This is a genomic window from Arenibacter echinorum, assembly GCF_003259375.1.
Classification (GTDB): Bacteria; Bacteroidota; Bacteroidia; order Flavobacteriales; family Flavobacteriaceae; genus Arenibacter; species Arenibacter echinorum.
This window is the reverse complement of record NZ_QLLN01000001.1, coordinates 678,076-735,746: the sequence shown is the minus strand read 5'-3', so window position 1 is coordinate 735,746 and position 57,671 is coordinate 678,076. Positions and strand designations below refer to the sequence as shown.

At 39.3% G+C, this 57,671-nt stretch carries 43 protein-coding genes and 1 tRNA gene (2 of these 44 only partly in view); 19 read left to right on the top strand and 25 right to left on the bottom strand.

Annotated elements, in window-relative coordinates; translation table 11 throughout:
- From LV92_RS03160 to LV92_RS03150, 3 genes are all read right to left on the bottom strand, one after another.
- A protein-coding gene (locus LV92_RS03160) for a cytochrome-c peroxidase (RefSeq protein ID WP_111622173.1) crosses the window boundary here: on the bottom strand, positions 1-627 show its 5' end (the start). It extends 1,251 nt beyond the left edge of the window; only the first 627 of its 1,878 coding nucleotides appear in the window; the start codon lies at positions 625-627; its stop codon lies off the left edge, out of view.
- 104 nt (positions 628-731) lie between these two features.
- Positions 732-2,402 carry a metallophosphoesterase gene (locus LV92_RS03155; RefSeq protein ID WP_111622172.1) on the bottom strand — a complete coding sequence of 557 codons (1,671 nt, stop codon included), beginning with the start codon at positions 2,400-2,402 and terminating at the stop codon, positions 732-734.
- Positions 2,399-3,268, bottom strand: coding sequence for a tetratricopeptide repeat protein (locus LV92_RS03150; protein ID WP_146613503.1), 870 nt, complete (start codon positions 3,266-3,268; stop codon positions 2,399-2,401). The genes LV92_RS03155 and LV92_RS03150 overlap by 4 nt, the downstream gene beginning before the upstream one ends.
- A 1,241-nt stretch (positions 3,269-4,509) precedes the next feature.
- On the opposite strand from LV92_RS03150, the gene LV92_RS03145 reads away from it, so the two are divergent.
- The 3 genes from LV92_RS03145 to LV92_RS03135 all read left to right on the top strand — a co-directional run bounded on the left by LV92_RS03145 (position 4,510) and on the right by LV92_RS03135 (position 6,619).
- On the top strand, positions 4,510-5,370 hold the full coding sequence (locus LV92_RS03145) for a helix-turn-helix domain-containing protein (RefSeq protein ID WP_111622170.1): 861 nt from the start codon (positions 4,510-4,512) through the stop codon (positions 5,368-5,370).
- 96 nt (positions 5,371-5,466) lie between these two features.
- The gene (locus LV92_RS03140) at positions 5,467-5,685 is read left to right on the top strand and encodes a hypothetical protein (RefSeq protein WP_111622169.1); all 219 of its coding nucleotides are present in this window, start codon (positions 5,467-5,469) and stop codon (positions 5,683-5,685) included.
- A 25-nt stretch (positions 5,686-5,710) separates the two neighbouring features.
- Positions 5,711-6,619, top strand: a complete 909-nt coding sequence (locus LV92_RS03135) for an NAD(P)/FAD-dependent oxidoreductase (protein ID WP_111622168.1) — start codon at positions 5,711-5,713, stop codon at positions 6,617-6,619.
- 340 nt (positions 6,620-6,959) lie between these two features.
- Here LV92_RS03135 and miaE read toward each other — a convergent pair whose 3' ends face one another.
- Complete coding sequence (gene miaE, locus LV92_RS03130) at positions 6,960-7,541, bottom strand: tRNA-(ms[2]io[6]A)-hydroxylase (protein ID WP_111622338.1); 582 nt, start codon at positions 7,539-7,541, stop codon at positions 6,960-6,962.
- 377 nt (positions 7,542-7,918) lie between these two features.
- On the opposite strand from miaE, the gene LV92_RS03125 reads away from it, so the two are divergent.
- The 3 genes from LV92_RS03125 to LV92_RS03115 are packed head-to-tail and all read left to right on the top strand — an operon-like array spanning position 7,919 to position 13,609.
- Entirely contained in the window at positions 7,919-9,586 is a 1,668-nt protein-coding gene (locus tag LV92_RS03125; protein WP_111622167.1) for an L-lactate permease, read from the top strand.
- Between the two features lie 10 nt (positions 9,587-9,596).
- Entirely contained in the window at positions 9,597-12,461 is a 2,865-nt protein-coding gene (locus LV92_RS03120; protein WP_111622166.1) for an FAD-binding and (Fe-S)-binding domain-containing protein, read from the top strand.
- A gap of 53 nt (positions 12,462-12,514) precedes the next feature.
- Positions 12,515-13,609 carry a pyridoxal-phosphate-dependent aminotransferase family protein gene (locus LV92_RS03115; RefSeq protein WP_111622337.1) on the top strand — a complete coding sequence of 365 codons (1,095 nt, stop codon included), beginning with the start codon at positions 12,515-12,517 and terminating at the stop codon, positions 13,607-13,609.
- Positions 13,610-14,403: 794 nt separating this feature from the next.
- Here the strand turns inward: LV92_RS03115 and LV92_RS03110 are convergent.
- The 8 genes from LV92_RS03110 to LV92_RS03075 all read right to left on the bottom strand — a co-directional run bounded on the left by LV92_RS03110 (position 14,404) and on the right by LV92_RS03075 (position 28,254).
- Positions 14,404-15,342, bottom strand: coding sequence for an alpha/beta fold hydrolase (locus LV92_RS03110; RefSeq protein ID WP_111622165.1), 939 nt, complete (start codon positions 15,340-15,342; stop codon positions 14,404-14,406).
- Between the two features lie 297 nt (positions 15,343-15,639).
- Positions 15,640-16,527 carry a carbohydrate kinase family protein gene (locus tag LV92_RS03105; RefSeq protein WP_111622164.1) on the bottom strand — a complete coding sequence of 296 codons (888 nt, stop codon included), beginning with the start codon at positions 16,525-16,527 and terminating at the stop codon, positions 15,640-15,642.
- Positions 16,528-16,607: 80 nt separating this feature from the next.
- Positions 16,608-18,350, bottom strand: a complete 1,743-nt coding sequence (locus LV92_RS03100; protein ID WP_111622163.1) for a RagB/SusD family nutrient uptake outer membrane protein — start codon at positions 18,348-18,350, stop codon at positions 16,608-16,610.
- Between the two features lie 12 nt (positions 18,351-18,362).
- Positions 18,363-21,515, bottom strand: coding sequence for a SusC/RagA family TonB-linked outer membrane protein (locus LV92_RS03095; protein WP_111622336.1), 3,153 nt, complete (start codon positions 21,513-21,515; stop codon positions 18,363-18,365).
- 13 nt (positions 21,516-21,528) lie between these two features.
- Positions 21,529-23,154, bottom strand: coding sequence for a glycoside hydrolase family 32 protein (locus LV92_RS03090; RefSeq protein WP_111622162.1), 1,626 nt, complete (start codon positions 23,152-23,154; stop codon positions 21,529-21,531).
- Between the two features lie 29 nt (positions 23,155-23,183).
- Complete coding sequence (locus LV92_RS03085; RefSeq protein ID WP_111622161.1) at positions 23,184-24,545, bottom strand: sugar porter family MFS transporter; 1,362 nt, start codon at positions 24,543-24,545, stop codon at positions 23,184-23,186.
- Between the two features lie 231 nt (positions 24,546-24,776).
- Positions 24,777-27,521, bottom strand: a complete 2,745-nt coding sequence (locus LV92_RS03080) for a substrate-binding domain-containing protein (RefSeq protein ID WP_111622160.1) — start codon at positions 27,519-27,521, stop codon at positions 24,777-24,779.
- 433 nt (positions 27,522-27,954) lie between these two features.
- Positions 27,955-28,254, bottom strand: coding sequence for a hypothetical protein (locus LV92_RS03075; RefSeq protein ID WP_146613502.1), 300 nt, complete (start codon positions 28,252-28,254; stop codon positions 27,955-27,957).
- A 132-nt stretch (positions 28,255-28,386) separates the two neighbouring features.
- Here LV92_RS03075 and LV92_RS03070 point away from each other — a divergent pair, with 132 nt between their 5' ends.
- Entirely contained in the window at positions 28,387-29,643 is a 1,257-nt protein-coding gene (locus LV92_RS03070) for a tyrosine-type recombinase/integrase (RefSeq protein ID WP_111622158.1), read from the top strand.
- 110 nt (positions 29,644-29,753) lie between these two features.
- On the opposite strand, the gene LV92_RS03065 is transcribed toward LV92_RS03070, so the two are convergent.
- From LV92_RS03065 to LV92_RS03015, 11 genes are all read right to left on the bottom strand, one after another.
- Complete coding sequence (locus tag LV92_RS03065) at positions 29,754-30,713, bottom strand: fumarylacetoacetate hydrolase family protein (protein WP_111622157.1); 960 nt, start codon at positions 30,711-30,713, stop codon at positions 29,754-29,756.
- A gap of 15 nt (positions 30,714-30,728) precedes the next feature.
- Positions 30,729-31,868, bottom strand: coding sequence for an FAD-dependent monooxygenase (locus tag LV92_RS03060; RefSeq protein ID WP_111622156.1), 1,140 nt, complete (start codon positions 31,866-31,868; stop codon positions 30,729-30,731).
- A gap of 40 nt (positions 31,869-31,908) precedes the next feature.
- Positions 31,909-33,024 (bottom strand): alpha/beta hydrolase family protein, encoded by a 1,116-nt coding sequence (locus LV92_RS03055; protein ID WP_111622155.1) that lies wholly within the window; start codon positions 33,022-33,024, stop codon positions 31,909-31,911.
- Between the two features lie 38 nt (positions 33,025-33,062).
- Entirely contained in the window at positions 33,063-34,055 is a 993-nt protein-coding gene (locus LV92_RS03050) for a VOC family protein (protein ID WP_073240423.1), read from the bottom strand.
- A 281-nt stretch (positions 34,056-34,336) separates the two neighbouring features.
- The gene (locus LV92_RS03045; RefSeq protein ID WP_111622154.1) at positions 34,337-34,969 is read right to left on the bottom strand and encodes an O-methyltransferase; all 633 of its coding nucleotides are present in this window, start codon (positions 34,967-34,969) and stop codon (positions 34,337-34,339) included.
- Positions 34,970-34,975: 6 nt separating this feature from the next.
- On the bottom strand, positions 34,976-35,272 hold the full coding sequence (locus LV92_RS03040; protein ID WP_111622153.1) for a DUF3861 domain-containing protein: 297 nt from the start codon (positions 35,270-35,272) through the stop codon (positions 34,976-34,978).
- A gap of 98 nt (positions 35,273-35,370) precedes the next feature.
- Positions 35,371-36,582 carry an MFS transporter gene (locus LV92_RS03035; RefSeq protein ID WP_111622152.1) on the bottom strand — a complete coding sequence of 404 codons (1,212 nt, stop codon included), beginning with the start codon at positions 36,580-36,582 and terminating at the stop codon, positions 35,371-35,373.
- A gap of 12 nt (positions 36,583-36,594) precedes the next feature.
- Positions 36,595-38,319 carry an arylsulfatase gene (locus tag LV92_RS03030; protein ID WP_245946224.1) on the bottom strand — a complete coding sequence of 575 codons (1,725 nt, stop codon included), beginning with the start codon at positions 38,317-38,319 and terminating at the stop codon, positions 36,595-36,597.
- Between the two features lie 49 nt (positions 38,320-38,368).
- The gene (locus tag LV92_RS03025; protein ID WP_111622151.1) at positions 38,369-41,242 is read right to left on the bottom strand and encodes a TonB-dependent receptor; all 2,874 of its coding nucleotides are present in this window, start codon (positions 41,240-41,242) and stop codon (positions 38,369-38,371) included.
- Between the two features lie 302 nt (positions 41,243-41,544).
- Complete coding sequence (locus LV92_RS03020) at positions 41,545-42,456, bottom strand: helix-turn-helix domain-containing protein (RefSeq protein ID WP_111622150.1); 912 nt, start codon at positions 42,454-42,456, stop codon at positions 41,545-41,547.
- A 22-nt stretch (positions 42,457-42,478) separates the two neighbouring features.
- Positions 42,479-43,240, bottom strand: a complete 762-nt coding sequence (locus LV92_RS03015; protein WP_111622149.1) for a cyclase family protein — start codon at positions 43,238-43,240, stop codon at positions 42,479-42,481.
- A 182-nt stretch (positions 43,241-43,422) separates the two neighbouring features.
- Between LV92_RS03015 and LV92_RS03010 the strand changes: the two genes are divergently transcribed.
- From LV92_RS03010 to LV92_RS21870, 4 genes are all read left to right on the top strand, one after another.
- Positions 43,423-44,478, top strand: a complete 1,056-nt coding sequence (locus LV92_RS03010) for an aromatic ring-hydroxylating dioxygenase subunit alpha (protein WP_211322919.1) — start codon at positions 43,423-43,425, stop codon at positions 44,476-44,478.
- The gene (locus LV92_RS03005; protein WP_111622148.1) at positions 44,478-45,458 is read left to right on the top strand and encodes a PDR/VanB family oxidoreductase; all 981 of its coding nucleotides are present in this window, start codon (positions 44,478-44,480) and stop codon (positions 45,456-45,458) included. The genes LV92_RS03010 and LV92_RS03005 overlap by 1 nt, the downstream gene beginning before the upstream one ends.
- Before the next feature lie 105 nt (positions 45,459-45,563).
- Positions 45,564-46,184 (top strand): MFS transporter, encoded by a 621-nt coding sequence (locus LV92_RS21875; protein WP_211322918.1) that lies wholly within the window; start codon positions 45,564-45,566, stop codon positions 46,182-46,184.
- Positions 46,141-46,779, top strand: a complete 639-nt coding sequence (locus LV92_RS21870) for an MFS transporter (RefSeq protein ID WP_211322917.1) — start codon at positions 46,141-46,143, stop codon at positions 46,777-46,779. The genes LV92_RS21875 and LV92_RS21870 overlap by 44 nt, the downstream gene beginning before the upstream one ends.
- Positions 46,780-46,792: 13 nt before the next feature.
- Here LV92_RS21870 and LV92_RS02995 read toward each other — a convergent pair whose 3' ends face one another.
- Positions 46,793-47,662, bottom strand: coding sequence for a helix-turn-helix domain-containing protein (locus LV92_RS02995; protein ID WP_111622147.1), 870 nt, complete (start codon positions 47,660-47,662; stop codon positions 46,793-46,795).
- A gap of 190 nt (positions 47,663-47,852) precedes the next feature.
- On the opposite strand from LV92_RS02995, the gene pcaH reads away from it, so the two are divergent.
- Genes pcaH through pcaF form a run of 7 tightly spaced genes read left to right on the top strand, consistent with a single transcriptional unit; the run spans position 47,853 to position 55,358 of the window.
- The gene (gene pcaH, locus LV92_RS02990) at positions 47,853-48,560 is read left to right on the top strand and encodes a protocatechuate 3,4-dioxygenase subunit beta (RefSeq protein WP_111622146.1); all 708 of its coding nucleotides are present in this window, start codon (positions 47,853-47,855) and stop codon (positions 48,558-48,560) included.
- A gap of 16 nt (positions 48,561-48,576) precedes the next feature.
- Positions 48,577-49,113, top strand: coding sequence for a protocatechuate 3,4-dioxygenase subunit alpha (pcaG, locus tag LV92_RS02985; protein WP_111622145.1), 537 nt, complete (start codon positions 48,577-48,579; stop codon positions 49,111-49,113).
- 11 nt (positions 49,114-49,124) lie between these two features.
- A complete protein-coding gene (gene pcaB / locus LV92_RS02980) occupies positions 49,125-50,435 on the top strand; it encodes a 3-carboxy-cis,cis-muconate cycloisomerase (protein WP_111622144.1) in 1,311 nt (436 codons plus the stop codon).
- Between the two features lie 4 nt (positions 50,436-50,439).
- A complete protein-coding gene (pcaDC, locus tag LV92_RS21975) occupies positions 50,440-51,570 on the top strand; it encodes a bifunctional 3-oxoadipate enol-lactonase/4-carboxymuconolactone decarboxylase PcaDC (RefSeq protein ID WP_111622143.1) in 1,131 nt (376 codons plus the stop codon).
- A 4-nt stretch (positions 51,571-51,574) separates the two neighbouring features.
- The gene (locus tag LV92_RS02970; protein ID WP_111622142.1) at positions 51,575-52,768 is read left to right on the top strand and encodes a 4-hydroxybenzoate 3-monooxygenase; all 1,194 of its coding nucleotides are present in this window, start codon (positions 51,575-51,577) and stop codon (positions 52,766-52,768) included.
- A 6-nt stretch (positions 52,769-52,774) separates the two neighbouring features.
- Positions 52,775-54,121, top strand: coding sequence for a 3-oxoacid CoA-transferase (locus tag LV92_RS02965; protein ID WP_111622141.1), 1,347 nt, complete (start codon positions 52,775-52,777; stop codon positions 54,119-54,121).
- Positions 54,122-54,125: 4 nt separating this feature from the next.
- Positions 54,126-55,358 (top strand): 3-oxoadipyl-CoA thiolase, encoded by a 1,233-nt coding sequence (gene pcaF, locus LV92_RS02960; protein WP_111622140.1) that lies wholly within the window; start codon positions 54,126-54,128, stop codon positions 55,356-55,358.
- A gap of 1,055 nt (positions 55,359-56,413) precedes the next feature.
- Here the strand turns inward: pcaF and LV92_RS02955 are convergent.
- Positions 56,414-56,487: transfer RNA gene (locus LV92_RS02955), tRNA-Arg, on the bottom strand.
- Between the two features lie 336 nt (positions 56,488-56,823).
- Here LV92_RS02955 and LV92_RS02950 point away from each other — a divergent pair.
- A protein-coding gene (locus tag LV92_RS02950; RefSeq protein ID WP_111622139.1) for a hybrid sensor histidine kinase/response regulator transcription factor crosses the window boundary here: on the top strand, positions 56,824-57,671 show its beginning. It continues 3,106 nt past the right edge of the window; the window shows 848 of its 3,954 coding nt (coding positions 1-848); it begins with the start codon at positions 56,824-56,826; its stop codon lies off the right edge, out of view.

Here is a 57,671-nt window from a genome sequence, read left to right as displayed (position 1 = left end):
TTCCATACTTTGCCAGCTCACGGCACTTTCCATCAACCCGTTTACAGACCCTGGAGTATCATAACCTGTTAGTCCCAACGTAAAGATCCTAACGATGCCAGAGCGGATGCATTCAATAATTTGGCTCGACTTTAAATGAACCGGTAAATGTATATTCGCTATAAAATCTACCCGTTCTTTGAGTCCGTTGGCCAATACTTTTATGTGCTGCAGATTTTCATTGGAAGCTGAGTCATAAACCGCTTCATCCAATGCCTGTAAGCCACCAGGTGAAATAACTTTTTCGGCTTCAAAATACTCGCTTACCTTGGGCAAAGGGGCACCATTGATATAGGTGCCATTGTAGAAGGTTTGGTAATAATCAAAAATAAATTCGATCTCCTTATAGGCCAACCTGGTTTTTTCAACCTGACTTTTCAGCGTTTCCCATTCGTTCACAGAACTTGCCTTATTGGCAAGGGCAGCCAATGAGTTGACTTCATTTTGAAACTTGTGAAAATTGGCTGTATATAGTACCGCGACTTTCTCCGGAATAGTATCATTCTGATACGGAATGGCCATTTGCCTCCCGGACAACATCAGCAAGCAAATAAAAAAAGATCCCAATAAAATGCTTGTCTTCCTCATTTTCAACAACCGCTTTTTACCATTTTATAGGCTTTTTAATACCGCTACCCTTGCTTAAGGCTTACAATGGAAAGGTCATTTTAAATATAACCCTTTTGGCCCAACTATTCTATGGTAATCGACTCGGTATACGCCTTATTGTTTGTAATAACTTCAATTACATACATGCCTTTTGGCAGCTTGCCCACATTGATGGTTTTCTTTCTGGTTTTCTTCACCAATTTCCCTATGTTGTTATAGAATTTAACCTTCTTTAGTCGCTCATTTTGGTCCACCTTAAGATTGACCAAAGCCTTGTCGGCATCATAGGATAGGCCTGCACTTTTTGATGCCCGTACATTGCCATCCCCTTTAAGATCCAAAGCAGTTTTGTTGATGGTGAAATAATCTTCAACCTCATCGGTTTCCCTTAAAAACTTCACGGTCAGGTTTTGTCCTCCCTTACCGTCATCTTCCACCTCCATAACACAGGAACCCAGTTGGTTCAAGGAAACGGACATGGCCTGATGGTTCAGGTCCCCTCCGGATATTTTACCGGCAGAACCCGTAGTAATATATACGGCACCTTCCGTAGCCACAGCCGTTTTTTGGTAGGCACCATCGCTATCCGTTTTACCGTCCCCATTTCCATTGGAGCCAACGGTATTACCGCCCTTTGTAATCTCATCCGGGTTAAACGTATTGGCAAATCCATAGTGTCCGTTCAAGAAATAGGAGCGCTCATAAGAATGGCTATGCCCGTTTAAAATAAGGTCCACTCCGTTGGCCTCCATCATAGGCATAAAGTTTTCCCGCATTTCAATTAGTCGATCTTCCGTATCCGAGTCATGGGACCCTTTGGTGTATACCGGATGATGAAATAAGGTCACGATCCAATCCTGTTTGGTGTTTTGAATATCGGTCAAGGTCCAGTTGTACATAGCGCCACCCACCTCGCGACTGGTATGATGGGAGTCCAGTATTATAAAGTGAACATTGGCATAATCAAAGGAATAATAGGCCTCTGTCCCTGAGGCAGTGCCGCCCGCCTGGGCAGCGGTAGGGAAGGTAAATATATCATAGTAGGGACCGGACTGAGTTGCCGAATCGGCCGACTTCCCATCGTGGTTTCCCAAGCAGGACCATGCCACGGATTTTTTCAACATATCGTCATAAATGTCGAACAGGGCATTTTGATATTCCTCATCCGTACCACTGCCGTAGGCATTATCCCCTAAAAACAACATCATATCCGTTTTACCGGTATTTTTGGGAGCAGCGTCCACATAATCGTAATAGGCATCCCTTACATCCCTCTGGTTGTTATTGGCCGTACCGGCATCACCCAAAATCCATGCCCGTACAAATTGTTTGGTACCTGCTTTAGGAGCTGTTATGATGTACATATCGCCAGAAGTACTTTCGGACAGCACTCCTTCTTTATTGCCGATATTGAAATAATATTTGGTGTTAGGGCTTAGACCAGAAAGTCTAACCTCATGTTCCTTGGTCAAAGCCGTGTTGCTTGCTTTCTTGGATAACGATTTTAATGTTTTTCCGTAATGCACAACGGATTGGGCTGCGATATCCGTTCTCCATTTTACCACCACGGATGTTGGGGTACCGCTCTGTAAATAAGGTCCCCTTACTACTGCTACCGCAGCGGAATGCGGCGGAAGGCCAACATTGTTGCTTACCGCAACAGCACTTACATTGGGAAGATCTACATGGGAAGTTTGGGCAATTGAAACCACCGAACATAGGGCGGCAAGCAAAAAGGTACTTTTTTTGATCATGATTTTTGGTTGTTAATGGAGCTTTCCAAGCTTTTTATTTGTTCTTTTAATTCTATTACGGGACTCATATTTTTAAACTTAGCATTCAATTGCTCAATGGCAACCGTAGCCAGTTTTAAGGAGATAAAGGCCTCATGTGGTCTCTTTATTTCCGCTAAATACTTGGCCTTTTTATAATACCAGAATTCGTTTCTATTGTATTCCAGGATAAAATAATTGTACTGTTTCAAGGCCCTTTCGGTTTCACCCGACTCTTTTAAGTAGTCCAATTTTTTAAGTTGAAGCGATAGGGTGTGCTGGCCAAGTTGGTCAAGGCCATATTGGATGGCCTCCAAGGCACCTTTATAGTTTTTGTTGTTTTCGGCCAGTATGATGTTGCAGTATTCCAATATATCCTCGGGCCGAATGTCCTTCATATGATGGATAACATAACGGTACCCCTCCAAGGATTTTTTATAGGATTGAAGCTGGAACAATATTTGGGCCTGCAATTTTTTAGCGCTTAGGTCCTTGCTATCCAATTGCAAATAGGAGGCTATACTTTGCAGTGCCTCCTGGTACCCTTCGGTGATATAGTTCACCTCGGCAATTTGATAATGTAGTTCCTTGGTTGTATTTCCCAAGGATTGGGATTTATGGTAATCTTCCAGGGCAGAGTCGTACTCCATGTGCTGTTGGTACAACATGCCTCTTTCAAAGTACAGTACAGAATTTTTGGGATCTTCGGATATGGCCACCGTTTTTTCCGCTATCCGCATGCTTAAATCCCCATGGGCAAACATGGGCATGGACAAGGACAAAAACAGCAACACTAGTAGCGTTCTTTTCATCATGTACTGTAGATAACCCTTCGTATTAAAAATCATTGCCAATGGTTAATATAATTTCCTTTTTTCTGAACTTCCTCCATACAGTAAAATTTAAAAGAGAGACAACGCTGTGGAGGTACATTTTCAACCTATGTGGCCCCCACTTTCGTTTAAGTTCTCATTTTAAGATGGAATATTATCATTTTTAAACGGCTCCAAGGCCCCGGCTATCAAACGTATTGAAACAATATTAAATGTGTTTTTCCAGTGCGTTAATTTTTTGTTAAAAGAGAAACGAAGATCTTAGGACTGGCATTCCAAAAGGAGCAGTTCTTAAAAAACACCCTATGTCCATTTATCATAAAAATTAGAAAGATGTAATGAATCTGGGATCAAGAATAATTGTTGTGTTTATGCAGAAATTAGGATTAATTTGATCAGTCGTGTTTTTTGATCAATAGTTTTAATTAATAGGAGCAATTTAGTAAAACCAATGATTAAATTATTCTTTCATTTTCTTTGCTTGTCCAAAGAAAACGAAACAAAAGAAAAGACCCTTCTTCGCTAGGTGGTCCCTAAAATCTCTGGATTTTAAGGACCGATGCCATGGCCTAAATTATTTCCAAGGCTTCAATAATTCTTTACGGCCATGACATCTCCACGACGGAAGAAGATAGACCCGGCAACGGACTCCACGGAGAAAATACAACGGCATTGGAAAAGGAGCAATAATTTATCGAAACTTTGTTCGTGTGGACTGAACAAGGGAACGGCCTATTTTCAATTTACTTAAGTGGTTCTTATTGTTTTTAATAGGTTTTCGTGAATCTTCGATTTCGTCTTAAATCAAGTGGTTTCCACAGTGGGTTTAGGTAGCTGTCCAAAGAGCATTTCACCTTAGTGAAAGCGGTCTGGACAGCGCGGCTGTGGAAATTGCGTAGATTTAAAGAAATTTAAAATCAACCTCCTAGGCTACAGCTGGCTCCTGGCAACAAAGGACACAGTACCTTCGTTTATCGGCCCTGGTCGTTTTCTATTCATCGGCTGGTCTATTGATTTTTAATGGTATTCATGAAATCGATGATTTGCCGCCAAATCGAGATTCGGCGCAGCCAATGCTACGCATTTGGACGATGCAAAAAAAAAATGAACAGAACACTAACTTGAGCTGGTCAGGTATATCTTTTTGTAATTCACACACAACTTTTGGGATTGATTCAGAGTTTCACTTAATTTTATGTGAGCAAATAGCATTTCCCCCAGGTATATAACTCCATGGTCAATAACATTTAAATACAATGCAAAACATCCCCATAAGGCAACTTCCCGAAAGTAATCAAGAGCCAACCTTAGTGGGAAGTTTTAGTATTAGAAGTCTCGAAGCCATCCTGGACGGAAAGGAGTTGGTGGAAGAGCTGCACCGACATGATTTTTTTTTAATGCTCATACTCATAAAAGCTAATGGCCTACATGAAATAGATTTTGTCCCCTATGAAGTCGGCCATTATTCCATCTTTTTATTAAGGCCTGGGCAGGTGCACAAACTACACCTTAAACATGGCAGCACTGGTTATTTGGTACAATTTAAAACGGACTATTTCCTCTCCCACAACAAATCTTCCCCACAGTTGTTGCTCAAGGTGGGCAACCAGAACCACTATCCGTTAAATGCCGACCTCTTTAAAAAAATGGATCCCTTATTATCATCCATTTTATTGGAATATAACGGTAAGCAGGAAGAATATCATGAAGTCATCAAAGCCAATTTAAGTATTTTGTTTATTCAACTTTTAAGGCAGCGGGAAGATACTGGTCCAGACTATACCCTTACCCCATATCAGCAAGAGAAACTCGAGAAATTTTTGGAACTGGTAGAAGGGAATATTACCCAATACAAGCAAGTATCCCAATATGCGGACTTATTGCACCTCAGCGTGTATCAGCTTAATGCCATAACCAAGGCATTATTAAACAAAAATGCCTCACAACTCATAAACGAATATTGTATACTGGAGGCCAAAAGAAATTTATTGGCCACTTCTAGTCAGGTGAGCCAGATAGCCTATCATTTAGGCTATGAGGATGTCTCCTATTTTATCCGGTTTTTTAAAAAACACACGGGCTATACGCCCGATGCTTACCGACATAATTTTAGTTAAGTACCATTCAACTTCAGTTCTGTCCTATTATGGATTGTTCATGTGAAATTACTTTTACATCAGAAAATAATTCAATGTGAAATAAAAGACATAAACATGAAAACAAAAGTAAAACTCTTGGCATCCTTAAAAATATGGATTGCTATTTATCCTTCCATTACGGCCTTTCTTTTCATTTTTGGCAACCAACTGGCCACCCTTCCCCTCTACCTTAGAACCTTGGTACTTACCATTGTATTGGTGCCATGGATCGTATTTGTGGGCGTGCCCTTTATAGATACATTAATGAAGAAAATGCAAAGAAGAAATCAGTAACTCACCATTTTAAAAATACAACACCATGAAAAAGGAAGAACATTTTGATGTCATCATCATTGGAGGAAGCTATTCCGGTCTTGCAGCAGGGATGGCATTAGGGAGGGCCTTAAAACGGGTTTTGATTATTGATAGCAATACGCCCTGTAACAGACAAACACCCTATTCCCATAACTTCATTACCAATGATGGTAAAACCCCTGCTGAAATAGCTTCCGCAGCAAAACAGCAGGTGGAAGCCTACCCTATGGTTCATTTTTTCAACGGACTTGCCGTACTAGGCTCCGGCACCAACAAGGCCTTTAAAATTCAAGTAGCCTCTGGTGAAACTTTTAGTGGGGACAAATTAATTTTCGCAACGGGCATTAAGGATATAATGCCCAATATTGACGGATTTTCGGAATGTTGGGGCATCTCCGTGTTGCATTGCCCTTATTGCCATGGCTATGAAGTGAAAAATGAAATAACAGGTATTTTGGGCAATGGGGATTATGCCTTCGAATTTGGAAAACTGATCTCCAATTGGACCCAGCAGTTAACCATTTACACCAATGGCAGATCCACCTTGACCACGGAACAAACTGCCAAATTAGGAGTACATAATATTAGCGTAGTAGAAACTGAAATTGAACGTTTGGAACACCACAAAGGGCAGCTGCAAAACATCATCTTTAAAAATGGTTCCAAGGCAGCCGTTACCGCCATGTATAACAAAACAGCCTTTGATCAGCATAGCGCTATACCAGAGGCCATGGGTTGTGAATTGAACGAGGAAGGCTACCTAAAAACCGATGCCAATTTACAAACCACTATTAACGGCATATATGCCTGTGGAGATAATGTGTCGCGCTTACGCACCGTAGCCAATGCTGTAGCCATGGGCACGGCGGCAGGTATGATGGTGAACAAGGAGCTTGTTTTTGAGAAATTTTAATGATTTGGTAAACGAAATTAGTACCGCGCTGGAAATGGCTACATATGGAATGAAAAAAAGTGAAGTCAAGGGGAAGTTTACGATGTTGTCATGGATTCTGAATGCCCCAAATGTGATAAAATGCTATTGATTGTTAATCTTATAGTAGATCCTAAAAAGTATTTTGACTGGAAAGCATCCAAGAAGTAGAACTAAAGTAATTTCTATTCTCCGGCTTAAACTTGTCCAGAGGAATAGGCTTGGAACAAAAATGACACTCTTCACTGAATACAACCATCATCTGTGACGAGTACCCCTCAACAGTAGGCCAAACACTACGCAGTTGCAACACATCCTAATTTTATCCGTGTATTGTTTCTTCTTTTCCGTAATTTTTTATCACCTCAGCTTCAAATTCAACAAGCTCTTGCCAGCGTTGGTCCACATCTATATCCTGGCCGTATTTGCGGGCAAAACCAATAAAAGTGGTGTAATGGCCTGCTTCGCTGATCATTAAATCGCGGTAGAATTTTGAAAGCTCCGGGTCTTTTAATTCTTTTGACAGCAATTTAAAACGTTCACAGCTTCTCGCTTCAATCATGGCGGAAAATAAGAGTCTATCTACCATAGATTTAAGTCTACTGCCACCTTTGTTCATAAACTTATAAAGCTCGTTAACATAGCTGTCTTTGCGCTCTCTGCCCAAGGTGTAACCGCGCTTTTTAATGATATTATGTACCATTTGAAAATGTTCCAGTTCTTCCTGGGCCAAAAGGAGCAGATCCGTAACTAAATCGGGGTATTCGGAATTAAGTGTAATAATAGTAATTGCATTAGTAGCGGCCTTTTGTTCGCACCATGCATGGTCTGTTAGTATTTCTTCTGTGTTTTTTTCAACAATATTAACCCAACGTGGGTCTGTGGCTAATTTTAAATGAAGCATGGGCCAATGTTTTTTGTAAAAATAGGTATTAACAGAACAAGAAATCATTAAATCTTAACGGCTTACAGGACGTACTTTTTTCTGCAGCCTTATTTGTGTTAAGTAATTTTTATTATCTTCCTTGAACGCTAAAGCAGAGCATTGTATATTTCTTTTTGAAATCCCATGCCGAACTTTTGATCAATCTGTAGCATAGGTGGAGGGTCCGCATATATCCCCTTAAAGGATGACGTGGTCCATATGTTGACTTTCGAAATAGTGGCCCAAGATAAAGGAAACGAGGACAGTTAGGGTTTTGATGGCATGTGGGCTGGCCATCCGTTTTTTTTTACCAGTAGACATAGAACAATAGAATATAAAACCATAACCAACCGCGTATGTCACCATCGATCCTTGCATTTTTGGCGGTCGTTCCTATCTTAACAGCGGCAGTTCTTTTGGTAGGATTTAGAACCCCGGCCAAAATAGCCATGCCCATTTCCTTTTTGGCTACGGTCGTTGTTGCCTATTTGGCCTGGGATATCGACATCATAGATATTGTGGCCTCCAGCATCCAAGGGCTGTTCATTACTTTTGACATTCTGTATATTGTTTTTGGAGCTATTGTACTCTTGAACCTACTTAAATATTCCACCGCACTCCGGGCGATACGCAAAGGTTTTGCCGATATATCGGAGGATCGCAGAGTACAGGTCGTCATCATTGCCTGGTTGTTCGGTTCCTTTATTGAAGGGGCAGCCGGTTTTGGCACGCCCGCCGCCATTGTAGCACCCCTATTGGTGGGGATGGGATTTCCTGCATTTTGCGCGGTAATGTTGGGCATGATGGTGCAGAGTACAGCGGTATCTTTTGGCGCAGTGGGTACCCCTATTTTGGTAGGTGTAAGTGGGGGCATCCAAAGTCCTGAATTCGCTGCCGAGCTGGCTGCATCGGGGCTTCAACTTTCCGACTACATACAAATGGTTACTTCAGAAGTGGTGCTACTGCACGGTATTACCGGAACCCTTATGCCCACTCTTATGGTATGTATGATGACCCGCTTTTTTGGAAAAAACAAGTCCTGGAAAGAAGGGCTTCAAATATTGCCTTTTACCATTTTTGGGGGGTTTGCGTTTGCGGTGCCCTATGTGCTTACTGGCCTATTTTTGGGTCCCGAATTTCCTTCGTTGCTCGGGGCATTGGTAGCTATCCCCATAGTAGTATTCGCTGCAAAACGTGGCTTCCTGGTGCCCAAGAAAACGTGGGACTTCGACAAGGAAAAGAATTGGCCTTCCACTTGGTTTGGTACCTTAAACGTAAAATTGAACGACGATAAAGGAGAAAAAAGAATGTCCTTGGTCAAGGCATGGTTACCCTATATCATAATGGCCGCCTTGTTGGTACTTTCCCGACTTCCCCAACTACCCTTAAAAGGGTGGCTTGCGGATATCAAAATAGCTTGGACCGGAATATTGGGGACTTCCATATCGGCATCCAGCAGCCCGCTCTATTTGCCGGGTACCATTTTGCTCTTGGCGGGAATCATTACCATCTGGCTTCATAAAATGAAATCTGCCAAGGTCAGGATTGCCTTTAAAGACAGCGCTAAAATGTTGTTGGGTGCAGGATTTGTGCTCATTTTCACGGTTCCTATGGTGCGTATTTATATCAATTCTGGATTAAACCCATCCGGACTGCCCGGGATGCCCATTGCCATGGCAGAATGGGTGGCCGGTAATGTGGGCGACATATACCCCTTGTTCGCCCCGTCTATAGGTGCCTTGGGCGCCTTTATTGCAGGTAGCAATACAGTGAGCAACCTTATGTTTACGCTTTTCCAATATGGAGTGGCCGTAAAACTGGCGATGCCCTCTTTTATCGTAGTCGCACTCCAAGCCACGGGTGCAGCGGCCGGCAATATGATTGCGATCCACAACGTGGTGGCCGCTTCGGCAACCGTGGGCTTCCTTGGTAAGGAAGGCATGGTACTGAGAAAGACCATAGTGCCGACCCTATATTATTTGTTGGTCGTGGGACTTTTAGGTCTTATATTTATTTTCTATTAATTTCATTACTATGAAAAATATATTCGATGGCTTACGGAATTCGGTCAAAGGGGAAGTGCTAACGGACAACTACTCCTTGGGCATGTACGCCACCGATGCCAGCATCTTCCAGATTAGGCCGCTAGCAGTAGTTTTGCCAAAGAATGCAGAGGATGTAAAAAAAGCCATTGCGGTGGCATATGAAAACAAAATAACAATACTTCCTAGGGGAGCTGGAACCAGTCTGGCCGGGCAAACGGTAGGGGAATCCATGATATTGGATTTCTCAAAACACATGAACAGCTTGTTGGAAATAAACGAAGCGGAAAAATGGGTACGGGTACAACCGGGCATGGTCAGGGACGACCTGAACGAAGTCCTGAAACCCTTTGGCCTGCATTTTGCCCCTGATCCCGCAACCAGCAGTAGAGCCAATGTTGGGGGAATGGTCGGCAACAATTCTTCAGGAACCAAAAGTATTTTATACGGAAAAACTGTAGACCATGTTCTTGAAGCTTCCGTGCTTTTGGCCGATGGCACCGAATTGCACCTAAAGAACTGTCCCCCTGCAGCATATTCGGAAAAGGCCTCGCAGACGGATCGGGAAGGCGAAATTTATGCCTCCTTTAGAAAATTGATACATACCCATTCCGATGAGATTAAAGAACGCTTTCCCAAAGTGATGCGCAGGGTGGGCGGGTATAATTTGGATGAATTTACATATACAGACCAATGGAACTTGGGCAAGTTGATTTGTGGCAGCGAAGGCACATTGGCAACGACCTTGGAGCTAAAACTTAATTTAACGGATCTGCCCAAGTATAAATCAGTCTGCGTCATACATTATACGGAAGTTTTGGAAGCCATTTCCTCCGTGGAATCCATGTTGCCCTATGCCCCTTCGGCCATTGAAATACTAGACAAGACCGTGATCGACCTCAGTAGGCAAAATTTGACTACTAAGCATCATTGCCACTTTATTGAAGGGAATCCCGGGGCCATATTGATCGTAGAATTTTACGGGGATACCCTAGATGATGTTATGGACAGACCCCAGCGTATGATCGCCGAATTAAAAGGCAATGGCGTAGGTTATGCCTACCCCCTATTTCCGGAGGGACAGGCCTATGAAGATGTATGGATTATCCGTAAAAAGGGATTGGGACTCATGTTGGGCATCAAAGGAAACAAAAAACCTTTGGCATTTATAGAGGATGCCGGAATACCTTCTGAACACCTGGCTGAATATATAGCCCAAGTTTTGAAGGTTTGCGAAAAGCATGGCACAAAGGCGGCGATGTATGCCCATGCCAGCGTAGGCGTAATCCACGTTCGCCCTATATTGGACCTAAGACTTGCCGAGGACATTGATCGGTTGAAGGCCATAACGGAGGATACCTTTGAACTTGTGATGAAATACAAGGGATCATGGAGCGGCGAGCATGGCGACGGTCTAGTACGAAGCGCCTATAACAAACGCTTTTTCGGAGACACTTTGTACGGGGCCTTCTTGGAAATAAAAAAACTTTTCGATCCCGATAACCTGATGAACCCCGGTAAAATTGTAGAGGCACAGTCTATAGAACACAATCTGCGCTATGGTACTGGTTATAAGGATCTGTCCGTAAAAACCGAATATCAGTATAAGACCGAAGAAGGTTTTGCTGCCTCGGTACATATGTGCACCGGGGTTGGGGAATGCCGAAAAATACTTGGGGGAACCATGTGTCCCAGTTTTAAGGCCACACGGGAAGAAGAACATTCTACCCGTGGTAGGGCTAATGCACTGCGATTGGCAATGTCCAATCAATTGGGATCGGAAGGACTTGCCAGCCAACGCCTTCATGAAGTTATGGACCTCTGCCTATCCTGCAAGGCCTGTAAATCCGAATGCCCAAGTAATGTGGATATGGCAAAAATGAAAAGCGATGCCCTACAAATGTACTATGATGAACATGGCACCTCCTTTAGGGATAAATTGATCCGCGAATCGTCAAAAGCAGCTGCTAATATCTCCGGGTGGAAGGCGGGTGTGGTAAACTCGATTCAAAAGAGCTCACTGTTCCGATCCGTATTGGAGCGTACTGCGAAATTCGACAAACGGCGGACCTTGCCCGATTTTGCCAAAGAACCATTTTATAAATGGTTTGCGAAACATGCCCATAAAACAAACAAGGGCGATAAAAAAGTGGTGCTGTTCGCCGATACCTACCTGAACTATCACGAGCCACAAATAGGCATTTCCGCCCTGCAACTTTTAAATTCCTGCGGATATGAGGTTATTTTGGCCAATGTGGGCTGCTGCCAAAGGCCAAAAATTTCCCATGGATTTTTAAGGGATGCGAAAAAAGAGGGGGCCAAAACCATTGAGGGCTTAAAGATATTTCTAGATCAAGGCCTAAAAGTGGTGGTCTGCGAACCTAGTTGTGCTTCAGCCTTAAACGATGATTTACCAGATTTAATTAGCAACCAGGATGTAGCCGATCAATTAAAGAATGGAGTGATGATGATCGACGTTTTTCTGGCCGATGAATACGAACAAGGACGACTGGATGTCGATTTCGAATCCATTTCAGAGGGGGTTGCCATACACGGACATTGCCATCAAAAAGCTTTGTATGGCACCAATGCTATGAAATCACTATTAAAGAATTCCAAGAAGGTCACAGAGATTCCATCAGGTTGTTGCGGCATGGCAGGTTCCTTTGGATATGAAAAGGAGCATTACAATTTATCCAAAAAGATTGGAGCGGAAATTCTGTTTCCGGCGGTAGAAAAACTACAAAAAGACCACAAAATTATCGCCTGCGGATTTAGCTGCCGCCACCAGATACAACATTTTACAAGCACAAAGCCGATACATTTTGTCGAAGCCATTAGAGCTGTAAAAAAATAATTAATTTTAGAACCATCCATATAAAAAACACGACAATGACAAAAATTGATGAAATGAAAACAAGCACCAGGGTCTTGATGGGTCCTGGGCCAAGTGATGTACATCCTCGGGTATTGAGGGCAATGGCCACTCCTTTGGTAGGGCATTTGGATCCCGAATTTTTAGTAGTGATGGACGATATCAAGCTTATGGTGCAGGAGACCCTTCAGACCAAAAACGAACTGACCTTTGTGGTCTCCGCTCCAGGCAGTGCCGGGATGGAAACCTGTTTGGTGAACTTGTTGGAACCTGGCGATGAGGCCGTAATCTGTATCAACGGCGTTTTCGGTAACCGCATGGCCGATATTGCAGAACGTTGCGGAGCAAAAGTCATCAAAGTTGAATCTGATTGGGGAAAAACCATTGATCCCAAAGAAGTTAAAAAAGCCCTGGCAAGCTGTAATCCTAAACTATTGGCCATAGTGCATGCCGAAACTTCAACAGGCGTTTTACAACCTTTGGAGGAGATCAGTAAAATGACAAAAAATGCAGGTGCGCTATTCGTTGTCGATGCCGTAACTTCCTATTGCGGTACCCAATTAAAAGTGGATGAATGGGGAATAGATGCGCTGTATTCCGGGAGTCAAAAATGCCTAAGTGCTCCTCCTGGCTTATCACCTGTTACCTTTAGTCAGGCTGCGATAGATGTCCTCGACAATAGGAAGACCAAAGTACAGAGCTGGTTTTTGGATCTGACCTTGGTAAAGAATTATTGGGCCGGAGCTAAAAGGGCCTATCATCATACAGCGCCCATTTCGGCCATGTACGCCATGCGCGAAGCATTGCGAATTATTCTTGAGGAAGGCTTGGAAAACCGTTTCGCACGTCATCAAAAAAATCATGAACTTTTACGCGATGGTCTGGAAAGCCTGGGATTTGAATTTTTGGTAGAGAAACAGTATCGCCTGCCCATGTTAAACGCTGTACGGATTCCTGAAGGCGTGAACGATGTAGAGGTCAGAAAGCGGTTGCTTGAAGAGTACAATATTGAAATAGGTGGCGGCCTGGGACCATTTGCAGGAAAAATATGGCGGATTGGACTAATGGGCGAAAGCTCCGACGCCAATCATGTGAATATGTTATTGGCGGCATTGAAAGATGTAATGTGATTCCACAAGAAGAAAACGAACACTGAACATACCGTACTGTAACAATAGGAACAGGTTTTGGGATCAACCCCAGAGGTTGTGTGTGTGTGTGTGTGTGTGTGTGAATTAGAAAAGATAGAATCAACTATCCCACAGTTCTTGTCCTGTTCATTTTTTGCATCGCCCAAGTGGGTAGCATTGGCTGCGCCGAATCTCGATTTGGCGGCAAATCATCGATTTCATGAATACCATTAAAAATCAAGAGCCCAGCCGATGAATAAAAACGACCAGGGCCGATAAACGAAGGTACAGTGTACCTTCGTTTAGAGGAGCCTGCCGAGGCCTGGACGCCTACCTAACGGTAGGCAGGCCTTCCATCCCCAAATGTGGAAACCACTTGATTTAAGACGAAATCGAAGATTCACGAAAACCTATAAAAAACAATAATAACCACTTAAGTAAATTGAAAATAGGCCGTTCATTTGTTCCGTCAACTTGTAAAGTAAAGAAAAATCCTGATCCGCTAGTGAATACCGTTGAATATTGTCCGTTAAGCCTGTTTTATTTCGATTTTTCGTATATTATAACTATGGATTTACCAATTGAGGCTTACGAGATACTTATTCCTGTTGCTGTAATCAGTGTAGCGCTGGTTGTGGTCCATTATCTAACAAAAGGCAGTAGGAATTTCCGAAGCAGCAGAAATAAAAAGGCTAGGAAGCAATTTTAATCTGCTACATTCCACTTCTAGATTTATTGAAGACCCACCTCTCCCTTGTTGAGAAAGTAAATTACTCGCCCTAGAAACAAGGTCCTTATTTTAAAAAGTCCAGCATTTTTTCATTTACTGTTTCCGCTTGATCGATAGATAAAAAATGTCCTGCATTTTGTATTACTTCCCCTTTCCCTTTTGGTAGCGTATTGGCTATTGCAACCGTTCTTCTTTCATTGATCATATCGTCATCCCCAATTAAAACCAAAACAGGCATTTGTAAGGATTTTAACTCGCTGTTGGAAAAAGGTTGCATACTGGTTACAAATTTGTTTTCAGAATCCATTTCCGTACCCAATTTATATTGCTTAAGGTAGGCATCATTAATTTTGGCTACATTGCTGGACATGCTTTTTAAGCTTTGTTCAATTTGTTTCTCCTTTGAAGAAAATAACGTCACAATATTTTTTAATAAATCCGTACTTGGTTTAATCCATGTAAAAGTCTGGGCCGGACTTAATAATATTAAGCTTTTTATTTTTTCCTGATCCTGCAATGCAAGGGTAACGGCCAACCAACCTCCTCGGGAAGCGCCAATGAGATGAAAGCTATCCAACTCCAAAGCAAATAAAACTTCTTTGTACCAAGCAGTAACTTTTTCTACACTTTCTATATCATTAGACAAATAAGACTTTCCTGGTTCCAGGATAAAGTCGATCGCAAACACCCGGTGGTTTTTGGCAAGTGCTTCAATATTTGGATACCACATGGTAGAACTGGCGTTCATTCCGTGAAGTAATACCACTGCTTCTGCATTTTTAGGGCCACTTACAATAACATGGGCAATTCCGTTGGTGGTAGGAATATACAATTCCTCAAAAGAGACATTCCATAATTTTAAAGTCGCGTCATAAGCTTCAAAATAAGCAGCATTGGAAGCAGATGCCTGAGTAATGTACTCCGGTGGTTTTTTATACTTACCGTATTGGTCGGCACAACCCGTCAATAAAACAAAAAAAGTAAGCAATAAAAATGGTCTCATAGAATGCAATATACAATGGATCAATCCCAAAAGTTATGTGAATTGCATAAAGATAGAATAAACTATCATGGAGTTCGTGATTTGTTCATTTTTTGCATCGCCCAAATGCGTAGCATTGGCTACGCCGAATCTCAATTTGGCAGCAAATCATCGATTTCATGAATACCATCAAAAATCAACAGACCAGCCTATGCCATTGAGGATATTAAGTTTAAATGCTTGGATGTTTTAATAAAGTTTCTAAAAAAATCATCATTTCTAAAAATTTGGATAACCTCTAAGCATGACACAAAAACTTTAAGGATTCATAAACTTGTTTATTCTTTGCTTGGTAAAAATTGGGTTGGCCCCTTCGCTTTTAGCCACCATGGCCCCGACAGCGCAACCAAAATTGATAGCGGCTTGGGGGTCTTCACCGCTAAACAACTTATAAATTACAGAGGCTAGAAAAGAATCCCCCGAGCCTACCGTATCAAGAACCTTAATCCTATAGCCACTATTATAATAAAAGATATTTCGGTGATACAATACAGCACCATAAGCACCTTTGGTGACACAAATTGTGTCTGTTTGGGTCTCTTTGGCTACAAATACAATAGTTTGCTCCATAGAATTGTATTTGGAACCAAGACATTCCGCTACCTCGTACAATTCATCATCATTGAATTTCACAAAATTAGCGTGCTGCATTAATTCCAGGAGCAGTTCCTTACTATAATGTGGTGCTCTTAAATTCACGTCAAAAACCTTGTATTGTGCTATTTCCACTAACCCCTTTAAGGTGGTCCTAGAAGTATTATCCCTACAGGCAAGACTGCCATATATAAATATATCCGTTTCTCTTAGCTGACTTTCATAGCGATTTTTTGTCAAAATTTTATCCCAAGCAACAGGATAGGCAATATCGTAGGATGCCACCCCCTTGTCATTTAAGACAACGTTTACTTGGCCAGTCCCATTACTGGAACTTATTTGTATCCCATCCGTATTTATGCCAGAGCTCCTTAGATATTTAATAATTCTTTTGCCCTCCTTATCATTACCGACACTACTTATCATACTAACGTCTACACCATAAGATTGTAGGCGCAAAGAAACATTCAAGGGAGCTCCCCCAATCTTTGAGTGTGTTGGGAAATTATCGAATAAAACCTCTCCAAAACAAATAGCTTTTAATTTTTTCATAATTCAAACTTTAAATAAAAGGCACGGAGAAACTACTCTCCGTGCCTTTAAAAACTAACTCAAACTAACTCGGACTTAAATTAATATCCAGGATTTTGCTTATAAAGTCCTCCTGTAAAATCTATTTCACGTTGTGGAATTGGATAGTACTCATCCCTGCCTGCCGTAAAAACTGCGCTGGACAAGAAATCCCTTTTTGTTTTTTCCTCGGTTAAATAGGCGTTCAACACTTCTGCTGCCTCACCCCATCTTACCAAGTCAAAGAATCGGGGACCTTCCATCCCAAATTCCAATCTCCTTTCAAATTTCAAGGCTTTCCAAGCATAGGCTTTATCCGGGAAGGTAGTGTACTCTTGAATATTGTAAATATCCGTCGCACCTGCATCGATCTGGCGCTGGGTACTTACAGCTGCACGAGCCCTAACTTGATTGATCAAAGGTAATGCCTCATCCCAGCGGTCCAATTGTATCAAGGCCTCTGCCTTGAACAGCAAAATATCTGCATATCTTATAAAATCAACATTCTTGGAAGTACCAACAAACGGTCCTTCCTTCACATAACAGGAGCAATCTGGCGCCTGTTGTTCCTTCATATTACCAAAATAGCCATAAACCCCTGGATCTCTGGCCCAACTAAAGTTATAAACCATATCACCGGTAGCATTAACAGTATTCCTGTATTTAAAAGGTCTTCCCGGAACCCCTACGGTATGATCCAACCTAGGATCCACCGTTAATCCCACCGCTGGTGTTACTGTTCCATCCTCATTAACTGTAGCGAATATATCCGTATCATTAAAATTATCCAATAAAGGCAATCCAGCAGCATCGGTCTTAAATGCGTTGACCATATTCTGACTGGCCAAATGAAATCCACAACACCCGTATAATGCAGATCCATGAGGAGAATTAAGTCCCGTTACAAAACTTACCCTACTTACTTTGGTACCGTCATTAATAGAAAATTGGGCAGCCCAAATTGATTCGGGACCATTATCGAAACCATCTAAAAAGTTGTTTCCATAATCTGCCTCCAAACTAGCAGTTACCTCATCGGCATAATCAATTACCTCTTGTAGCCTGGCCGGATTGATAGCAGTGACCTGATGCTGGTCATTCTGTTCGTACGCCTGGAAGAGCCTAAGTTTGGCCATATAGGCTGCAGCTGCATTTCTATCTGCCCTGCCAACCTCATCTTGCGATTGGGGAAGATTGTTGTAAGCAAAAATAAAATCCTCCGCAATTGTATTCCACAATTCATCGTTGGGCACATCATTTGTGACAGCAGCAGTTTCCTCTTGGGTCAGCCCTTCTTTGATGTAAGGAATTTTTTTAAACAAAAGTTTCATCATAAAGTGGGAATGTGCCCTCAAAAATCTAAGTTCCGCCTGTCTCAAAGTCTTATTTGGATATTCCGCGTCAGGTATGTCGTTAATTACGGTCAACGCAAAATTAGCTCTAGAAATGGCCTTGTAATAATTGGTCCAAGTTCTCGGGGCCATCCAATCCCCAAAATCTGGAATTGTTAGATTGTATTGCTCATAGCGGTCAATTACATCCACATCGCCACGGCCTCCACCACCTTTATAAGCATCATCCGAACGTACACTTCCATACACCCATTGATGGGTCAAGGGTCCGATCATTTCATCATTGGCAATCCCTGCGTAGGCAGCTACTACCAAGGCTTCGGCATTATCAGCTGTCGCCACATTTTCATTGGACAATACCCCCTCTGGTTCATATTCCAAAAAGTCCTTGTCACAGGAAGCCAGCAAAAACGAAACCAGCACTCCCATTATAAATATTATATTTCTTTTCATGATTTTCAATTTTTAAAAGTTCAAGTTAAGTCCCAATGACAGTACAGTTGGTACTGGGATATTATCAACAGTTGTACGCTCCGGATCCGATCCGATATAATCTTTTGGAGTAAACCAAAATAGATTCTCTCCTTGAAAATAAACTCGTAATCCCGTCATTCCCCAGAATTTGCTGATCATCTCCTCGGGTAAAGAATACCCTATTTGCAGATTTCTTATTTTGAAATAAGAATTCTTCCTAAATAAATAATCAGAAGTTCTAAGGTCATTGAATGCCAATGACAAAGATGGAATATCGGTATTGGTATTGGTCGGAGTCCACGCATTAAGAACACCAAGTCCGGCATTCTCCCTTCCTTGCGTAAAATTGTTCCATAATATATAAGGATCCTGACCAATTCTTCCTGCTACCCCAGAACCAAAAACGGAAAAATCAAAATTCTTATAACCAAGATCTATTCGGATACCATACTCTAGATCCGGCAATGTATTTCCAATAAAATCACGATCATCGGAATCTATTACATTATCCCCGTTAAGATCCTGGAATTTTAAGCCTCCTGGTCTTGAACCTACTTGAGTTGGGCTAGCATCGATATCGGCCTGACTTTGGAACAATCCATCCGTTTTATAACCAAAGATGGAAAATTGTGACTGACCTAGGATAGAATTCTCTGCCGTTCCGGGAAAACCTGCCCTAACTTCTTCAGGCAAAAAGGTTATCTCGTCTTTGAAAGCTCCAAAATTAGTAGATACCGCCATTGAAAATCCACTATCCCAAGTCTTGGAATAGGCAACGGAAAGCTCCCAACCTTTCGTCTGTGTGGTGGCTCCATTTAAAACACGCTGTTGCCCTTCTCCAATAACCGAGGCAATAGGGGGCGTGATCAAGATATCACTAGTTTTCCTTGTAAAATAATCGAAAGTACCAACCACTGCATTATTAAAAAGCCCAAAATCCACACCATAGTTGAATTCTTTAGTTGTTTCCCACTTCAATGCTGGGTTTGCCGCTTGAATGGAAACAAAACCTGATGGTAAGGTTCCACTATTATTGCCGCTTAGATCATAAGCTGTTCCAACATTGTAATATTGGTTGAAAAAGTCTGGAACAAATTGATCTTGATTAGGACCGTAGCGGGATTCGTATAGACCAAATCTTGCCAGATCACCAATAGACTGGTTACCCACTTCGCCATATCCTGCCCGAAATTTTAAATCCGACACCGCTCCTTCATCATTGAAAAAATCCTCTCTGCTAATTCTCCAACCCAAAGTTGCCGCTGGAAAAACACCATACCTATTTTCATCACCAAATCTTGAGGAGCCATCCCTACGCACGGTCACTGAAGCTAAATACTTATCTGCAAATGCATAGTTCAATTTTCCAAACTGTGACAATAGGCTGCTTCCACTGGAACGACCTGTATTGGTCCTAGCTCCTGTAGCCGCATCCAGAACAAAATAAGATTCTGTTTCTACCGCAAAACCATCGGCAATAGCGGTAACCGAATCAAAATCATTTTTAATGGATTCTGTTCCAACCAGTAGACCAAAACGATGATCTCCCAGTTCCTTAGTATAATTCAATGTATTGGTAAAGACAACGCTGGTAAATTTATTGGTGTCCAAAATCAACCTATTGTTGCTTCTGTTTACAAATCCATTGGTTACCTTGGGCTCAATATCCTTACGTTTGTAGTCACCATAATCGAGACCAATACTAGTCCTGAAGGTTAAATTGTCCAAAATTTGAAGTTCTGCAAATACATTACCAAAAATATTGGTCCTTTCTGTGTTGTCCCACCTATTTAAATACTGCATCAAAACAGGATTGTTTCTGTCCGAATACCCAGCACCCAATGGCCCACCATAATTACCGTTATTATCGAATAAAGGTATGGTCGGCGCCATACTTATTGCTAATACGGGAGTTAGGGCACTACCAATATCGGTAGAGGCCAAAGTTTCATCGGAGGTGGTAAAAGCAGTATTTACCCCGATTTTCAATTTGTCATTGAACAATTTAAAATTGGAATTTAATTTCCCGGAAAATCTTTCGTAACCTGTATGTTTTAAAATACCTGTATTCTTGAGATGCCCCAAATTAATGAGATGAAAGGACTTGTCCGTTCCTCCAGAAATAGAAACTTCGTTATTATAAACATAACCAGTTTCATAAGATTCCTCTTGCCAATCAGTATCCCCGGCAGGCACGTTGGTATCACCGCCAACATAAGGCTGAAGTGTAACACCATTTAGCACAGGATTATTAAAATCACCGTTCCAGTCAAAATTATAGATTTCACCATAACCTCCGGTTGGATCTGCACCATCATTAACGGAAGCCCTCCACAAGGCCTCTCCACGTTGTATGGAGTTCAACATATCATACCTTTGTTTTTTCTCTGACTGCACGGATAGGTTAGAATTTATGCTTACCCTATATTTTTCATCCCCTCCTGCTTTGGTACTGTTCTTGGTGGTTACTATGATGACCCCATTACCTGCCCTAGAACCATAAATAGAAGAAGCGGATGCATCTTTTAGAACCTGTACAGATTCTATGGTACTTGGGTTAAGGCCCGAAAAGACTTCTTGACGAACAGTTGGCACCCCGTCAATTACATATAGCGGATCATTATTTCCCAATGTTGTAACCCCTCGAATTAAAATTCGGCTACTGGTACCGTTAGGATTTCCAGATTTCTCTACGAATAGTCCCGGTACCCTTCCCTGTAAAGCCTGCATGGCATTACCGGAACTTAAACTTTGACCTTCAACAGGACCAAGTTCCACAACGGTAATGGCTCCAGTTAAATCGGCCTTTCTTTCGGTAGTATACCCGGTTAATACTACTTCGTCCAACATTTGCGCATCTGGCTGTAATACAATTGTGAAGGTTGTCTGTCCATTTACAGGAATCTCCATGGTTAAAAAGCCAACATAACTTACCGAAAGTGTCGCATCAGTGGGCACATCACCAAGTGTAAAATTACCGTCAAAATCTGTCGTTGTACCATTGGTAGTACCCGCCACTACCACAGAGGCACCTGGCAATGGCATCCCATCATCCTGGGAGGTCACCGTACCTTTTATCTGTTCTTGGGCCAATAGCCCCAAGGGAACAAATGTCATTAGTAATAAAAAGAGTTTTAGTTTCATAATTGAGTTGTATTTAGTTAATATTAAGTTCATTTACTTCTAACAAATCAAGCACAAAGTCTTGATTTACCGTCTCTATTGAAAGCGTCTCGAATGGTACATTGGGAAAGAAGATTTCCGTCATTACCGTGGACCCTTCATCAAAAAATAATTCTATGGATGTCTTATCCAAAAGGATAGATCCGGACAGCATTTTACTGCCGGAAATTCGTTTCGCAATACTTTTCTTATTCGAGAAAGTATCGGAAAATCCTGTTTTACCTGATTTATTACGATCGATGTAAAAAGTATCATCGATGCCGTTGTATCCAAAGAGCAATTCGTCCCCTTGCTTGTTGGAAAGCTTAAAAGTGAAGCTATCTTTTTTTATATCTGAAATATTGAAGTTGATTGCAGCCCGAGAAAAATTTATCTTTTCTGAATTGATGAGTGCCAATTCCCCATTCACTGCAATATTTTCTTTCTTATACTTTACACCTTTATAAGCGTCAATTTCATCAACTGGTTTAAAAGCCAACCTATAGGAATCTGCATCCTTAATCAATTTTATTTCCCTTGCCACGGTCATGGCACTACGCCAGGTTTCTGTAGGTACTTCATTGGCATATTCCCAATTGGACATCCAGCCCATATAAAATTTCCCGCCGTTCTTGGAGGTGACATTGGAAAAAGTAACCCCGGCATAATTGTCCTTCCCAAAATCGATCCAAAAGTTCTGACCCTTGTTTAGTACTGTTTCAAAATCCTTATCCATGGTAAATTTTGTACCATCAAAGTCACCAATAAAATATTGTGTAGCACTACCTCCATTTGGCCCCCCAGGATTAACACTTACATAGAGGATCCATTTGGTTTCATCAGTACCCTCTACTGGAACAGGAAATAGATCTGGACATTCCCAAACACCACCATGAGTTCCAATCTCCCTATTCAAATCCTTGCCGAAATCCGACAACAACTCCCAGCTTTTAAGGTCCTTTGAACCATAGAACATAACTTTGTCCTGAGCAGCCAAGACCATAACCCATTTCTTATGCTCCTCGTTCCAGAACACCTTGGGATCCCTGAAATCTCTAATTCCTGGATTTTTTATGACCGGGTTTCCTGAATATTTGGTCCAAGTAAGCCCTTCATCCAGGGAATATGCAATGGCCTGTGACTCAACATCGATTCCATTGGCCTTTTCAATTTCCATATTATGATATGTAAACATGGCAATTATCGGCACTTGTCCCCCTGTCCCAAAGCCAGAGGTATTTTGCAGATCCACCACTGCACTTCCAGAAAAAATATACCCCAGATCATCAGGATATAGTGCAATTGGCTGCTCCTTCCATTCTACCATATCGGTACTTATAGCGTGCCCCCAATGCATGGGCCCCCACTTATTACCGTCTGGATAATGTTGAAAATATAAATGATAATACCCATTGTAATGGAACATCCCGTTGGGATCGTTCATCCATCCAACCTTAGGTGTAAAATGGTAATTTGGACGATACAATTCTTCTTCCGCATCCAAAGTACTTTCCTGCTGGACAATAATGTCCGTGTTCTCTTTCTGCCCTTGTTCCTTGCATGCGAAAACTATGCACAGGCCTGCAATGGCAACAACTAATTTTAATCTATGTTTTTTCATACTTTCAAAAAATTGGGTTTAAATTTTATCTATTTATTCTCTTTAATTTCCTTTACCTTATCATCATTTGACCCATTGGATTTACTTAAGGATTTACTCAAAGCTTCTAAGGAAACCCCCTTTGTTTCCGGCATAATAAAGGCCACAAAGAGCAATTGTAGAAACATCATAAAAGCAAAGAAGGCAAATACTGTTCCTGCTCCAATAGAGGAAAACAAGACCGGAATCAAGGAAGGGATTATAGCAGCCAAGACCCAGTGGACCGAACTTCCAAAAGATTGTCCCGAACCTCTTAAATGATTGGGGAAAATTTCCGATATAAACACCCAGATTACGGTACCCTGTCCTACGGCATGTGCGGCAATGAACAGGAATAGAAATATAGCTACGGACATTCCTTCCCAATCGAAGAAAAAAGCACAGGACACCAAGGTCAGTGATACGATATACCCGATGGATCCTAGGTACATTAATTGTTTTCGACCAAGCCTATCGATTAGAAAAATACCCAAGAGGGTAAAAAGCAGGTTGGTGACGCCTATTCCAATACTGCTCAATAAGGCAGTACTTTCACCCAGACCAGCCTCTTCCAAAATTCTAGGGGCATAGTATAGAAAGGCATTAATACCGGAAGCCTGATTAAAAAAGGCCATACAAAAGGCAAGAATTAATGGGAAGCGGTATTTCTTTATAAAAATGTTTTCACCTGGTACCTTGTTTTCATTTTCCTGATTTATTTCCAACATCAATTTTTCTACATCTTGACCAGGATTTATCACTTTAAGTACATTTAGAGCTTCTTCGGTGCGCAGCTTGGTCAGAAGCCACCTTGGACTCTGTGGAACAGTCATGACAAATAGGGTATAGATTACAGCGGGAATGGCCTCTACCCCAACCATCCATCGCCAGGCATTTTCACCAATACCACTTAACAGGTAGTTGGAAAAAAAGGCAACCAATATTCCAAAGACGATATTAAATTGGTACAAGCCAACTAATTTACCCCTGTCCTTGGCCGGGGCAATTTCAGAAATATATGCAGGAGCGGCTATAGTGGATGCGCCCACTCCCAATCCACCTAAAAATCTAAAGAAGGCAAAGGTAATAGGGTCGTTTGCGAATGCAGAACCCAAAGCGGATACGGTGTAAAAAAGACCTATCCAGAACAGGGTTTTCTTTCTCCCCAACCTATTTGTAGGTATTCCGCCCAATAATGCTCCAACTACTGTTCCCCACAAAGCCATGGCCATTACTATTGTTCCATGGAATACATCAGAAGAACCCCATAAAATTTGCAATTTTTTGTCCGCTCCTGAAATCACTACCGTGTCAAAACCAAAAAGAAATCCCGCCAAAGCTGCAGTAATAGACCAAACCAATATTTTCTTCATATCGCAATTATTAAATATGAAGACTATATTATTACAATTTTTTTGGCAATTATTTTGTCAATGTTACAATCTGTAATGATTTCGTTAACACTATTTAAAATAAACACAAAGTGCTGACAACCAGAATGTTAATAAAATTATTTTAACAAAGAAAGTTTGACCTATTTATACTGATGTAACACAAAACTTTAAAATTGATACATGGTATTAAGGTAAAAGATTAAGAATACCCTAAAGTGATTTTTTATAGGCCCCTGGAGTAACACCATATTTACTTTTGAAGGCTGTAGAAAAGTAATTTGGGGAAGAAAATCCTGTGCTATACCCTATTTCCGACATGGAAAGATCTGTGTTTTCTATCATGGTTTTTGCATTTTCCAATCTATAATTGGAAATATAATCACTTACGCTTATGCCTATTATGGCCTTGACCTTTCTATATAACTGAACCCTGGAAATATTCAATGCATCAGCTAAATTTTCTACGGAAAAATTGGTATTGTCCAGATTCACCTTTATTTGTTGATTTAGTTGACGTACAAATAATTGTTCCGGGCTCCCAAACGCTTGCCCCTGATCAATTTTATGTATATTGTTGGTATAATAATACCTTAACTTTTCCCTATTGTAAAGGAGCGACTTTATAGATTGTGTTAATATGGAATAGCTAAATGGCTTTGTCAAATATAGATCCGCTCCGCTTTTAAGGCCCTGTAGAAAAGAATCCTTATTGCCCAAGGCTGTTAAGATGACAATTGGAATATGCGATGTTCGCAAATCGTTCTTTAAGATTTCACAAATTTCAAATCCATTTTTATCGGGCAAGTTAATATCACATATAATAACATCAGGAATATGCTCAAATGCCAACTCTATTCCATCGGTACCATCAGACAAAATCATATCATACTCGACACCTAGTTTATTCTTTAGAAAAAAACTCAAATCCCGATTGTCCTCTATTAAAAGAATGGAATAGCTATCCTCCCTAATCTTGGTATCAAGTTCCAAATAGTTATCATCCAAGGTAATCTCCCCGGAAAAATCACTCAGCGTTGTATCCGCCAAATCTGGGTCAATTACAATTTGATCTTCATTAAAATGGGTATTTCCTTTAAATAGGGTAATAATAAATTCCGTTCCGTGATAGGATTTAACTTCAATTTTACCAAGATGAAGTTCCACAAATTGTTTACTAAGATGTAAACCTACGCCTGAACTATTTTTCCTATTATTGGAACCCTTAAAAAATGGGGTGAATACATTTTTCAATTCGTTTTCCGGGATTCCTATTCCGTTATCCTTAAAGTGAATATCAACAGTACTTTTGTCCAAATTATCGTTAATTACAATATCGATTCTTCCATTATCAGGAGTAAATTTAAAGGCATTGGATAAAAGGTTAAAATAGACTTTATCCATTAAATTTCGGTCGATAAACAAGTCCAGATCCTCATTATTGGTGGTAATATTGAATTTGATTCCCCTCTTTTTCGCCTCCCCCATAAATTCATTAAATATATTGTTGGAGAACCTAAAAATATTTGTTTCTGAAGCCCTAACATTGAAATTTTGGTCTTCCACTTTTCTAAAATCCAATAAATTATTGATCAACCTTAACAAACGATTGGAGTTATTTTGAATCAATTCCACTTCAAATCCAGTTTTATAGCCCTTTTGTTTGTCCCATTCCCTTAAAGATTCTATGGAACTCATGATTAAAGTGATAGGTGTTTTAAACTCGTGGGATAGCCCTGTGAAAAAATTTAATTTGGCCTCATTACTTTCCTTTACTTCGTTAGCTATTTTTTCGATTTGATTTCTTTGGACAGTAATCTTTTTATTGATCAACTCCAGCTGCCTATTTTTCTTGGATATAGCTATTTTGGAATATATGCTATAAACGGCAAGGCCAAATATGATTACCGAAAATATAATAATGATTTTGAGGATATTATTTTGTGAATAGTAGAGTTGCTCTTGTCTTTTAATTGCGGAAATCTGAGATTCAATGAGACCTTGCTGCTCATTTATTTTACTGAATTGATTCTGCATTATATCAGCATTAAACTGATCAATAACAGTGGTGCTCAGAATATTATTTGTAGGCACCACCTCAGCGTTTAAAATTTTCAATGCGATTTTTATTGCCTCAGCACCCCCTGTAGGATACAATATCGTTGCATTTAGAACCCCATCTTTTACTAATTGTATGCCTCCGTTAGGTCCATTAAGTCCGTCAACACCGATGATTTTTATTTGGCCTTCCATGCCCAAATTCCTAGCTACTTCCCAGGCACCCTTGGCCATTCTGTCGTTATGGGCAAAAATATAATCTACCGTTCCGGTTCTTGACAATAATTCTCGTAACCTTTCCGTGATGGATTCCTCCTCCCAATCCCCTTCTATAGTTCCTGCAAATTTTATTTTGGGAAATTTATCCAAAATCTGATGAAAACCCAGACTTCTTTCCTCAGCAGGAGACGATCCAGCTAGACCCCTTATTTCAATAACCCTTAATGAATCCTGTACATTGGAAACTATGATTTTCCCAGCATTACGGCCAACTTCAATGTTGTCCGCGCCTACATATGCCGTGTACTTTTGATTGTCTGTTTTCCTATCTACCACCAGAATCGGAATTCCGGCATTCATAGCTTCCTCCACAATTGGGGTAATAGGTTTGGATTGAATAGGCGAAACAATAATAATATCAACACTGTCTGTTATGAAATCCTTTAACTGTGCAATTTGTTGTTGGACATTGTAGTTGGCGTTTGCTATACTTAGGGTAACATTGGGATACAAAGAGGCCTGTACTTCCATGGCATTGTTCATGGATTGCCTCCATTCGTCGGCCATCATGGCTTGGGAAAACCCAATCCTTATTTCGGCTTCATTATTCCTATCGGAACAAGAGTGGAATATAGATATAAAAGCCGCGACAAAAAGAAAAAAAACGCTTTGGAACCTCATTAAATGTTGGGTTAAAATGTAAACTTAATGAAATTGGAAACAATCATGTAAATTCTTCAATTAAATTCTATTGATTAGCTCAGGACAAAGAGAACATTATAATTATGATTTAGGATTTAATCCATTCCTATACTGCATTTGTAGCCTTGTCTAAAATTCAGATTGGTCCTTTATCTCCAGTGTAACCGGAATGAATTAATACGACTGGGGTTGAAGACTTTAAGATTAGGGATCACTATTTTGCATTCAAAACAGTGCAATTGGCATCAATAAGTATAAAAGTAATTTTAAATCCAATAACTATGTATGTTTTTTATAATAATTCTAATAACAATTCATAAAAAAAAGTAACAATACCCCCGTTTATAAAAGGTTTAGTGTTGTGATCGCAGAAGGATTACCTACGATGCTCCCTCGTTATCAACGCTGCAAATTAAAAGGCATCACCGAAGATGCGAATATTGAATAGAATTTTATCATTTATACCATCCACCATTCCTGGGCGGGAATCCCTACTGAGGTAATCAGTGAAGGATTGGGCCGCAATTCCTATCCGTATTATTCTACTGCTTTTAAAAAAAGTGAGCCTTTTTTGAGCCTTTTGTAAAACCAAAAAAGCCTCCAATTTCTTGGAGGCCTCGTAATTATTGGTGATGGCACTAGGATTCGAACCTAGGACCGCCTGCTTAGAAGACTTTGAAATGGAACTACAAATCAATGCAAAATACATCATATTATATTGATTTACAGGTGTTTAATTCAATTTCGATAAATTTTGATATCATTTGATATCAAATGATATCAAAAAAAAGTGAGCCTAAAGTGAGCCTTGTTTTTTAGTAACTTTAAGTAAAAGAACAAGATTATGGCCAAGGTAAGATTGATATTGGACACCAGAAAATCGGCAAAAAGTGCAGCCAACGGATTGTATCCCGTTGCCCTAAGATTGTTTCACCATAAAACAAGGATCATACGCCTGCCCTATTTCAGCTCCCCCGCTGGATGGGACGATAAGTATATGCGGATGAAAAAGTCTGCCTTTAAAAACAACCATATTGATTGTGACAAGGCCAACGAATCCATTTACGACAAGCTCCATATTGCACGTAAGCTTATTGTTGACCTTGGAGAAAGTATAGAAGGGCTCGACCCCGATGTACTGGTTGAATACATCCGAAAGGCCTGGGATAAAAAGGTGGTCACCAAAATACGGGAAGAAGTCCATAACGGAATGACCTTGTCCGAATGGGGAAATGTGATCATCGACAGGAAATTGAAATCCAACAAGCCCGGTACCGCCTCATGGTATGCCGGGGGGATTAGGGCATTCATTAAACTGAACGGGGACAATGACCTACGTTTGGACGAGATCAATGTAACCCTATTGAAGAATTTTAAGATCGAGCATGAATCAAAGGGCAACTCCAGTAATGGCATAAGTTCCTATATGAGGGCGGTAAGGGCCATCTATAACAGTGCTATCAAAGAGGACCAATTTACTACCCAAAAAAATCCCTTTGAACACTTTAAGATTCCCACTACCAAGCGTACCAAAAAGAAGGCTATAATAAAGGTGGATTTCATGAAGATCAGGGACCTGGACTATAAAAAGGGAACCCCAATATGGCACGCACAAAATTATACCCTTATAATGTTCAACTGTAGGGGAATGAATTTTATAGACCTAGTAAAACTCCAGGTAAGGGACATGGCCAATGGCCGTATATTCTACGGGAGGAGCAAAACCGGGGACCAACTTTCCGTTCGCATAACAGATGAGCTCAAAAGATTATTGGCTTACTATGCCAAAGGCAAAAAGAACGATGACTATTTATTTCCCGCCAACTATGATGGAAGTACCAAAAGTTATGAAAAATATAAATCCATACGAAGAAGGATGAACGCCCATCTAAAGGTCATTGCCTCGGATGCAGGAATTGAAGAGGAATTCACTACCTATACTATCCGCCATTCCTGGGCCACCATCGCCAAGTTTATGGGAATATCAATAGAGGTAATAAGTGAAGGCCTGGGCCATAATTCCCTACGAACTACCGAAATTTATTTAAAAAGCTTTACCAACCATGTATTGGACGAGGCGAACGAGCTTATTGTTTCATAGGTTATTATTCCATGAAAAATTGTAAACCCAAATGATTGCCAAGGAGACGGGCATAAAAGAGGTTTTACTTGCCTATTCCGTTGGGGTTTTGAAACTTAATACTCGTTAAATCAAATCACGCTATTTCTCAAAACGCCTATACCTTCAATTTCCAATTCTACCACATCACCAGGTTCTAATGGTCTATGAACCGAAAAGTTATTTTCAATAAGGCTTCCCCAACCAACGGTACCACTACCTAAAATGTCACCAGGCATTAACGAAACATTATTTTCTGAAGCTCTTTTTATCATTTGCGGAAAGGTCCAAAACACGGTTTTATAATTACCTTCGCAAATAGTTTCTCCATTAATACGGGATGTCATTTTTAAATCAAATCTTCCATTGGTAGTTAAAGGCATCGCCAGATGTTCCGGATGTGTTTCTCTAGAAATGGTACAACGGTATTTCTCGAACTCATCTTTGGTAACAATACAAGGTCCGATAGCGTTTGCAAAATCTTTCCCTTTATGCGGTCCAAGAGGTACGGTCATCTCTTGTCGTTGAATCGCTCTAGCAGTCCAATCATTAAAAACGGTATATCCAAAAATATAGTCATCGGCATTTTCGGCTTTAATATCTGCGCCTTTTTTGCCCATAACGACGGCCATTTCTAATTCAATGTCAAATTTGGTTTCTTTCTCAGGCCTCTTTATTTCATCTTCTGGCCCATAAATCGCCTGATGATTGGTAAAGTAGAAAATAGGAATGTTATACCATTCTGGGCTAACGGTATGCCCAAAGGACTTTGAAGCATTTAACATATGTTCCTCAAAAGCGACATAATCTCTAAAACTTCTTGGATTCGTCAATGGAGCCAAGAGTTTTACTTCGGATAATTGATAATGAGGTGCTAGACTTTCTAGATTATTATCCTTTATTATTTTGAAATACGTTTCATGGTCATCAATAAAGCTGAGCATATCATTTGGTAAACTGGGGTCCGCTTTTTGCATAGCAATTACACCATTGCCTTTTAACCAGCCAATTTTAACAGCTCCTTTATTATTTTGAAAAGTAACTAATTTCATAACATTACTATTTTATTAATGTGGTGCCATTAAAGTACCAACAGCCTTACCAATGACTTGACCAATATTTGCTCCTTCAGGAAGCGGTTTTCCTTCAAACTCCAATAATTCCCATTCTGCGAGGGTTTCTGATGCATCTACAATCGCCATACATCGTTGGTGACGTCTTTTCATAAAGGCTGTAAAAGCTTCTTCAACAGTATCTGCCTTATCCAATTCCTCTGCTAAAACTACACCATCTTCAAGTGCCAATGCAGCACCGGAGCCTAATTGCGGAACGGTTGCATGGGCACCATCACCAATAACAATAGCTCTATTTTTAAACCAAGGGTCTGGTAAATGACTTGCTTCTATTGGACGATAATTGACCAAATCTGGTTCTGTAATTTGAGGGATGACGTCTTGGGCAATCTTAGCTGGAAATTCAGATAAATAATCCTTTAACATGGGCACATAGGCAGATTTCTCAATCCATGGGTTATCTGCTCCTTCGGCAGACACCAAGAACATATACATACTGTCTTCAGACATTGGTATAAATCCAATTTTACTTCGCTTTCCATAATACATATATGCCGTATCTAGGTCCTCATGCTTTTTAAAGGCATACCGCCAAACTGAAACACCCATATACTTTGGTTTAAAATCACCAAAAATCAATTTACGCATATCAGAATTTATACCATCTGAAGCGATTAAGATGTCATAGGTTTTTTTAGTGTTATCCGTAAATGTTACGGTAACGTCATCTTTGTTATTTTCGATATGGGTAACCGTAGTTCCCATTTTATAATGAACACCAAGATTCATAGCCTTATCATACATGATTTCATGTAAAGTACGTCTTGAAATACCATTATGGCTAGGGTATTTGCCTATTGGTGGTGCTCCTGCAAGACCAATAAAGTGCCCCGTAGAAGTGTACATTTTTAATTGTCCGTATGGATAACCTTGCTTCATGGTTTCATCAGCTAAGCCTAATTCATCCAATGCTCGGAGTGCATTCATTTGTTGAATGATTCCTACTCCATATACATTATACACATCTAGTCTTTCTGCTATTTCAACTTCAACACCCTTTTGGGCTAAAGCAATTGCAACGGACTGACCTCCAATACCACCACCAACTACGAGTACCTTTTTTACTGCTGACATAATTAGAACTTTTAATATTATTACCTAGGGAAACAAGCTATTACGCATGAATTTTTTCTGCAATCCAATCGTACATATCTAATGTAGGCATGAAATTATCTACTTGACAATGTTGCGCACCACTTTCTCCATCTGGTACAATTTTCATTTTATGTTCACAGGTAAGATGCTTTTCTAGTGTGATGGCATGCTCCGCAAAATTTTGCTTATCGCCACCACCATGCATAATGAATGTAGGCATTGAAATTTTTTCTGCAACGCCATTTTCTAGAGTAAAACCTTCTAGTTTTTTAAGCACACCTTCGTAGGTGTCTTCATCCATAATATGCTGTACAATTTCAGCAAGTGGATGTTTGCCACTACGCCCAGCCCAAACGGAATAATAAGACCAAACGGCTCCAAAAATCATACATACCTTAAAACGCGGTTCAAAAGCTGCACACCGTGCGGCCATATAACCTCCCATAGAAACACCTGCAATGCCAACACTTGTAGTGTCAACTTCATCTTTTAAGTTTTCTAAAACCCAGTCTAGAACAGCTGTGCCAGCCACATTATAATCGTGTCTAGAATGAATGTGGTTTAAACGTAAAGCTGCGCCTTGACCTGGTCCGTCCATAGCTAATAAAGCGATGCCTCTTTCCATTAAATGGTCTCCAATTCCAAAATAGAGTTCTTCAGCCAAACTATCTAATCCTCCAAACATGACCATTACTGGTGGGTTTTTTACGCCCTTAGGCTTGAAAAGATACCCAGGTAAAAAAGAACCTTCAAAAGGGACTTCTACTGTTATTGGTTTCTCGTCAAAGTATTTTGTTGCATTAATAAATGCCTGACGTGCTTTCACGTAGGTCTTAATTTTTCGGTCATCATGTAGATTCATGAAAAACTCTGCCGTACGCAAATAATTGAACGCTCTTAAATAGGTTCTTCTTGCAGAAACAAAAGCTTTCTTATTCTCGTAATCTTCTGCCCATTCATAAACTTCGTTGCCTTTGTTTAACCAAGCTATATTAAAGGTCTCTCTATTGTCTGGGTCAATATTACCTGCTACTTCCAAAATTTCTGCAAATTCACCACCGCCATAATGGGCTTGGGTCAACGCTCTATTTACTTGGTACGAAGGCATATATTTGCCCGGAAAAAAATGCCACATAGTTTTATAATTTTTTAATTTCTCTTAAAAAGGATATTTTAAATATCTACAGGTTTCACTGTACCATCATCAGATAGTCCAAGTTTTTTACCTTTCGCCATTTCTGCAAACGGATTTACAGAACCCCATGCATCATTTGGGTTATCTTTTAAATAATGAACATCTAAATGATCAGGTGCAAACACCAATCTAGCACAAGCATAGAATTCAAATAAAATTCCACTTCCTGGATCAACAATGTAGATAAAGAAACCTTCATCTGCCTTATGTCTTGTTGGTGCACCCATAACACTCTTATACCCCTTTTCTATAAAATAGTCTAAAGCTAAAAGTACCTCTTCACGACTATCAACATTCCAACAAATATGATTTAAAACTGCTTGATTTGGTTCTATATTCGGGTCTGTAAAGATGGCAATGTCATGTGATAAGTTTGCAAGGGTATGTAAACCTCCAATTGGGGGTATTTCATCTGAAATACGAATTTCATCCGGATTTTTAAATCCTAAAGCTTTCCAAAATGCTTTTTCAGCAGGGTAAGCACCTTTTGATACCATATATGTTACATGATCAAATCTTCTAGGATTGGCACCTTGTAAACGATTGCTAGCATATCGATCTGCATACACACTACCACGTTCACCTTCTTCTCGAAGCCATTGTACATCCCAAAAAACTTCATGCATATGGCCTTCAGGAGATTGAAATTTAAAAGCTTTACCATGACCTAGGTCACCATCATACCAACCTCTGCCGGCACCAATACTTTCCAAATATTCAACAGCTTCTTCTAAAGCCTCTGGGCTATCCGCTCTCCACCCAATATGTCCAAGTCCAGACTTGTCGCTTTGCGTCAATTTTAAGGTATGATGAAAATAATCTCCCCAAGCTCTTAAATAAACCGAACCTTCTTCTCTTCCTGTAATATCCATTCCAACAATATCACCAAAAAAATGTACCGATTTTTCAAGGTCTTTGGTTAAGACCTCAACATGGGCCATTTGCGAAAAATAATGTGGGTTTTTTGCCATTTTATAAATTTTTTTATTCTTTCTTTAGTATTACAAATTTACTTTATACTCACTCAAATTCTGAATCATTAAGAGGGATGTACTATTCTAAATCAATTATATTTATATTTATTGCAAGGTTTATTTGGTTTAAATTATTCATTTTAAGCTAAAATCTGCTTAAGATAAGAAGGTGACTGATTTAGTGCTTAAGACCAATTTTACATATTAGGTCTCGATTACGCTGAACTATTACCAATTATCTATTTATGCTTTTCGTTAATTAAACCTTTTCATAAAACCTATTTTATTTGTTCGTATTGACTCAATTCCATTCCGCTTCCAATAGGCAATAATACTGAAGAGAAAACTCCTGTATTACGTATTCGGTTTTGATAGCGTTTTGTTTCTTCAATTGATTGTGCCGGGAATATCATATTATCTGCAACCACCCAAGCCTTATTTTTTAATTTAGGATAAAATAATTCAAAGCAAGGCAGGTATAATTCTTTCCAAACATCTACTAAAACAAAATCAAAAGACTCTTTTGCTTCTTTCATAAGCGCTAAAGCATCACCCACTCTAAAATCAACATATTCCGAAAGACCCGCTTCATTCAATTTATGTTTAGCGTATGTTACTTTGGTTTCATCGGCCTCTAACGTAATTACAATGCCGTCATTTTCTCTTGCTGCCTCTGCCAACCATAGGGTAGAATAGCCATAAGATGTTCCTATTTCTAATATCGTTTTTGATTTAGCTGATTTTAATAAGGTATTCATAAAAACGGCAGCATCTTCACCTACCGATAACAAAAACTCATCACGCCGTTTCATACCTTCAACAACAGGCAAAGACTTCATAATCTCATCCTCTGACTGCATGCGCTCATCATAAGCCGCTAAAACTTGAAGAAATTTCGAATCCTTTTTCATGCCTTTTTATTCCGCTGATTTTAATTTTTTCATCATAGCACCAAAAGCTGGTCTAAAATCTTCAAATAGTGGATTGTCTTTGTTCTTTAACATAACTTCACTAAAAAGTTTAAGTCCAATTGCAAATTCTACCGAATCTTGTTCCGTTTTAAAACGGTTTCGTTTTTTCATACGTTCGATAATATTGAATATATTATCATGGTTGCCAAATTCTAATTCAATAGGATCATAGACTTTGTCATCTGGTCTTAGTAATTCTAAAAGCTCTAGTTTTAATTTATATTTATTTGCTTTCTTTTCCATAATCTTTGTGCTTCAGAACTAATTGATTTTCTGCATTTACGAACAGTTTCTCTCTTAACTAAAATGCCTAGGCACCTAATTTTTCATAAACTATTTATCTACTTGCTTACGGTCTCAACAAACACTTTTCCCTTGGTTTCCTCTAATTTGGATAAGAAAAATAAGGCTAATACTGCCAATGCTGCAGCAACCCATAAAAATGCTGATTCATCAAAAATATCTGAAAGTGCTCCAGATACGGCAGGAATAATTACACCACCAACAATTTCTGCAACCGCAGTTACAAAACCAATTGCTTTTGCTTTTAAATGATTAGGAACGGCTTCAGAAGGCACTATAGCAGCAACTAGAGGTATTGCACCTACCATAGCGTAACTTAAAAACATTGCTGGTAAATGAATACTAGACCCATTTAGAAAATATACTGCAAAAGGATAGAATATACCCAGACCAACAGCGATATAAAGTGCTTTTTTTCTTCCAATCTTGTCAGAGATACCTGGAAAAAATAAAGATGAAATAAGCATCGCAACACCTAATAGGCCCATGGTTTTTTGCATATCACCAGCAGACATTCCTTGTACATCAGTAAAGTATTTGGTAATGAAAGGTATGGTAGCAAACCACCAACCAAAGACGCAGCAAGCTAAAGCAGTTCCCCATTTGATATTCTTGTAAGCCCAAATTTCTTTTAGTGCAAAACCAGTATCGTTTTTAGCGCCCCTACTTTCTGTAGTTGATTTTTTAAGGTAGAAGGCTGCAATTAGCCCTAATACCAAACCAGGAACACCTGCAATATAAAAGGCTGTGCGCCAACCCATATTTTCAGCTATTTGAATCAAAATTACGGGTGCTAAAATAGAACCAAATAATGCCCCACCAACGGCTTGTAATATACCTACATTAAGACCAAGTCTACTAGGTGTAGATTCTCGTTCCACAAAGACTTGCGCCAATGGAATTACCGGACCTTCTGCCAAACCCATAATTAAACGAGCCACCAATAAGGTACCAAAACCAATAGCCATACCTGAACCAAATGAACAGACTGAAAAAATAACGATGGCAATTAGAAAGGTGATTTTGTTTTTATTCTTAGACTCTGACCATGCTGTAGTATAATAACTTGAAAAAGCCCAAGCCAAAGACAATACTCCTGCTAAGAGTCCTATTTGAGTATTATTTAAATTAAGGTCTTTGGCTACGAAGGGTACTAAATAATTTAGTGCTAACCGGTCAAAAAATAGTACTCCAAAGGTCAAGGCCATTAGAGTAACTATTCCATTTTCATAAGAAAAGTATTTTTTCATTGCTACAATAATTTAATGTGGTGATTTTCTAAACTGTGTTTTTTTACCCATTTCCTCAGACCATGCAATAACTCCATTATTTTTTGCCCATTCATTGTAAATAGCATCCATTTTTGCAATCGTTTCAGGTTGTGAAGCTGCTATATCGTTTGATTCGGTTCTATCGGTAAAAAGGTCATACAATTCCCACTCTTTGTTGTACTGATGAACACCTTTTAAATCGCCAAGCCATACCGCGCGATCACCAAACCACTCGAAACATATAGGTTGTTCCCTGTTCCAATCTTCGCCTTGCAATAGCGGTAAAAAACTTTCACCAACAAGAGGATTAGGTGTTACACCATTATAGCTTTCAGGATATTCAATGCCGGCTATATCCAATAATGTGGGCATTATATCTACCACATGGCTACCACCTTTCATTACCTTTCCAGCTTCTTTTTGATTTGGATAGCGTATGATAAACGGTGTTGCTACACCTCCTTCATAAGGAGATGATTTATAACTTCTTAATGGACTATTAGACACCTGTGCCCACTTTTTGGAATACGATTCCATTGAGCCCGCTGTACCCACAGGACCTTCATTTCGTTTTACTGTAAAAGGCATTTTGCCAACATCCATATTTTCAGCGCCATTGTCAGATAGGAAAATAACAACGGTATTGTCCAATTGACCAGTTGTACCTAAATAATTCAATAGTTTTCCGATATTTTGGTCCAAATTGTCTACCATAGCGGCATAAACTTCCATTTTCAGGGTCCATTCGCTTTTTTCTTCTGCAGTTAAACTATCCCAAGCTGGTAATAATTTATCTTTAAAGAGATTCCAATCTTCGTCAGCAAGTCCTAGCTTTTTTATATTTTCAAAACGTAGTTTACGTAGCTCATCCCAACCAGCGTCATATTTTCCTTTATACTTAGCAATATCTTCTGGTTTTGCATGTAATGGCCAGTGCGGAGAATTATAGGCCATATATAGTAGAAATGGTTTTTCTTCTGGATTGTTCTTTACAAAATCGATAGCTCTTGTAGTTAGTTCATCTGTTAGGTAAAAATCTTCCTTTTCTATGTTATAAACATCATTGCCTTCATACAAAAATGCTGTTGAAGGTGGACCTTTTAGTAATGGTTTAGTATCAAAATAACTAGCACCACCATCTAAAAAACCAAAGAAATTATCAAAACCACGTTGTAATGGCCAATGCGGTCTTTCATTACCTACGTGCCATTTACCGGCCATGTATGTTGAATAACCACCTTCTTTAAATACCTCGCCCAGGGTAAGGGATTCTTTATTAATGTAACCTTCATAACCTTTTACCCCAAAATCTTCATTGAAAAAACCCATACCTGCTTTGTGCGGATATTGCCCTGTAAGCAAGCTAGTGCGAGAAGGGGCACAAATGGTATTGGTGTAAAAACGTGATAGTCTTGTTCCTTCATTCGCAAGACGGTCTAAGCTGGGTGTGTTTATTTCCGATCCATAGTTTCCTAAATCTGAAAAGCCCATATCGTCTGCCATGATCAAAACTATGTTCGGCTTTTTTTCTGGCTGGGTAACCTCTTTTTTGTTTGTAGCAGCGTCTTTACAACTAAAGCAGAAAAGGGTAAAAACTCCTAAAATTAGTATTCTCATAAAACAATTTTTTTTAAATTTAAAACTTTCATTTACAGTCAGTAAAATATCCAATAGTGGTTTGTCTTTTTTAAAGAAACTAAGGATATTGAATTTCAAATTCTATATCCTTAGCATAAAACACTTATTCAATAAACAAAAACATACATTAGAATCTATAGGTCGCTGTCAAGAAATAAGCTCTTGGCATGCTTCCTTGGGTCGAAAATATAGCGTTAGGATTGTTGGCGATAAAATCTGGTGGAAAACCATCTCTGTTTAGTGCAGCAGGGAAACCTCCAGGTCCTTGCCATCCTAAAATTCCGTATTTATCCAAGACGTTGTTAATGTTCAATTGTAAACCGAATTTTTTGGAAAAATCATAACCGAAGGCTAAATCTACACTACCGAATGCTGGTAATAGAAATGAATTGGGCACGTTAGCCTGTCTTGCTCCCATATAACTATAGTTTAAAGAGGCATAGAATTTTTCACCGTTGTAAATTGGGTTAATATTGAATATTACGTTTGCACTGTTATCTGCTTCGTTGCCCGAGTAGTCAATAATGGTATCGTCAGCCGGTCCATCTCTACCTTCATTCCAAGTCGTGTATTTGTCGGCTTTAGCATATTGAATTACCGCATTACTTCTTACCATCCATTTATCAGTTAAATTAATGGTTGTTTCTAACTCAAAACCAAGAGTTGTATACTCGGCAAATTGAAAAGGAGGTGAATATCTCGTACCATCTTCATTTGAAAAGGTTTGAATATTAGGTACATTATTAAGGTTGCTGTAAAAAGGTGTTGCTACCAATTGTAGTTTCTCGGTATTTACTTTATAACCTATTTCAAATTGAGTTATTTCTTCCAGTAATGCTGGTGTATTTTCTACCAATGCATCATCATTTAAATCAAGGTAGAAGAAAGTTGATGGTGCTTTATTACCGCGAGCAAATCTGGCATAAATTGCTTGCTGGTCACTGAATTTATAGTTAAGACCTGCGGTATAAGAAAAACTATTTAATTTATAATCGTAATTAACAGGGGCACCTGCGGTACCACCACCGTTATCCCAAAGAGTAAGCGGGTTTCCATCAAGCCCACCAAAAGATGGATCATTTTGTCGTGGATTTGGAACACCAATAGAATTAAAACCTTTAGAGGTTACATCTTCATATCGCATCCCATAATCCAATGTAAGTTTTTCTGTAATCTTCCAATTATGACCAAAGAAAAGCGCAAAAATACCCTGTGTGGTTTCGCCATCATCAGAACCAGTCCATCCAACATTCATAAAGCCTTCTGGACTAGTAACGTCATAGGTTTGACCATTGTCTGCATCTAAAGTAATTTGGGCAGGAACCGGTTGGTTTTGAATTAAACCACCACTTAGACCCATACCTTTGCTCCAGTTGGTAATATCTAATTTAGAACGGCTATAAAAACTACCTAAATTAAAACTACTTTTCTCTGTTTTTTTAGTAAACACCAATTGATTGGCAATTTCATTTCTGTCAATATCTTGATAGAACAATGGCATGAACAACAGCGAATTTGGTTGAATGTTAGATCCAGGAAAATTATTGTTAGGCCCTGGTGTAAGAATTGCTGGAGGTCCAGGGACGGCATTTGGACCTACATTTGGCGCTAAATGAACAGTACCAAATTCCTGTCCTGTTCTCGGATCTGCAAAACGATATGTTCCTGTTCTGGCAGGATTTGGACCTGCAAACAAACCAGGTATTGCATAAAAAAGAAAACTGGTAGTGCTTATTGGCGTAACCACTGCTGTAGCGTTTCTTTCATCATCTTTTCTTGAATATTTAAAATCGTTCTTTAAAGAAAAACCATTGCCTAGATCCTGTTTCCAATTAAAACCAATAGAACGGTCTATGTTGTGTAATAAATCTGTAGAATTGATGGTTCTTGTACCCTCTTCATTAAAAGGAATTTCTATTGAAAAATCGTATAATGCGTATGAATCATATTTAGAAAAGCCATCTGCAATTTGTGGATCTTGCCAATTGGTAGATGGTATAAACGCCATTCTATCATTCTTATCATTTAGATATTTTAAGTTCAATTGAAAGAATCCTGTTTTATATTTTTTTACCAAGTTAGCTCTTATCTGACCACCTTTATTTACAGGATATCCACGATCTCTTGCGCCGTCCGATTGGCGGAAGAAACCTCCAACATTATAAGTCCAACCATTACTCATTGGTCCACCAACATTAAAGTCAGCCCTGTAATATGGGTTCTTTCCATTGCCTTCAAGACCATACTTGGCACGTACTTCACCAGCAAATTCATTACCTCCGATTTTAGAAACATAGTTGAAAATACCACCTGGGGCATTTGCACCAAGAATAGATGCGGTACCACCTCTAACGGCTTCTACTCTTGCCGTCATGGCATCAGCTCTCAAAAATAAATCTGGAAATAATTCCACATTTGTTATAGGTAGGCCATCTTCTTGTAAGGATACATATCTATAACCATTAATATTATCAATTGAGTTTGCCGAAAGTCCTCTTGAATAAACCGAGTTCCAAATTTCTCCCCGTGCTTGGTTTACAAAAACTCCCGGTATATTTTTCAATAAATCTGCTGAACTAGTAGGTGCAACTCTTGCCAATTGTTTGGCACCGATAGTTGTAATTGCCACAGAAGCATCCATACGACTTCGTGCATCAAAAACACCGGTAACAACAACATCATCTAATTGCGTAGCATCTTCTGCTAGCGAAACAGATACAGGTTGTGATTGCGGAACTGACACAGCAATTTTCTTTCTTATAAAACCTACATAAGAAATTATGACTTTGTAATCTCCAGAATCAAGACCGCTAAGTCTAAATTTTCCATCAAAATCTGTCATAGTTCCATTTTTTGTGCCTTCTATTAAAATGGAGGCACCAGGCAGTACAGCTCCAGTTTGATCTTGTACCTGACCAGTAATTTCGCCTGTTTGAGCTTGGGCAAAACCAATCAATAAGAATCCGAAACAAGATAAAAGTAGTCGAACGTAATTTTTCATTTAAGTAAGTTTAAGTTGAATAAAAAATGATATTAATTATTTTATTAGTTAAATATTATTAATATGTCAATAATGTTGCTCTCAAATTTCCAATATAATAATGATAATTGTGAATCAAAAAAAGAACAATACTATTCAAAATCAATACACAGTAAGTATTATATGCTAATAAAACAGGTTAAGCAAATAGTTATAGGCTTTTTAATTACAATAAGAATACCTTAATAACATTGATTATAGTAGGTGATGAATCAAAACTAAATATGCGATTTATATACAAACTAGAAGAAAACTAAATCCGTCTAATTTTTTTCCGCGTATTCTTTAGGAGAGAGTCCTGTTTGCTTTTTAAAGAAACGGGCAAAATTACTTGGTGTTTGATCACATAACTTTACGGCAATTTCAGAAATATTAAGCTGAGAATGTTGAATAAGGGTTTTGGCCTCTAGAATCAACATTTCTTTTAAAAGATCCTGTGCGGTTTTATCTATAGCAGTTTTAACACATTTATTAAGATAATTTGGAGTGACATTTAAAAGATTCGCATAATCAGAAATATTCTGAAATTCATAAATATGCTTAGTCAAAGCATGTTTATAACGCTTGGTAATTTCATAATTCGACTTTCTGTTTTTTGCAACAGTATGCACAGAAACGGCTTTTAGCTCTTCAAACATTGCCATTAAGTATAATGAAACCAGGTTTTTATTGTATTCTTCTTTTCTATATAACAAAAACAAACGCTCCAAAATATTTTCAACAACCTGCTTAGTATTTGGTTGTAGTTGCAGCACAGGATTTGATTGGTATTGAAAGAAACCATATTGTTCACTCAATAGAATCTTTGGAAAAAGATCAAATATCTTCTCATGAAAATGACAGTAAAAACCTTCTGCATCTTCACTAATCATTTCATGTTCTGTAATTTGATAGGCTGGCAGAAAAAAAATAGCTGGAGCATTAATAACATAGCTGTTTAGACCTTTACTTCTTTTAGAGGTTCCTTTTTTTAAAAAAAAGAAATCATGGTATGTTTTTCGGTGAGGCAGTACATGAAAGCTTTTTTTGTCTGAAATATCATCTACTCTGTTGATATGGAAGTCTGGGTGCTTTGTATTGGAAATTATTGGCAACCATTCAATAGACTGCATATGAAAATTAGAAATTTCATAAGAACTTAAAATGGGTATACTTTTCTCTTTTCCAATTTTCATAATTGCATCAAAAAGATTAGAGTTATGATTTTAAAATAGCAACAGCTCTAGTCCAGCCAGCACTTCCTCTTTCAATCTTTGCCGGAAAACAGGCAACTTTAAAGCCAAATGGGGGAAGTTTATCTAAGTTAGCCAATTTTTCAATTTGACAGTATTCTTTTTCAATACCCACATAGTGTGCTTGCCATATAACCCCAGCTCTTGGGTTCGCTTTAAAATCGGCAGCTTGCAAATGGAGTGGAATATCCCAACCCCAACCATCGGTGCCCATAACTTTTACACCCTGGTCAATAAGCCAATGTGTAGCTTTTGCAGAAGCTCCTACATGAATTTTTACATAATCAGGATCATGCAACCGTTTATCTGCGTCGCAACGTATAAGTACAATGTCATAAGGTTTCAAGGTGTAGTTTATGTCTTGTAACTTTTCAATTAAATCTTCAGGTTCAAACATATATCCATCAGGTTTGTCGGTGAAATTTAAAACAACACCATCTCTAAAAAACCAATCTAATGGCATCTCGTCGATAGTTCTCGAAGGTTTTCCTGCACAAGTTGGAAAGTAATGATATGGCGCATCTACATGTGTTCCAGAATGAGTATTTACCGTAAGAAATTCTCCAGCAGGACCGTTTCCATCAGGAAAAACAGAGCTGTCCACGCCTCCAAAAAGCATTCCTCCCATTTTTTTTGCTCCTTCCTTATGATCTTCATAAATGATGGTTGTTGGAAAAGGTTCTGTTATTTTTTCTGAAATAGTTACTGAAAGGTCTATAATTTTCATTATCTGTAATTCTTTAGGCTAAAAAATGTAAATTTCATAAAAATTATCTGCATTATGTAGTCATTTTTATGCCGATACCATTCATTATCAATACTTTTTATTGAATTTACGAAATATATCAAGAAATTGTATTCTAATTTAAACCTTTTTTGTTTAAAATATTCCCGTTAAAAATTTAATTTATGCAAAGTTTTACCATGAACGAATCTTTTCCCTTGAATGCTTGGTACGCGGTAGCATGGGATGTGGAACTGAAAAATGAATTATTGCCAAGAACCATTTGCAACAAGGCTTTGGTTTTATATCGAAAAAAAGATGGTACACCTGTAGCCTTAGAAGATGCCTGTTGGCACAGACTTTTACCCTTATCTAAAGGTAGTTTAAGGGAAGACACGGTTGTTTGCGGCTATCATGGCCTTGAGTATAATAGTGATGGGCGTTGCTCCTACATGCCATCGCAAGAAACAATAAACCCATCTGCGTGTGTTCGTTCGTATCCCGTAATTCAAAAATATCGTTTTATTTGGGTTTGGATGGGCAACCCTGCATTGGCCGATGAAACAAAAATTCCGGATATGCACTGGAACGACGATCCAGATTGGGCAGGTGACGGACAAATGATTTTAGTGCATTGCAATTACAGATTAGTGGTAGATAATTTGATGGACCTTACCCATGAAACCTTTGTGCATTCTGAGACTATTGGTGACCGAAATGTGGCCGAAGCACCTTTTGATGTACACTATGATGAGAATACGGCGACTGTTACCCGTTGGATGAAAAATATACAGCCCCCTCCATTTTGGAAAGGCCAATTAAATAAAGTATTTGACCATGATGGTACGGTAGATCGCTGGCAAATCATAAAATTTGAAGCCCCCTGTACCGTAAATATTGATGTTGGAGTGGCCAAAGCGAATACTGGTGCTCCAGAAGGTAACCGGTCACAAGGGGTTAATGGATACGTATTGAATACGATAACCCCTTCTACCAATCAAACCTGTCTCTATTTCTGGGCATTTAGCAGAAATTATAATTTAAAGGACCAAAGTAATACCACCGAACTTAAAAATGGCGTGGCCCATATTTTTTCTCAGGATGAGGATATTTTGGAAGCGCAGCAAAAGGCTATTAATGAAAATCCAGATCGTGAATTCTATAATTTGAATATTGATGCCGGTGCTATGTGGGCAAGAAGAATTACGGATAATATGGTGGCAAAAGAAAAGAAGGACTAATGCGATATAGAAATAGTTGGGAAGATGCCGTGGTGAGTAAAATGAAAAAAGTTGCAGATAATGTAATGCAAATTCAAATTACACCGGTAGGTAGTACAGAAGTCTTTACAGTGGGGTCACATTTGGATATTTCCGTTTTGATCAATGATTTACCAGAAATCAGGAGCTACTCTTTGGTTGGGCGGTACAGTCCAAATTCACCTTATACCATAGCGGTTAAACGGTTACCTGCAAGCCGAGGAGGATCTAAATATATGTGGGGTTTAAAAGAAGGAAGCAAGTTGCGCATTTCACAACCCACCAATCATTTTGAACTTAGTTTTAATACCCCAGATTATCTTCTTATTGCAGGGGGAATTGGGATTACTCCAATTCTTGGGATGGCCGAAGAATTGATGGCGCAAAATGATAAGAATGTACGAATGTTGTATTTGGGCAGGTCCGAAAAAGAAATGCCTTATATCAACTTGTCAAAGAAGCTGTTAGGGCAAAATTTAATTGTGCACTTCAGTGATGTTGATGGCTTTTTTGATACGTCAAAGATTATAGACCTTTCCAATACAGAAACCCAAATATACCTATGTGGACCCATTGGGTTAATGAATGCAATTCGTAAGACATGGGAAAACAGTCCATTTGCTAATCAAAATCTGCGCTATGAAACCTTTGGTGCTTCTGGCCTTTTTGCGCCCCAAGCCTTTACTGTGAAAATTCCAAGATTCAACAAAGAACTAAAGGTCAAGGAAAATCAGACCATGCTAAAAGCCTTAGAAGAAGCTCAGATAGCGGTCATGTACGACTGCAAAAAGGGGGAATGTGGTCTTTGCCAAGTAGATATCCTTGAAGTCAGTGGCGATGTTGACCACCGAGATTTCTTTTTTAGCGAGGCGGAAAAAGGGGAAAATAAAAAAATGTGTGCCTGTGTCAGTCGTATTGCTAATGGCGATGTGGTCATTGATACGGCATATCGGGGTACATAAATCAAATTACCTGGAAGATCAAGGATGGTACAACCAATTAAACAACTTTTGGACGAACGTTCCATCAGCATATTACAGTACGCCACTATTTTCATCTGCTTTTTAATGAACATTTTAGATGGTATGGACGTGCTGGTCATTTCCTATTGCGCGCCAGCTATTGCTAAGTCATGGAGAGTTAGTCCAGAGGTATTGGGAGCTGTTTTTAGTGCTGGTTTGGCAGGTATGGCAATAGGGGCATTAATGCTGGCTCCTTATGACGATTCGATAGGGCGTAAAAAAATGATTGTGCTGAGCGCTTTTTTAATGGGTATCAGTATGTTTTTAACGGGTTATACGGAGAGCGTTCTACAATTAATCGTATTATGTTTTATAAGTGGTCTGGGAATAGGAAGCATGTTGGCCAGTACCGCAGCTTTAACTGCGGAATATACCCCCAACGGAAGTAAGGACTTTTGGGTAAGTCTCGTTATTGGCGGTTACCCGGTAGGAGCCGTGATGGCGGGTTATGTTGCCGCTTATGTCATACCAACATACGGGTGGCAACTCATGTTTAAATTGGCAGGATTAGCATCGTTAGTAACCCTACCGTTAATTTACTTTTTTCTATCAGAATCAATTGAGTTCTATTTTAAAAAGCAACCAAAAGGTGCTTTGAAAAAAGTAAATCAAATTTTAAAAAATGCAACTGCAGCTATTAGCTGCATTACCACAAAAATCTCCTAAAAACCCGGGTATACCTGTTAAACAATTGCTTACTAAAGAGTTTAAACTACCTACCATACAATTATGGACGGCACTTTTCTTTGCCTTCGGATGCCTTTATTTTCTTGTGAGTTGGATTCCAAAATTAGCTTCTAACACAGGTTTGTCAATGGAATTGGCTATTTATGCAGGAACAATATTTAACATTGGTGCTTTTGTTGGAGTGGTCACCCAAGGATATATTTCATCCAGAATTGGGCTCAAAAAAACCATAGCCATATTCCTCGTTTCAACGGCTATTTTAATGGCTGTTTTTCAGGTTTTTATTGGAACAGATGCACTATTATTCATTTTCGGACTCTTAGGTTTTGGGGTTCAGGGTGGTTATGTTGGTTTGTACGCTGTGGCAGCAAGAATGTACCCTACCGAGTTTCGAACAACTGGTGTTGGCTGGGCCATTGGTGCTGGTAGATTAGGTGGTGTTCTGAGACCAGCACTTGGTGGTATATTAGTAGGTATGGGTTTAACCATGGCCACTAATTTCATGATATTTGCAATACTGGCTCTTTTAGCAGGCTTATTTGCTTATTTTATTTCTTCAAAGGAAATTTCATAAAACAATATTCTTTTTATCCCTTCCTAAATTCCCCAGGTGCCACGCCAACCCTTTTCTTGAAAAGTCGACTAAAATAAGCCGGGTCATTAAAATTGAGAAAATAGGCAACTTCGGCTATAGAGTAAGAGGTATTCAACAGGTATTTTTTAGCTTCATTTAAGGTAAAGTCCTGTACTACCTTAAGGGCAGATTTTCCGGCAACGGTTTGGCATACACGGTTCAAGTGGGTCTGGGTAATGCCAATGGCCTTTGCAAAGGCTTTTATAGAAAGTAGGTTGCTCGCGTTTTGGCGTATTAAATCTTGAAACTGCTGGTAATAGCCCAAATTTCGGTTGTTAGAGATCAGGGCATTGGCGGTTGTTCTAAACTGCTCTCGGTACAAGTGCAGGTACAGCAACTCAAAATAGGTGGTAATGGCCAAAAGTTTTTCTGGCGCCTCGGTCAATAGTTCTTGCTGAATTTTTGTTTTTAGGTACAGTATTTCTTTCACAATATCCGGTCGGTCCCCAAACGGAAAAGTAGCCAGACGTTTGCTTTCCTTTTTTAGCTGTAGGCGGTCTTTCAATATGGTTTCAAAAAAAGAAACGGATAGGGTAATAACATCTCCCGTAATGTTAGGTTCAAAATGAAATCCGTGCAATACATTCGCCGGTATAGTTACCACACAAGGAGCATCCAAAGCTGTTTTCTTTCCTTCAGAAAACAAAGTGCCACCTCCAGCTTCAATAATAAAAAGCTGAACCAAATCGGTATGAAAGTGCTCTTGAATTTCCCAAGAATAAATTTTACTGCGCTCTTCTAAGGGCTCCATATGAATAAAATCACTCACAAAAGACAAATGCTGGTCTCCATATAAGCCTTGATACCGCACAATTTCATTCATAAATGTATATTTTAAACAAGATATATTTTACATGAAAATAACATAAATACCTATTTTACAGATATATACTATTATATTTCAAATATACAACATTATAAATGTTTATTTTGTGCAAGCATTAAATGAATTTGTCCAATAGATTTTTAAGATATATATATACCTTCGATATCACAACTATTAAGTTTTAGCTATGAGCGATATCATACAAACTGGCTTTGACAGGGAAATTCAGCCAAACTATTTATACGAGGGCTATAAATCGACTCTTCTTAGGGCACCAACCAAGCCCTTAATAATGCCAAAAAAAGCTGACCTAACCTTATCCGGTCCGGTATTTAAAGATTTTGAATTAGGTGCATTGGATAGTGACCTTACTAAAAATGCCGTAAAAAATGGAGAGCCCCTTGGGGAACGAATTGTGGTGCATGGAAAAGTGACAAATGAAAAGGGGCATCCTATTCCATATACATTACTAGAAATCTGGCAAGCAAATTCCTCAGGACGTTATATTCATAAAGCGGACCAACACAATGCACCTTTGGACCCTAACTTTTCCGGGGCGGGCCGCTGTATGACTGATGCTGAAGGAAACTATAAATTTTACACCATAAAACCCGGAGCATATTCCTGGGGAAATCATCCGAACGCATGGCGCCCCAACCATATTCATTTTTCTTTATTCGGAGGCGATATTACCAGTAGGTTAATTACACAGATGTATTTTCCTGGTGACCCTTTACTTGAATTTGACCCCATGGTGCAATCCATCCCTCTAAAAGGAAGGGATTTGCTAATTTCAAAATTTGACCTCGCTTTAACGGAGCCAGATTTTGCTTTGGGCTTTCGTTTCGATATTGTTTTACGTGGTCACCATGCCACTCCATTTGAAAATCAATAAATAAAAATTGAACTCCATGGATAATAGAAACTTACAAACTCCATCTCAGACAATAGGTCCATTTTTTGCTTATGGACTCACGCCGACGCAGTATGATTATGAATTCGAATCTTGGGTCGATAATAACATGGTGGCAGATTTAGATGCTCCAGAAACTATAGAAATTTCAGGTTCGGTATTCGACGGTGAAGGAAAAACTATTAATGATGCTTTGGTTGAATTATGGCAAGATGATGGTGAACACAAATTGTATGGTAGATTTGGCACAGGCACCGATGAAAAGAACCGTTTTATTTTTAAAACTATCAAACCGAAATCCGTTGATGGTCAAGCTCCTTTTATAAACGTAATTCTATTTATGAGAGGACAATTACTTCATACTTATACACGTATATATTTTGATGATGAAGCTAATTTAAATCAATCTGATAAAATTTTAAATTTGGTAGAATCGGAGCGCAGAAACACTTTAATTGCTAAGAAAACTGAAGTTGGTTACACCATAAATATACATATGCAAGGCCAGAAAGAAACAGTCTTTTTTGACCTTTAATTAAAAAATAGATGGCTTTATATTCTCAAACTTTTTACGCTCGTGAATTAACTGAATTATTTTCAGACAGGATTGCCATATCCAAACTCTTACAAGTAGAAGCAGCTTTGGCGATTGCTCAAGCAGAAGTCGGAATCATTCCTGAAACGGCTGCAAAAATTATATCCGATTGCTGTGTTATAGATGCCATTGACCCTATCTCCTTAAAAAACGATATTGTGCTGGGTGGTAATGTGGCAATTCCTTTAGTAAAGCAACTAACCAAAGTAATAAAGAACAGAGATTTTGAAGCTTCTAAATATGTGCATTTTGGGGCTACGAGTCAAGATATTATTGATACGGCTACTATACTGACTATTAAGGAATATTTAATTTGGTTAGAAGAGAAACTAAATAGTTTAGAGAAAGCTTTATTCACGTTGACAAAAAAGCATTTGCATACGTTAATGATGGGCAGAACCCTTTTACAGCAAGCAAAACCAATAACTTTAGGATTAAAAACTGCTGGTTGGTTAGAAGGTATTTCGCGCACTAGAACAAGATTTAATGAACTAAAAAGTCGTTTGTATTGCATTCAGTTGGGTGGCGCCGTAGGTAGTGGTAATGCCAATATTACAACCGAGGTTCAAATGGCCTTCGCGAAAAATCTAGACTTGTATCCATCTTTTCCATGGCAGTCACAGCGAGATTCCTTAGCAGAATTTGCTTCTATTTTAGGAGTTCTGTCAGGTTCTTTGGGGAAAATAGCAAAAGATATTTCCTTACTCATGCAAACAGAAGTAGGGGAGGTTTTTGAAGGTGCCGAAGAAGGCAAAGGCGGTTCTAGCACCATGCCACATAAACGCAATCCTGTTGGCTGCGCACTTATTTTGAGCAATGCAACTCGCACACCCGGTTTGGTATCTACCATATTATCGGCTATGCCACAAGAGCATGAACGTTCTGCCGGACTATGGCATGCAGAATGGGAAACCTTAACGCAGCTCATGAATTTAACTGGCGGTTCTTTAGAAAAGTCCGTCGATTTAATAACGAATCTAGAGGTTGATAAAGACCGGATGCTCCAGAATATAGAGATTACGAACGGACTCATTTATGCCGAAAAGGTGTCACTGTATCTGTCAAAATCCATAGGAAAAATGCAAGCGCACGAATCCGTAAAAAAGGCGTGTACGTTGGCATTGCAACAACAAAAGCATTTAAAAGAGGTAGTGCAAGAAATGCACCCTCAAATAGAATCTATAGAAGACTTGTTCAAACCCGAAAATGCCATAGGCAATAGTGTGGTTTGGACAGAAAACATATTAAAAAAGTATTCATAAGTATATGAAAACAAACTATAAATTACAGGGAACACCCAACAGTCCCGTACTGATGTTCTCTAATTCTTTAGGGGCAGATTTAACCATGTGGGATGAATTGGCGCCGTATTTACTACCTTATTTTAGGGTTTTACAATATGATACGAGGGGGCATGGACAAAGTAGACTTACGGATGGACCCTACACTATAGAACAATTGGGCCAAGATGTAATTGACCTCTTGGATAAATTGAAAATAGATAAAGTGTATTTCTGCGGCTTGTCCATGGGTGGGTTGATCGGTCAGTACTTGGGCATCAACCATCCAGACCGTTTGCACAAACTCATTATCAGTAATACAGATTCTAAGATTGGTACTGTGGAAGGATGGAACGACCGTATTAAAACCATCAATGAACAAGGCATGCAAGCTATCGTAGATGCCACAATGGAAAAATGGTTTACCGAAAGCTATCACCAAACTCATCCATCCCGCGTAGCGGAAATGAAAAAAATATTCTTGGCGAACAGAACAGAAGGATATACCGCCTGTTGTTCTGCAATTGGCAATGCTGATTTTAGGGCGGATATTAAACAAATTCAGCTAGAGACTTTAATCATTACAGGTGATGAAGATACTGTTACCAATGTGGCCCAAGCCGAAATCATGCAAAAAGAAATAGCAGGTGCTGAGATAAAAGTATTTCATGCCAGACATCTGCCAAGCACCGAATTACCATCATATTATGCAGAAACGCTTATCAATTTTATAGTCGGCGAAGATACTTTTGATAGAGGTATGCATGTGCGTAGAACGGTTTTAGGTGATGCCCATGTAGATAGGGCCAACGGAAACAAGAATGAATTCAACACCGATTTTCAAGAATTTATTTCGCATTATGCATGGGGAGAAATATGGACCCGACCGGGTTTGCCCAAACACAGCAGAAGCCTTATAACCCTTGCTATGTTAATACCGCTCAATAAAAAAGCGGAGTTTAAAATGCATGTAAAAGCAGCCTTTAATAATGGTGTAACCAAAGATGAAATCAAAGAAGTGATTCTACAATCAGGTATTTACTGTGGTTTACCGGCGGCAAACGATGCCATGCATTCGGCAGAAGAAGTATTTACTGATTTAGGAATAGACTACTAGCCGGATGATAAATATCAAAACACAAGTAGGAATTATAGGTGCCGGACCTTCTGGGATGGTCTTGGCAAATTGGTTGAAAAAACACGATATAGATGCCGTAGTCATAGAACTGCGTTCACGGGAATATGTTGAAGGTAGGGTTCGTGCCGGGTTGGTAGAACAGAACACCAAAGATATCTTGAAGGAATTGGGTCTTGATGCCCGAATGAAAAAAGAAGGCATTGTTCATGATGGCGTATACCTTAGCTTTGATGAGGAACGTGTTCATATCCCTTTTGGCGAATTAACCGGCGGCAGAACCATAACTATTTACGGTCAGCAGGAAATTACCAAAGACCTTACGGATGCTTGGTTGCAAGAGGGCGGAGAACTGCACTTTGAAACCATGGCGACCAAAATAGTAGATTTTGATACGAAGCGCCCTAAAATACATTTTGAAAAAGATGACGAAGAAGGAATTCTAGAATGCGATTTTGTGGCGGCCTGTGACGGTTTTCATGGCATTGGAAGAAAGACCTTGCCAAAGAAAAGTTTCCATTCCTATGATATTACTTATCCGTTCAGCTGGTTGGGAATATTGGCAAATGTAGCACCTTCAACAGATGAATTAATATATGCATATCACGAGAATGGTTTTGCATTACATAGTTTACGTTCAGAAACCGTAAGTAGATTGTATGTTCAGGTAGACAATGATGAATCGGTAGATAATTGGTCAGACGACCGTATTTGGAGCGAACTTTCCCAACGTCTTGCGGCCCCTGGATTTGACTTGGAAAAAGGTCCTATTTTTGAAAAAAGCATTACCCCAATGCGTAGCCATATGATTGATAGTTTACGAAGTGGCAGATTATTATTGGCTGGCGATGCGGCTCATATAGTTCCACCAACAGGTGGTAAAGGAATGAACTTGGCAATTGCCGATGTAAAACATATGGTTGACGCCTTTGTGGCCTATTATAAAACGAATTCTGAAAAGTTACTCGACACCTATACCAATGATGCCCTTCGTAGAATATGGAGAGCGCAGGACTTCTCTAATTTCATGACCAAATTATTTCACAAACAAGACGCTCATGGATCATTTACCTATCGCTTACAAAAAGCAAAAGTTGATTATTTAAAAGTGTCGAAGGCATACAGAACTACCATTGCAGAAAACTATGTAGGGCTACCGTTTGAATCGTTTAAAAATTAAAAACCAATGAAAACAGTTCCAATAATAAGTGCTGAAAAAGCAGCAAGTTTAGTAAAAGATGGCGACATCATTTTAGGGGGTGGCTTTGGTATGACGGGTAACCCCGTGAATATCATTCATGAATTGGCAAAGACCAAAACAAAAGACCTCACTTTTATCGCGAACAATGTAGGCGAACCCAATATGGGCGGTGGTCGCTTGTTGAACAATGGACAATTAAAGAAAATGATCGGTTCTTTTTTCACTTCGAACAGAGAAGCCGTTTTAGCGGCACAAGAAGGTCGTGTGGAATATGAATTATTGCCTCAAGGCACATTGGCAGAAGCTATACGGGCAGGTGGTGCAGGTATTGGCGGATTTTATACGCCCACATCAGCAGGAACCTTAATCGCTGAAGGACGAGAAACCAAAATGCTTAATGGAAAAGAGCAAGTTTTTATAGAAGGTATTAGAGGAAATGTAGCCATCATAAGAGCATGGAAAGCAGATACGGCAGGAAATCTGCAATACCGCATGACGGAACAAAATTTCAATAGAGCAATGGCAACAGCTGCTGATATTGTAATTGCCGAAGTGCAAGAAATTGTTCCTAACGGGGATATTGACCCTAACGAAATTCATACTCCAGGTTGTTTTGTGGACTATTTGGTGGAGCGAAAACTAACGGAAGAAGATTTGGGTTCATCAGCATCCGTAGGTTCGTCAAAAGTAATTGATAAAAAACGGATGAATATGGCCAAACGTGCGTTTGCGGAATTAGAAAAAGGCGATGTGGTGAATCTTGGAATTGGCATCCCAACTTTAGTAGCTGACTTGATAAAACCAGAAGACGGAATAATTCTTCATACCGAAAACGGAATGCTAGGTGTAGGCCCCGAACCAAAAGATGGTGGCGGCGCTATGTATTATCCTGTAAATGCAGGTAAAGTGCCCGTTACGGCGTTGCCTGGAAGCAGTTATTTTGATAGCGCCGATAGTTTTGCCATGATTCGTGGCGGGCATATTGATGTGGCCATTATGGGGGGTCTGGAAGTGGACGCCCAAGGAAACCTGGCCAACTGGGCCGTGCCGGGTAAGCCCCTTTTAGGAGTAGGGGGTGCGATGGATTTGGCGTCCGGAGCGAAAAAATTAATCATTACCTTAGGTCATACCGATAGGGAAGGCGCCTCTAAAGTTGTGGAAAAATGCAGTTTGCCCATTACCGATTTTAATTGTGTAGATATGTTGATTACAGAATTAGCGGTATTTAAATTTATAGAAGGAAAATTAACCTTGATTGAAATTTTACCAGGCAGTAGCTTGGAAGAAGTCCGTGAAAAGACAGCAGCAAAATTTGTAGAACAGTTATCCTAAGAAAATGAATGAAGCATATATAGTTGACGCCATACGAACACCCATTGGAAGTTTTAGAGGCGCTTTGGCACAAGTAAGAGCGGATGATTTGGCAGCAATACCCATCAAAGCTTTATTGGAAAAATATCCTGATTTACCAAAAGATGTAATTGATGATGTGATTCTTGGATGTCATAATCAAGCAGGAGAAGACAACAGAAATGTGGCTAGAATGGCTTTGCTCTTAGCAGGTTTGCCTTATACAGTTCCTGGTGAAACCGTTAATAGGTTATGTTCTTCAGGGATGTCAACCGTAGTGCAGGCGAATAGAGCAATTAAAGCTGGTGACGGTGATGTTTTTATTGCCGGCGGTATGGAACATATGTCTAGAGGTCCTTTGGTGATTTCAAAGTCATCCATAGCATTTGGGAACGATTCCAAAATGGAAGATTCTAGTTTCGGTTGGCGTTTTGTCAACAAGAAACTGCATGAAATGTATGGTACCGATGCGATGGGCATCACGGCAGAGAACTTAGCTGAACTATTTAATATTAGTAGGGAAGACCAAGATTTGTTCGCCTATAATTCTCAAATGAAAGCTACTAAGGCACAACAAAAAGGAATTCTGTCTGAAGAAATTTGCAACGTGGAAATACCACAGCGAAAGGGAGACCCCATTATCGTGAGTCAAGATGAATTTATAAGACCGAGTACAACCTTAGAAAAACTAGCCACCTTAAGAACTGTCTTCAAAAAAGATGGAACGGTAACAGCAGGGAATGCATCAGGATTGAATGACGGTGCGGCAGCCATGCTAGTCGTTTCAGAAGATGCCTTGAAAAAATATAATCTCACTCCTAAAGCTAGAATAGTAGCTTCGGCTGTAGTAGGTGTAGAACCAAAAATAATGGGTATTGGTCCAGTGGAAGCCACCAAAAAGGCTTTACAAAAGGCCGGACTTCAACTATCGGACATGGATGTTATGGAGTTTAATGAAGCCTTTTCCGCCCAAGCATTGGCCTGTACCAGACAGCTAGGTTTGGAAGATAACGATCCAAGAATTAATCCCAATGGAGGTGCAATTGCTCTTGGGCACCCTTTAGGCATGTCCGGCACTAGGATCATACACGCGGCCATGAACCAGTTGGTGCGCTCCAATGGCCGGTTTGCTTTGGCAACTATGTGTGTGGGGGTTGGAATGGGCTATGCGACAATTATTGAAAATATGGAACAATTGAGCCAACTAAAAAGAAAATAGGATTAAATAGGTATAGGTAGTAAAGGCTTACAAGTTTGTATATTGTTAATACTGTACACCCTAACAGTTGGTTTCCAAATTCACAATGTCTAACTGAAGACAAAGATAAGAGTTTATTAAAATCAAGAGGAATGGTTTCATTCTATGGAATTTTAAAGGGGATTGGGACACTGTGATTTCCAGGCTAGGAAGTACTATTTAAGGTTATATTAATATTATGAGGCCCAACCTTCACTTAAACACATTTACAAATAAATTACTGTAAAATATTCATTTCCGTTTTTGTTGCCAAATAAAAGAAACCTAGAGGATATTATGTGTTATAATATAGTAATACAGGTACGTCAAAATACAAAAGTGAGACATTTTTTGATTTTTTACAAGGACGGTATTAGAATTAATGAACCACTGCTTTTTGATTTTCAAAACCATATACATTTCAATTCAGCATATTCATAAAACAATGATATTGAGCAACTTCTGAGAACTGTAATAGTTTTGTGTATAATTCGACAATATCGAATAAAAACGAGCCTAAAGCGAGCGTTTTTGCAAAGTAAATAATCCCCGGGGCAAGCCCACGGGGCATTATTGTATTTTGCAAAACAACCCAAATGTTAGAGTAACAAAGAAACTCGTTGTGGCTCTTATGCATATGGGTGCTTGAGCTCACGCTCAAGATTACTGCTTTTTTTCGTGCGAGGCGAGCCTCGGGGTATTTACCCCTTTAGAATAAAAAGGCGTTCAATCCTCTTGAACGCCTTAATTTACTATGCGGACGGGACTCGAACCCGCTGCGTTACAGAAAGATTATAAAATCTGAAATGAATAAGATTAATAAATCGAAGCAGTTAGTTAGTTTCAATGGAAATTAATCCCAAGTACATGACTAAAGTTCTTATTTCAAATTAAAATTGATAATTATACTAGTAATATTGGAATACAATTCTGCAAATCAAACCATATAAACCAATATAAGACCAAATATTGAGTGCAAATTGAGTGCAAATAAAAAAACCTTAAAGAAATAAATCTCTAAGGTCTTGATTTTTAAGTGATGGCACTAGGATTCGAACCTAGGACCGCCTGCTTAGAAGGCAGGTGCTCTATCCAGCTGAGCTATGCCACCATTCACTAGTTATGACAAGTTCTGTCTTTAGCGGCTGCAAATATACAATTATCATTAATTACTGCGCAACTTAATTCATAAAAAAAAAACCTGTCCATTATAACCCTAAATCCAACGGATATTTATCCCCAAATTCTTACCTGACCACAACTTTATGCTTTTACTTATCAATGCTAACCCATTTATTACTTAGACATTATTATTTTTCCAATAAAGTGAATGATGTAATTACATATTTTAATTACTTAAGTAGATTTTAATAATTTTTATTCATAAGTTAACAGTTAATTTAAAATTGGATGATAAAATTATCCCTAGAAATAACGTAAGCATCATATGAAGCCAAATTACATACGGTTTTTTGTAAACTACATCTTACTTATTTCTTGTCTTTCTGTTCAATCCCAAAAACAGGTAACCTTTCGTCCCTTATCTGTAAAAGACGGATTGTCGCAAAATTCAGCAATTTCAATAACCCAAGACCGTACAGGATTTTTATGGATTGCAACCCAGGACGGTTTAAACAAATATGATGGCCGAAGTTTTGAAAAGTACAAGCAGTACTTCAAGGATATTACCAATCCCACATACAGCAAACTAGGAAAGGTTTTTGTTGATAGCAACGATGAACTATGGATTATTCCCATATCGCAAATACCTCACAAATTAAATAAGAACAACAACACTTTTGAACCCCTAAACGAAATAGTAGATGCCAGTACCATTTTTGAAGACCAACAAAAAAACCTTTGGTTCGGAAGTTTTTCAACGGGTCTCTATAAATTATCATTCCAAACCAAAAAAATAGAGCATATAATTGGCCCGGATAAAGTAAGTGGCATAAACGCCATCACCCAAGACCCCTCTGGCAATCTTTGGCTTAGTTGCGAAAAATATATAATACAAATAGATCCTCAACAACCGGAAAAAATAAACTACCATTATCCCGATGGCAATAAAAATTCCATTTCCAATTATAGCTTTATTCTTTTTGACCATGAAAACAATCAATGGGTCGGGACATTTGGGGAAGGTGTTTGGTACAGGGAACCCAAGGCCAGCTTGTTTAAGCGCCCGGATATTTTTATTGAAGATTTAAAAAGTAGCCTTAATTCCATTTATGTGCTCAGCATGTTACTGGACACTAAAAATCAGTTGTGGATTGGGACCTATGGCGATGGACT

What these genes read in the sequence shown, in the direction of transcription:
- LV92_RS03155 (WP_111622172.1), bottom strand. Translation starts at nt 2,402, where the DNA reads ATGATCAAAAAAAGTACCTTTTTGCTTGCCGCCCTATGTTCGGTGGTT.
- LV92_RS03150 (WP_146613503.1), bottom strand. Translation starts at nt 3,268, where the DNA reads ATGATTTTTAATACGAAGGGTTATCTACAGTACATGATGAAAAGAACG.
- LV92_RS03145 (WP_111622170.1), top strand. Translation starts at nt 4,510, where the DNA reads ATGCAAAACATCCCCATAAGGCAACTTCCCGAAAGTAATCAAGAGCCA.
- LV92_RS03140 (WP_111622169.1), top strand. Translation starts at nt 5,467, where the DNA reads ATGAAAACAAAAGTAAAACTCTTGGCATCCTTAAAAATATGGATTGCT.
- LV92_RS03135 (WP_111622168.1), top strand. Translation starts at nt 5,711, where the DNA reads ATGAAAAAGGAAGAACATTTTGATGTCATCATCATTGGAGGAAGCTAT.
- miaE (WP_111622338.1), bottom strand. Translation starts at nt 7,541, where the DNA reads ATGCTTCATTTAAAATTAGCCACAGACCCACGTTGGGTTAATATTGTT.
- LV92_RS03125 (WP_111622167.1), top strand. Translation starts at nt 7,919, where the DNA reads ATGTCACCATCGATCCTTGCATTTTTGGCGGTCGTTCCTATCTTAACA.
- LV92_RS03120 (WP_111622166.1), top strand. Translation starts at nt 9,597, where the DNA reads ATGAAAAATATATTCGATGGCTTACGGAATTCGGTCAAAGGGGAAGTG.
- LV92_RS03115 (WP_111622337.1), top strand. Translation starts at nt 12,515, where the DNA reads ATGAAAACAAGCACCAGGGTCTTGATGGGTCCTGGGCCAAGTGATGTA.
- LV92_RS03110 (WP_111622165.1), bottom strand. Translation starts at nt 15,342, where the DNA reads ATGAGACCATTTTTATTGCTTACTTTTTTTGTTTTATTGACGGGTTGT.
- LV92_RS03105 (WP_111622164.1), bottom strand. Translation starts at nt 16,527, where the DNA reads ATGAAAAAATTAAAAGCTATTTGTTTTGGAGAGGTTTTATTCGATAAT.
- LV92_RS03100 (WP_111622163.1), bottom strand. Translation starts at nt 18,350, where the DNA reads ATGAAAAGAAATATAATATTTATAATGGGAGTGCTGGTTTCGTTTTTG.
- LV92_RS03095 (WP_111622336.1), bottom strand. Translation starts at nt 21,515, where the DNA reads ATGAAACTAAAACTCTTTTTATTACTAATGACATTTGTTCCCTTGGGG.
- LV92_RS03090 (WP_111622162.1), bottom strand. Translation starts at nt 23,154, where the DNA reads ATGAAAAAACATAGATTAAAATTAGTTGTTGCCATTGCAGGCCTGTGC.
- LV92_RS03085 (WP_111622161.1), bottom strand. Translation starts at nt 24,545, where the DNA reads ATGAAGAAAATATTGGTTTGGTCTATTACTGCAGCTTTGGCGGGATTT.
- LV92_RS03080 (WP_111622160.1), bottom strand. Translation starts at nt 27,521, where the DNA reads ATGAGGTTCCAAAGCGTTTTTTTTCTTTTTGTCGCGGCTTTTATATCT.
- LV92_RS03075 (WP_146613502.1), bottom strand. Translation starts at nt 28,254, where the DNA reads ATGATGTATTTTGCATTGATTTGTAGTTCCATTTCAAAGTCTTCTAAG.
- LV92_RS03070 (WP_111622158.1), top strand. Translation starts at nt 28,387, where the DNA reads ATGGCCAAGGTAAGATTGATATTGGACACCAGAAAATCGGCAAAAAGT.
- LV92_RS03065 (WP_111622157.1), bottom strand. Translation starts at nt 30,713, where the DNA reads ATGAAATTAGTTACTTTTCAAAATAATAAAGGAGCTGTTAAAATTGGC.
- LV92_RS03060 (WP_111622156.1), bottom strand. Translation starts at nt 31,868, where the DNA reads ATGTCAGCAGTAAAAAAGGTACTCGTAGTTGGTGGTGGTATTGGAGGT.
- LV92_RS03055 (WP_111622155.1), bottom strand. Translation starts at nt 33,024, where the DNA reads ATGTGGCATTTTTTTCCGGGCAAATATATGCCTTCGTACCAAGTAAAT.
- LV92_RS03050 (WP_073240423.1), bottom strand. Translation starts at nt 34,055, where the DNA reads ATGGCAAAAAACCCACATTATTTTTCGCAAATGGCCCATGTTGAGGTC.
- LV92_RS03045 (WP_111622154.1), bottom strand. Translation starts at nt 34,969, where the DNA reads ATGAAAAAGGATTCGAAATTTCTTCAAGTTTTAGCGGCTTATGATGAG.
- LV92_RS03040 (WP_111622153.1), bottom strand. Translation starts at nt 35,272, where the DNA reads ATGGAAAAGAAAGCAAATAAATATAAATTAAAACTAGAGCTTTTAGAA.
- LV92_RS03035 (WP_111622152.1), bottom strand. Translation starts at nt 36,582, where the DNA reads ATGAAAAAATACTTTTCTTATGAAAATGGAATAGTTACTCTAATGGCC.
- LV92_RS03025 (WP_111622151.1), bottom strand. Translation starts at nt 41,242, where the DNA reads ATGAAAAATTACGTTCGACTACTTTTATCTTGTTTCGGATTCTTATTG.
- LV92_RS03020 (WP_111622150.1), bottom strand. Translation starts at nt 42,456, where the DNA reads ATGAAAATTGGAAAAGAGAAAAGTATACCCATTTTAAGTTCTTATGAA.
- LV92_RS03015 (WP_111622149.1), bottom strand. Translation starts at nt 43,240, where the DNA reads ATGAAAATTATAGACCTTTCAGTAACTATTTCAGAAAAAATAACAGAA.
- LV92_RS03010 (WP_211322919.1), top strand. Translation starts at nt 43,423, where the DNA reads ATGCAAAGTTTTACCATGAACGAATCTTTTCCCTTGAATGCTTGGTAC.
- LV92_RS03005 (WP_111622148.1), top strand. Translation starts at nt 44,478, where the DNA reads ATGCGATATAGAAATAGTTGGGAAGATGCCGTGGTGAGTAAAATGAAA.
- LV92_RS21875 (WP_211322918.1), top strand. Translation starts at nt 45,564, where the DNA reads ATGAACATTTTAGATGGTATGGACGTGCTGGTCATTTCCTATTGCGCG.
- LV92_RS21870 (WP_211322917.1), top strand. Translation starts at nt 46,141, where the DNA reads ATGCAACTGCAGCTATTAGCTGCATTACCACAAAAATCTCCTAAAAAC.
- LV92_RS02995 (WP_111622147.1), bottom strand. Translation starts at nt 47,662, where the DNA reads ATGAATGAAATTGTGCGGTATCAAGGCTTATATGGAGACCAGCATTTG.
- pcaH (WP_111622146.1), top strand. Translation starts at nt 47,853, where the DNA reads ATGAGCGATATCATACAAACTGGCTTTGACAGGGAAATTCAGCCAAAC.
- pcaG (WP_111622145.1), top strand. Translation starts at nt 48,577, where the DNA reads ATGGATAATAGAAACTTACAAACTCCATCTCAGACAATAGGTCCATTT.
- pcaB (WP_111622144.1), top strand. Translation starts at nt 49,125, where the DNA reads ATGGCTTTATATTCTCAAACTTTTTACGCTCGTGAATTAACTGAATTA.
- pcaDC (WP_111622143.1), top strand. Translation starts at nt 50,440, where the DNA reads ATGAAAACAAACTATAAATTACAGGGAACACCCAACAGTCCCGTACTG.
- LV92_RS02970 (WP_111622142.1), top strand. Translation starts at nt 51,575, where the DNA reads ATGATAAATATCAAAACACAAGTAGGAATTATAGGTGCCGGACCTTCT.
- LV92_RS02965 (WP_111622141.1), top strand. Translation starts at nt 52,775, where the DNA reads ATGAAAACAGTTCCAATAATAAGTGCTGAAAAAGCAGCAAGTTTAGTA.
- pcaF (WP_111622140.1), top strand. Translation starts at nt 54,126, where the DNA reads ATGAATGAAGCATATATAGTTGACGCCATACGAACACCCATTGGAAGT.